Source organism: Campylobacter avium LMG 24591 (assembly GCF_002238335.1).
In the GTDB taxonomy this organism is placed as follows: Bacteria; Campylobacterota; Campylobacteria; order Campylobacterales; family Campylobacteraceae; genus Campylobacter_D; species Campylobacter_D avium.
The window spans coordinates 571389-628923 of record NZ_CP022347.1 but is presented as its reverse complement, the minus strand read 5'-3'; the positions used below and the strand labels follow the sequence as shown (position 1 = coordinate 628923).

Sequence of the window (57535 nt, the reverse complement as noted above, 5' to 3'; positions counted from 1 at the left end):
GATGGTCTTTTGTCTAAGTTTTGGAACAAAATAGTAAATCAATTTTAATTTTTCATAGGAGAGCTGATAATGAAGGAATTTGTTGTTGAAGAAGCACAACACGCAAGAGGAGCTAGGATAAAAATAATAGGCTGCGGCGGTGGCGGCGGAAATATGATTAATCATATGATGAAAACCGGGTTTGACAAATTAAATAAATTAGACTTAATAGCTGCAAATACCGACGGACAAGCTCTTGCAAAATCTTTAGCAAAGACTAAAATTCAACTTGGCGAAAAAACAACTAGAGGCCTTGGCGCTGGTGGTAACCCTGTAGTAGGTGCTGAGAGCGCTAGGGAAAATTATGAAGAATTAAAAGCTTGTTTAGACCAAAGCGATATAGTGTTTATAGCTTCTGGCTTTGGAGGAGGAACCGGAACCGGTGCTGCACCTATAGTAGCTCAAGCTGCAAAAGAAGTTGGTGCCTTAACTGTGTGTGTTATTACAATGCCTTTTAACTTTGAAGGCGCTAGAAAAAAGAAATTAGCAGAAGCTGGACTTGCAGAGCTTAAAAAAGAAAGTGATTCTATCTTAGTAGTTCAAAATGAAAAAGTAAAGAATTTGATAGACAAAACAGCTCCATCTAGCAAGGTTTATGAAATAGTTGATGATGTGCTAGCTAAGGCTGTTAAGGGTATGGTTTCTATACTTGTTGATAATTCAGAAAGAAACGTAGACTTTGCCGATATCAAAAATGCTATGGAGCACAGGGGCTTAGCCTTGATGGGTGTTGGATACGCTCAAGGGCCTAATGCGGCTGAGGAGGCCATGAATAGTGCTTTAGAATCTCCTTTACTAGACGGCTTTAATGTAAAGAAAGCAAAAGGAGTTATCATACACACAAGAAGACATGAGGATTTTCCTTTTATGGCATTGAATGAGGTTTTAGAAAAACTAACTGATATGCTAGAAGAAGATGTTATAGTCAAGCACGGAGACTTAAGTGATAATTCTATGTCTATCGATGAAATTGAAATTACAGTTGTGGCGACAGGTTTTGAGTATAGCAACGCAAATTCACAAAATCCAAAAAAAGATGAGCAAAATATCGCAGAAAATAAAAGAAATTTATATGTTCAAAGTCTTGGAAAAACAGGAACTTTCAATAGAGATGAGGTTTTAGAACATATAGAAAATGTGCCTTCGTGGTTAAGAAATCAAATGGATTGAGCTTTCAATCCATTCCTTAAATTCTCTAAAAATAAAATCAAGTATATTTTTATTATTTAAAAGTGGTTCCGCCGTCTACTATAAAGGTATGACCGGTAACCCAAGAAGCCTTATCAGAACACAAGAACAAACAAGCACCGGCAAGGTCTTGTGGTTGTCCCATCCTGTTTAATGGACTTAAATTTATAGTGGCTTGTTTTACTTCCTCATAGTTTGTAAAAGCTCTTAAAGCGTCGGTTTCTATAGGTCCTCCGCTTACTACATTTACCCTTATGTTTTTATCGCCAAGCTCTGTAGCAGCGTATCTAGCCATAGCTTCAACTGCAGCCTTTGCTGTGCCGTGTCCTGCGTAATTTTCTATATGAACTAAATTTCCGGTAGATGAGATAGAAATAATACTTCCGCCACCCACAGCTTCCATTCTTTTTGCAGCTTGTTGAGCACCTACTACGAAAGCATTAACTGTTGCTGTGAAGATATTGTTTATACCCCTTGGTTTTAGTTTCATAAATTTAGTGTAACCACCAACAACAGCACGACCGGAGATAATGGCATTTGATATGAAAAAGTCCACGCGGTCAAAGTCCTTATCTATCTCTTCAAAAAGCTCTTTGTAGCTTTCGGGCTCTAAGATATTGAAAGGATAAGCCCTTGCTTTTATCTTGTAGTTACTCTCTAAATCTTTTGTAATCTCCTTAGCGAGCTCTTCATTGGCATTATAAGTAAAGGCTATATTTACTCCAGCCTTAGCAAATTCATAGACTATAGCCTTACCAATACCCCTAGTTCCGCCACTTATTACCAGGGTTTTTCCTTTAAAAAAATCACTCATAATCAATCCTTAAAAAATGTTAATTATATCCAAAAATGACTTAAAATAAATAAAATAAATTTGGCAAATAAGCAAAATGATGCAAAAGCTCAACAAAACAAAGCACAAAAAGCCCTAAAGCCCAATTTATCGCTCTTCTTAATTCTTTATGTAAAAATTCAGGCCTCACCTCTATCCTATCCGGGCAGTAAAAATTAGAAAAATTTGGAAAAAATCTAGCTGTTTTTTCCAAAAATTCCAAGTAGGCTTGTCCAAATTTGGAGCTTAAAAACCTTTCTTCTTGTTTTATGGTGTAGTGATATATGATTAAGAAAAATAAGGCTCCAATTATAAGTAAAATGATTTGAGCCTTTATAGCTAAAAGTCCTAAAAAGGCTATGAAAGAAAAAAGATATAAGGGGTTTCTACAAATGCTATAAGCACCATAATCTATAAATTTGCTCCCATCAACACCTTCATTTTTCATACCACCTATAAAAATGGTGGCATAAATTCTGCCTATAATGCCAACAAAAACTAAAAATACGCCTACAATTCTTATGAAATTTGCCGTAAAATCATCATAAGGCGTGTAAGAAATTAAAACCCAAACTATAAAAACAAAGGTAAATATATACTGCCATATAAAACGGTTCATTCTAGTCCTTATTTTAAAACTTCATATTGTTTTAGCACATCTTCTAAGAGCTTCATAGTCTCTAAACTAGGTTCTATCAATGGAAGACGGTATTCTAAGTGCTTAATTATCCCGCTTAGATACATAGCGGCCTTGATTGGAATTGGGTTGCTCTCGCAAAACAAAGCTTTGTTTATATTGTAAAGCTTGTCATTTATAGCCTTTGCCTCTTTATATTTCTCATCTAAGGCTAGATGCGTTAGCTTTGAAATCATATCAGGAAGCAAATTTGAAGTAACCGAGATAACGCCCCTGCCGCCATTTGACAATATAGGATAATTAATAGCATCATCACCGCTTATAAGTATCATTTTAGGCTCATGAGCTAGTAAATCCACGCACTTATCTATGTTGCCGCTTGCTTCTTTAACTCCATATATATTTTCGCAGTCTCTAAACAGTCTTATTATCGTTTGAGTAGCTATATCACAAGCTGTGCGACCAGGGACATTGTATAAAAGCACAGGTATATCAACACTTTTTGCTATTTCTTTATAATGTCTATAAAGCCCTTCTTGCGTTGGTTTGTTGTAATAAGGGCTTACGCTTAAAATTCCATCCGCATTATTATCCTGGGCAAATTTGGCCAAGCCCACGGCCTCGTGAGTGGCGTTACTGCCAGCGCCTGCTAAAACCTTTGCCTTGGTTCCTTTGCAAGCTTCAACCGCTATTTGTATGCAAATTCTATGCTCCTCGTGAGTTAAGGTTGCACTCTCTCCGGTAGTTCCCACAGGAACAACAGCATCTATACCATACGAAATCTGCCTTTTTATAAGGGAGTAATAAGCCTCCTCATCTAGCTTGCCATTCTTAAATGGTGTAATCAGCGCCGTCATAGCACCGGTTATGATATTTGTATCCATGTTAAGCCTTTTTAAGTATTACTGTTGTTGAAAATTTTTCTTTAAAATACCTCTTTGCACAAGATGTTAAGTCTTTTAGCTCTAATTTTTTTATATTTTCTTCATAATTTAAAAGCGGCTTTAAATCTCCCTTTGCTATGTAATCTCCGTAGATGTTCGCCACAGAACTAGCGGTATTTAAAGAAAATACAAAATCCCTTCTTACTTGATTTTTAATTTTTAACAAATCCTCATCTTTAATCTTGCCTTTTTTAAGCTCAGATAAAATTTGCAAAAGCTCTTTTTCTACTTCTTGTGCTTTTATCTTAGGATTGCAAACGCAAATAATTATAAATAAATTCTCATCTATGCTTTCGTTGCAAAATGCGTAAAATTCATTAATCAAAGCCTTTTTATCTATGAGAATTTCTTGTAAAATACAACTTTTACCAGATGAAAGCAAATCGGCTAAGACATTTAAAGCCGCTATGTCTTTATGTTTAAAGGGCGGAATTTTATAAGCTAGTGCTAAAATTTCCGTATCACTTTCCTTTTTTAAGAGCACTCTTTTAGCGCCGTCTTGTTTTGGCTCTTTTTGATGTGGTTTTGGTATGGTTTTTGTATTTTTAATATGCTCAAAATGCTTCTTAGCCAAAGCAAAAACCTCATCACTATTAATATCGCCACTTACCATTAAAAAAGCATTTTTTGGCTGATAATATGTACTATGAAAGTCTTTTATGTCTTCAATTTTCCAATTTAATATATCATCCTTAAAGCCTATGGGAGTCCAGTGGTAAGGGTGATATAAAAAGGCATTGTTAAAAAGTCTAAAATAAAGATAACCAAGAGGATTATTATCAGTTCTCCAAAGTCTTTCTTCAAAAACAACCTTTCTTTCGGGTTGAAATTCCTCATCTTTTAAGTTTAAATTCTGCATAAGCTCAGCAAAAAGCCACAAAGCCTTGTCTAAATTTTGCTTAGAGCATTTTATATAGTAATGCGTGTAGTCAAAGCCTGTGCTAGCGTTATCAACGCCTCCAAAGCCCTTTACTATCTCGTCAAATTCTCCAGCCTTTAAATTTTTAGTGCTTTTGAAATTTAAGTGCTCAAGCATATGAGCTATGCCACTTTTTCCTAAAATTTCATTTCTTGAGCCAACCTTGTAAAAAATATCTACGCTAATTACACCGCTATTTTTATTCACATCAAAGGCATAAACTTCAAGTTTATTTTTCAAAACTTCCTTTTTGTAGGCTATCATTTTATGTTCGCTCCCACGGCTTCTTGGATATTTAAGAATTTATCCTTTTTTAAAAGCTCACATAAGCTTTTGTTGATATCTCTTATTAAAGATGGTCCCTTAAAGACTAAGGCTGTGTAAATTTGTACTAAAGACGCACCATTTTTAATCCTATCATAAGCTTCGTTTGCACTGTCAATACCGCCACTTGATATTAAGACCGTATCTTTAAAAAATTCCTTAGCCAAGGCCTTAAAAAATTTAGAGCTTTTTTCTTTTATAATCTGACCGCTTAAGCCTCCAAAGGTTCTGTTATTATCAAGCAAGGAATAATCTGTGCTCGTGTTTGCTATTATAAAACCGCTTACGCCGTCTTTTAAGCAGTCTTCGCATAAAGTTAAAGCCTCTTTTTGCTTTAAATCAGGCGCTATTTTTATAAAAATAGGCTTGGAGCTTAAATTTTTCGCCTCTTTTAACAAAGATGACAAAAAGTCTTTGTTTTGTAGGGTTCTTAAATTCTTGGTATTAGGAGAGGAAATGTTGATAGTGAAATAATCACAAAAATTATTAAAAGATGAAAGCAAGTTAAGATAATCTTGCAAGGCGTTTTCATTGCTAGTATCTTTATTTTTACCTATATTTGCACCAATAGGCAAAACAAAAGGGTAGCTTTTTTTTAGATTTTGTAAGACCTTAGCCTTGCCTTTATTATTAAAACCCATGGCATTTTGCAAGCTCTCCTCTTTTATAAGCCTAAAAAGCCTAGGTTTATCATTGCCTTTTTGTGCTAAAGGAGTAACAGTGCCAAATTCTAAAAAGCCAAAGCCAAGAGCACACAGACCCTTTAAAATATTTGCATTCTTATCAAAGCCACCCGCGATACCTACCGGATTTGCGAAAAATAAGCCTAAAAGCTCTTGTTTTAACATATCATCATCATAAACATATTTATTTGCCAAAAGATTAAGCAAGGCTGGATGTATAAACTCCAAACCCTTTAAAGAATACTCAGCCAAAGAGTGCGCAAGCTCTGGCTCAAGCTTAAAAAGTATAGGTTTTATCAAATCGTACATGTCTTTCCTTTGAGGAATTCTAGTTAAGAAAGCTTATTTTAACTTAAAAATCCATATTTTTATCTTTTGTTTTAAATTTTTGATAAAGCTCGCATCTTTGCATAAGCTCCTTATCTGTGCCAATGTCTAGAACCTGTCCTTCGTCTAAAACGACTATTTTATCTGCATTTTCTATAGTGCTTAAGCGGTGAGCTACAAGCAAGATCAAATGCTCTTTTTTAAGCTCTTCGATAGTCTTTGTTATGGCCTTTTCGCTTTCATTATCAAGCGCTGAGGTAGCCTCGTCAAATATAAGCAAATCAGGCTTTTTGTATAAGGCCCTTGCTATAGCTATTCTTTGTCTTTGCCCTCCGCTTAAATTTTTGCCGTGCTCTTTTATGATGCTGTAAATTCCGCCCATATTTTCTACAAAATCATAGGCGTTTGCCTCTTTTAAAGCTCTTATAACCTTGTCTTCGTCAAAGTCTTGCGAATAGGCTACATTATCAGCTATGCTTTCGTTGAAAAGGTAGATATTTTGGGTAACTAAGGCTATTTTCAGTCTTAGACTTGCTAGAGTGTAGGAATTTATGTCATCATCATTTAGCAAAATTTCGCCACTTTTTTTATCGTAAAAACGCATTAAAAGATTTATGATAGAGGATTTCCCGCCTCCACTAGCCCCTACTAAGGCTAAAATTTCTCCTTTTTTAAAGTCAAAATTTACACCATTTAAAACCGGCTTTTTTTCTACATACTCAAAATGCACATTTTTAAACCTTATCTCATCTATCTTTTCTAGTTTTTTTACACCATCTTTTATGCTAGGCTTTAAATCAAGTAGATAAAAGGTTCTTTCGCTAGCTGCTACTGCTACTTGAAGCTTTGCGTAGGCTGAGCTTATCTTTTTTACAGGAGTGTAAGCCATGAAAAGTGCTGTTAAAAAGCTAAAAAAGGAATTTATCTCTAGCTCTCCTCTTATAACCTCAGCGCCTCCTATCATGATAACAGCCGCTATGCCAACAGAACCAAAAATATCCATTATAGGACTTACAAGAGAATCTATCCTTGCATTTTTTATAGAAATTTTTGCTAATTCATTGTTTTGGATATTAAATTTATCAAGCTCTTTTTTTTGAGTATTATCTGCTTTTATAAGCTCTAAATTTGAAAAAATTTCACTTAGTCTTGACATCAAATCAGCACCTTTTTCCTGCGACCTTTTGCCGAGTTTTTTAAGCTTTCTTGCAAAAACTGTCAAAATTAAAAGCGAAAAAGGAATTACCACAAGAGCGAAAAAAGCAAGTTTTGGACTTTGATAAATCACCACCGATAAAAGCCCTATAACAGTTATAAGGTCTCTTAAAAATTCAGGGATTATGTTTGAAACTATGCTTTGTAAGGCTCCTATATCGCCTGTGCAGCGGCTCATAAGCTCTCCGCTTCTATACTTATGAAAGAAAGCCATGTCAAGCCTTAGTATGTTTTCAAGCACCTTAGCTCTTAGCTCTTTTAAGATATTTGCGCCTATGTATGAAATAAAATAACTTTGTGTATAAAGTCCTAAATTTTTTAAAAAATAAATAGCTATAACGCCTAAAGGCATTATGTAAAGCATGGTCTCATCTTTTTCTACGAAAATCTTTTTTAAGATGGGGTCTACCATATAAGCACTTCCGCTAGTTCCAGCAGCCGCTAAAAGCATGCCAAACATAGCTAGCACAAAATACCACGTGTATTTTTTATAAAAAGGCTTAAATCTTACAAGCACATCCTTTAAATTCATACTTTTTTGCTTACTCATCTATCTTTTCCCACATAACGCCGTTAGCGGTGTCCATTAAGGCTATATTTTGCTCTAAAAGCTTGAGTCTTATCTCGTCCGCTAGAGCATAATTTTTCTCCTCTTTTGCCTTAGCTCTTAATGAAATTTGCTCCTTAATGTAAGCTTTTTGCTCATCATCTAAGCCAAATTGAAAGTAAGAAAAAGGCTCTAAAAAACCAAAGCCAAAGATTAAAGCACTTTCCCTTAAGCTCTCTTTACAAAGCTCTTTAAATTCTTTATTTTTCGCCTCTTTATCAAGCCTTAAATTTGCCTCATTTATAAACTCATCCAGCAAGGATAGGGCTTTAGATATATTTAAATCATCACTTAAAGCGACTAAGATATCCTTTGCAAGCTTGGTTTTAAGCTCTTTTAAATCCTCTTGCAAGTCATTAAATTCAGCTAAATTTAGCCTTTTTTTAAGTCTATAAAATTTATCAAGCCTCTTTTTTGAAGCCTTTAAATCGCTAACACTGTAGTTAAAATGAGCCCTATAGTGCGAAGATAAAAGATAAAATCTCAAAGCCTCGGCAGGAACATCCTTTAAGCAGTCTTTCACGAAAAAGCTGTTATTTAGGCTTTTGCTCATTTTTTCTCCGTCTATATTTACAAAGCCATTATGAAACCAAATTTTAGCTAGGTTTTTATCTTTTAGACAGCGGCACTGTGCATTTTCATTTTCATGATGCGGAAATAACAAATCAATCCCGCCACAGTGTATATCAACACCATCTTTAAAAATGCTTTCTATCATAGCAACACATTCTGTGTGCCAGCCAGGCCTTCCCTTGCCAAAAGAAGCTTCATAAAATTCATCATCAAATTTCCACAAAACAAAATCGCTGTCATTTCTTTTAAGAGACTGTTTTTCCAGCCTACTTTGCGCCTCGCTTAAGTCTCTTTTTATGAGATGAAAATAAATATTTTCCTTACTAGTATCAAGATAAATTCCATCATCAAGCTTGTAAGTAAAAGATTTAGCACTAAGATTTTCTATAAAAGCAATCATTTCCTTTATATACTGCGTAGCCTTTGGTTTAAAGCTTGGTTCTAAAACATTTAAGGCTTTCATATCGTTTTCATAAGCGTTTATATAGTAAGTTGTAAGCTCTGTTAGGCTTAGTTTGCTATCTTGCATTTTTTGTAAAATTTTATCATCTATATCAGTATAATTTCTAGCAAATAAAACCTTAAAACCGCTATTTTTCAAAACCCTTACGAGCAAATCAACGCACAAAGCAGACCTTGCGTGCCCTAAATGTGCGTAATCATAAACAGTAGGCCCGCACAAGTAAATGCTAACTTCTTTTTTATCCAGCTCTATTTTATTCTTAGTAACACTGTCGCTTAATCTCAAAAATAATCCTTAATAAAAATAAAAGAAGAGATTAGAAAATTCACGAAAACATCTTTAATCTCTACCAAAAACACAGTAAAAATAACAAGAAAAATAATAGCTAAAAATACTTCCTTTAAGGAAAAAAGATTTATAAATTTTTTAAAGCCAAATTCTTTGATATTTGCTAAAAGCAAGTAAATCGCACTTATTGATGAGCTAAGTGCCACTGCTAAAACCTTAAATTCCTCATCTTTAATCAAAAACACACAAGCTATAGCAAAAACAGTGGCTATTAACAAAGACTTAAAGGCTATTATCGCGGCTATTTTTTGCTTAAATTTCGCATAAAGCCATAAAGAAAGGATTTTTTGCAAACCAAAAGGAAGCAAACCTAGCATATAAGCCATTAAAACATAGGCCGTAAGCTCGGTATCCTTGCTACTAAATTCACCCCTTTCAAACAAAAGCTGCGTGATTTCTTTTGCAAAAACTATGCCCACTATGCTTGATAAAAGCAAGATAATGCTTAGTGATGCAAGTGCTCTTCGCATAAACAATAAAGCCATATCCTCTTCGTCATTTTTCAAATGCTTTAAAATTTTTGGAAAAGAAACCTGAGTTAAAGCTATAGCAAAAAGTGCTAGGGGAAGCTGGAAAATTCTATTTGCGTAATAAAGATAAGATATAGAACCAGTAATTAAAAATGAAGCTATGGTAGTATCTATCAAAGAGCTTAGCTGCGTTGCTGATGAGCCTAAAATTCCTTGAAAGAAATTTGAGTAAAATCTTTTTAATTTCACCTTATAACGCTTAAATTTCACGCTTAAACACATGGCCTTTATAACTTTATTATTTTTTAAGGCTAGCAAATGCCATATAAGCTGGGCTAAGCCGCTTAAAACTATGGCGTAAGAAAAATAATAAAGGTTATTATAAGCGTCATTTTTCTCCACAAAAAAGGCGCACAAAACTATGCAAAGATTAAAAAAAGAGCTTGAAAAAGAACTCACAAAAAACTTATGTTCATAATTTAGCAAAGCACTTAGCAAGGTAACCAAAAAAATAAAAAACAAATACCAAAAATTTATGGCAACCAAAGGAGCGGCTATGGCTAAGGTCTGGGCATTAAAACCAAAGGCAAAAATCTTTGTAAAAAATTCAGCAAAAAAACTAACTAAAAGACAGAATAAAAAAACTATAACAGTAAAATGCAGTAAAACTGTTATCGTAAAAGCTCCCTTTTTTTTCGCAGCACTGAAATTTGGCAAAAAGCTTTGATTGAAAGCTCCTTCTGCAAAAATTCGTCTGAAAAAAGCTGGCATTTTAAGTGCCACAAAAAAGACATCACTATAAAGCCCTGCACCTAAAAATAAGGCTAAAATGACATCCCTTGCAAGTCCTAAAACGCGGGAAAATAAAATTCCTAAAGAATTTACTATGAAGTTTTTAAATATTATATTCTTTTTCATAATCTCCTCAAAAAAACTTTTTATTCTAACGAAAATTTGTTAAAATAGACAAACTTTTATGTAAGGGGGTAAAAATGCAAGACATCGTTGTTACTACAAACCCTTATGAAGAGCTTTTAAAATTCAGTGCTAACACAGGAAAAGAGCTTTCAAAGCTTGATTTTACAATACTTGGTTTTTCAACCACTTACACTTTAGAAGGCGAAAGCAAGCAAATAAGCGAAAAGGAATTAAGTATCTTTGATGATGATGAGCTATTTTTAAACGAAAAGTTAGAGCTTCATCAAAGCTATAAAATCAAAATCACCGAGCTAAACGAAGCCTCATCAAAACTTAGCTCAAGCATTTCATTGCAAACAAATAAAGACATAAGCAGCTTAATTCTTTGCCTAGACTTAAGCGAGCTAAACTTTAACACTTCTTTAGCCGTGGAAATTTTGCAAGATGTGTATAAAAAGATGATTAAAGAGGGCTTTTTTTTAAGCATTAGAATTTTTGATTTTAAAAACAAACTAATAAACATCTTGTCCAAATTTAAAGATAATAAATTAAAACAAAAAAAGGTAAAAATTCTCATAGCAAAGGGCGTGAAAACAGTTTCTGCTGAGCAAGAAAAGCTTATATTTGCCTATCAAGATAAGGCAAGAAAGGCACACGGAGTAAATAAAGTAAGCATAATAGGCATAAAAGAAGGAGAATTGGCCTTTAAGCACATAAAACCGGGCAAGTCAAGAAAGGGACGAAATTTAAAGCTTTCTTTTATAGAAGCTAGAGAGCCAAAGGAAAATAAAATAGACTTTTCTTGCTCCGAAAATTTCGAGTTAAAACAAAAAACTAATCCTTTAGAACAAAGTCAAATCGATGAATATATAGCCAAAAAAAGCGGTTTTATAAGCGAAACAGCTGGTAAATTTGATATAGAAACCGAGCTTAATTTATCATCAGTAAATTTTAAAGACACGGGCATAATTTACGCCGGGCTTGATACAGGAGTGAGTTTAAACATAAAAAACGCCTCGCAAATTGATGAAGCTGTTGGTTCTGGCGTTTATATAGAATGCGAAAATGTCCATATAACAGGCAATATAGCCGGCAACACAAACATAAAAGCAAAGAATTTAAAAATCTATGGGCAAACCCACAGCAAAAGTTCGATTGAGGCTGAAAATGCCTATATATCCCTGCACAAAGGACACTTGCAAAGCAATATAGCAGATATAGATGTTTTGGAAAATGCCTATGTAAAGGCCGACACGGCAAAGATTAAAAAAACCTTAGGTTCAACAGTAGAAGCTAACAAGGCCTTAATCATGTCCATATCAAGCAATAACAACATAATTTTTACGCAAACAGTTGTCATAGAGCGCTGCGAGGGAACAAATAACAAATTCTTAGTAAGCATACAGCAAAAAGATAAGGATTATGAAAAAAGATTGCTCGAAATCAAAACAAGGATAGAAAAGATACCAAACATAATTCATTCTTTACAAAGCGATATGAGTTCTAGCAAGATAGCTGTGGAAAAGATTATAAAACAAATTGATTATTTAAAATCTCAGGGACAAAAAATTCCTATGAATTTCTTGCAAATTGTTAGGGATTATCAAAGCTCAAGCAAGGAAGTTCAAGCCTTGGTAAAAGAAGAAGCTGACTTAAAACTAGAAGCAAAAGATATTATCGCGGAGCTTGCTAAGTTGCAAGAAAGTTTATTTGAAGCAAAGCTGATAAACAAAGATGGCAAATGGACTGACATGAATGAGATTAAATTTAAATTTATTTATCCAAACTCAACTATACTTTATTCTACGCGCGCTAATGACAATATCAAATTATTAATGCTTGAAAAAGACTTAGATGATAATGCAAAGCCAAAAATCGTGCATAAAAATGAATTTGATGAAAAGGATACTAAGTGGTAGTTGCTATAGAAGGTGTGATAAGCAAAAAAGAACCAACCTTTGTTGTTATAAAATGTACTAGTGGCGTATCTTACGGGGTTTTTGTATCTTTATTTTGCTCCTCATCGCTAAATCTTGGCTCAAAAACGGAGCTTTTAATCACACAAATCATAAAAGAGGATTCTAATAAATTTTTTGGCTTTTTGGATAAAAACGAACAAATAATGTTTGAATCCTTGCTTAAAGTAAATGGAGTTGGCACAAGCACCGCTATGGCCGTTTGCTCCACACTTACTGTAAATGATTTTTACAAGGCTTTAGGTTCAAACGATGAAAGCGTCCTTAAAAAAGTACCTGGAATTGGCGCTAAAAGTGCTAAACGCATAATTATCGAGCTTGGCGATAAGAAGCTAAATTTAGCACAGGGTGATGAGCTAAATTCTCAAGCCCTAGCCGCACTGCTATCTTTGGGCTTTAAGCAAGATAAAATCTTGCAAACACTTGCTACTTGTGAGTCAAAAGAGCTTAGCACTCTTATAAAAGAAGCTTTAAAAAAACTATCTTAAAGGAAAAAATATGAACTTTGGTCTTATTTTTGGTGGAAATTCTTACGAGCACGAGATAAGTATAGTTTCTGCCATAGTTTTAAAAAAGGTTTTTAGAGGAAAATTAAGCTTTGTTTTTTGTGATAAAGAGCGAAATTTTTATCTAATAAATCCAAACAAAATGAATGCAAAAACCTTTTCTTCAGGTGCTTACAAGGATGAAAAACAAGTTTTTTTAAAACAGGGCGGCTTCTATGAAAAAAGCTTATTAAAAGAAAAATTACTAGATGCAGATGTGTATATAAATTTAATACACGGCAAAGACGGAGAAGATGGAAAAATAGCTGCCTTAATGGAGTTTTTTAATATAAGATACATAGGTCCAAGACTTGAAGCTTCTGTGCTTTCTTATAATAAAGAGCTAACAAAGCTTTATGCTAAAAAAGTTGGAGTTAAAACCCTACCTTATACTATCTTAAAAAAAAGTGATAAGCAGTATAAAGAGCCAAAATATCCTTGTATCTTAAAGGCTTTAAGGCTAGGAAGTAGCATAGGTTTAGCAGTGGCTAAAAATAAAGAAGAATTTGAGTATGCTAAGGATTTAGCCTTTGAATTTGATGATGAAATTTTAATAGAAGATTTTATAGAAAATGTTAAAGAATACAACCTAGCAGGCTGTAAGATTAAAGATGAGATGATTTTTTCTATCATAGAAGAGCCTAAGAAAAATGAGCTTTTAGACTTTGAGCAAAAATATCTTTCTTTTAGCTCAAGCACAGAGGCTAAGGAGGCTGATTTAAAAGATGAGCTTAAAGAAAAATTAAAAGAAGCCTTTGTTAAAATTTATGATCCTTGCTTTAAGGGTGCTTTAATAAGATGTGATTTTTTCGTGCTAGATAATGAGGTGTATTTAAATGAGATAAATCCAAATCCAGGCTCTTTGGCTAATTATTTATTTAAAGATTTTTCTGTTATTTTACAAAGACTAGCAGAATGCGTAAAAAATGAAAAAAGTATAGAGATAGATTATACTTTTTTACACTCTATAAATGGACAAAAGGGAAAGCTTTAAGAAAGCTTTTAAAGAAAAAAAGAAGATGTTAGATATGTCTAAGGCTTAGACTTGATAAAAGAGAGGCAAATTTAACATCCTAAAATTTTAGTGATTTTTAGGATTTTAACCGTTCTTATCTTAAATTATTAAAAAAATATTTTATTAATAAAAAAATTGTTATAATGCTTCAAATTTTATAACAATAAACTTAAGAAATTTCCACATTTAAGGAGAAATACATTATGAAAACTTCAGTCAGCTCAAAGCTTACTCTATTTATTGCTTTATTATTTTTAATAATCTTAACAGCAATAACCTTAGTTATGTATCAAAACGCAAAAGCCACAGTTTATCAACACCTATCAGCGGTGCAAAATAAGACAGTTGAGGATGTATCTCGTGCTTATGATATTTATGCAGATGTTAAAAGAAATGCTATGAGAAAGGCTGCTGAGATTTTATCGCAAAATATAGACAGCTACAATGAAAAGGATTTAATCGAACTAGCCAAAATGCTCAAAGAAAGTGCTGGCTACTCGATAGCTTACATAGCACTTGAACATAATGGCAATAACTACTACTCAAATGGAAATATAAAGAAATAAGCAAGGCGGTTATGACACATTAAATAGACCTTGGTATAAAGCCGCTAAAGAAAAGGGGGAATTGGTAGTTTCTGAACCTTATTTATCAAATACATCAGGTAAATTCGAAATGACTTACTCGGCCCCTTTGATAAAAGATGGCAAATTTTATGGCGTTGTGGCAGGTGATTTTGATTTGACTGTATATTCTCACGGGGTTTTAAATTTTGGAAAATCAGCCTCGACAGATTCTTTTGTTGTGAATGTTAATGACGGCTCCATAATGTTTCATATGGATGAGAAAAAAATGCTTCAAAAAGATAAATTATCTCAAGCAATAGCTGAGGCCGTAAAAGTAGAACCTAGAATTTTAGACCCAGAACATACAGATTATATCTTTTATGAAGTAGATGATAATGGCATAGAACAAGCCATAATGTGTCACAATACCATAAATCCTTCATATAAAGCTTGTTCGGTAACTCAAGCTTCAGTGTATGAAAATGAGGTTAAAAAACAACTCGTATCATCAGCTATAGTTGGAATTGTATCTTTGCTTATATCACTTTTAATAGTAAGAATTATCATCGCAAGAAGCATAAGACCTTTGCAGGCTATCCAACAAGGCCTAAACAACTTCTTTGATTTCTTAAATCACAAAAAACAAACAATAACTCCTATACACATAAAAAGCAATGATGAATTTGGCCAAATAGCAAAGGCTATAAATTTAAACATTGAAAACACTAGATTAGGTTTAGAACAAGATAAACAAGCAGTATCTCAAAGTGTTAATACAGTTCATCTTGTAGAAAATGGTGATTTAACAGCAAGAATTAGTGCTAATCCTAAAAATCCTCAATTAATAGAACTAAAAAATGTTTTAAATAAAATGCTTGATGTCTTACAAGAAAAGATTGGTTCTAATATGAATGAGATTAGAAGAGTATTTGATAGTTATAAAGCACTTGATTTCACAACAGAAATAGCAAATGCTAAGGGTAATGTTGAAGTAACAGCAAATACCTTAGGTAAAGAAATAGTTAAGATGCTAAAACAATCAAATGACTTTGCAAATTCCTTAGTATCTGATAGCACAAAACTACAAGAAGCAGTGCAAGAACTACAAAACTCATCAAAGTCTCAAGCCTCATCTTTAGAAGAAAGTGCAGCAGCATTAGAAGAAATCACTTCAAGTATGCAAAATGTTTCATCCAAAACAACAGATGTTATAGCACAAAGTGAGGAAATAAAAAGCATAACAAATATCATAGGAGATATAGCAGAACAAATAAATCTACTAGCATTAAATGCTGCTATTGAAGCTGCTCGTGCAGGTGAACATGGACGAGGCTTTGCTGTTGTTGCTGATGAGGTAAGACAATTAGCTAGAAAAAACTCAAAAATCTTTAAGTGAGATAGAGGCTAATATAAATTTATTAGTTCAAAGTATAAATGATATGGCTGAAAGCATTAAAGAACAAACAACAGGCATAACTCAAATCAATGATGCTGTAGCACAGATAGAAAGTGTTACAAGAGATAATGTAAGAATAGCTAATAACTCAGCCTCAATATCAGATAGTGTTAGCTCTATAGCTAATGACATACTAGAGGATGCTAAGAGGAAGAAATTTTAATAAAGAAAGACTAAGCCCTAGTAGGGCTTTTTTTATATTTGGAAAAAGTTTAAAATCTAGCTTTATGCCAAGTTGCTAAGCATAAAGCACTCTTTTGAAATTTGTAGCTATCATATTTGCCCTTTGAAGTATAACAGCCTTCATTTCCTCGTTAAATATAGAATTTAAACTATCCTCAAAAAGCTTTAACCATATATCAAAAAATTCTTTAGGAAAAGGCTCTAAGTCCATGTGAGCTTTTAGAGGTTGGCCGTTATAATCACCTTGCCCTAAAAGCATGCCTTGCCAAAAATTTGAAATTTTTTCCTTGTGTTCTTTCCAAGCCTCATTGCTTGTGCCTATTTTAGCGTTAAAAATCTTGCCTAAATTCTCATCAATTCTTATTTTCTCATAAAAAATTTCCATGAGTTTATCTATGGCTTCCTTGTTTATAGTGTCGTATTTCATAGCTTGCCTTTCCTGTTTTAAGAAATTTTAACAGTTCTTTATAAATAAAATTTAATTCTTAAATTCTTTATCAATATTTATAAATATTTTATACCAAATTTAACACTAGCAATAATACACACATTCATATAATGCCTATAAAATAGTCATTTTCTAAAAATCAAAAAAAAAAAAAAACACAATTTTACTCATTTTTAAGCTGAATTTAAAACATGATTTTTAATAATTATGATAACAATTATATTAATTATTAAGGAGTGTAAATTTAATGAAAAAACTAAAAGGATTAAAATTATCCATTTGTGCCACAAGCTTGCTTTTTTGCAGCAATGCCTTGGCTGATGAGCTAACAGAAAGTCATGTTTTAGGCGAAACCGTCATTTCTGCCTCAGGTTATGAACAAGAGATAAAACAAGCTCCAGCTAGCATATCTATCATAACTTCGGATGAAATTATGAATAGACCTATAAGAGATTTAGGAGACATAGTCCAGGAAGTTCCGGGCGTTAGCACCTCCGTTTCAAAAACAGGTTCACAAGATATACAAATGCGTGGTCTAAGCTCTGCATACACTCTCATACTTGTGGATGGAAAAAGAGTAAATATGTCTAGAGGCTTTGATGGAAACGGTTTTGACGCAACATCTGGCTTTTTGCCTCCTGCTAGCATGATAGAAAGAGTAGAGGTCATTAGAGGCCCTGCGTCTTTGGTTTATGGAAGCTCTGCTATGGGCGGGGTTATAAACATCATCACCAAAAAACACGCAGATAAAGTCACAGGCAGCATAGGCATAGAAACAAGGTTGCAAGAAAGCTCTAATTGGGGAAATCACTATGGTTTAAATTTCAATGTCTTTGCCCCGCTTGATGAACAATTATCTATAAATTTTAGAGGTAAGTATATGTTTGGCGAGGCAAATGAGTTTTTACGCTCTGATTTTGGTGCAGCTCCCTCAGCTAATGGCAATCCTTACACAAGCCACAGCCCAACAGGCTTTAAAAACTCATCATTTGGTTATAGGTTAAATTACAAAGCAGATGATGCGAATAATTTTTATTTTGATGTGGATTATGCCTTTCAAAGATTTGGTTCTTTAAACACCTCAAGAAATTCTGTAACCTCGATAAGAGACCATCATAGATGGCAATTTGTCTTAAATCACGATGGAAATTATGATTTTGGTATTTTTAATAACTATTTTCAGTATTTTAACTCAAGCCGTGTGCCTCATGTAGATGTACCGGTTGGAGGTAATGCCGGTAAGCCTAGTAGAAAAGGGCTTGTGGAAAATCAATTCTTTGCTTATGGCACGAATTTTAAAACAAATTTTGATTTTGGTAATTCCTCATCGCTTATCTTAAATTTAGGGCCTTATTTTCAGTGGGAAAAGCTGATGAACAGAAACGCACCTCATCAAACTACAGGCATGTATCAAGCAGCTATCTTTGGTGAGGGTGAGTATTTTATAAATGAATACTTTTCAACAACCGCAGGCCTTAGAGTAAATCAGGTTCAAACTTACGGCACAAATTTTTCTCCAAGGCTTTATTTTAACATCTATCCTACCGAGTGGCTAACCTTTAAGCTAGGAGTTGCAAACGGCTTTCAAACTCCAAATTTAACATATAGGGTTGATAATGAAAGCATAACTACAGATGAAATGTCTTATGGAAATCCTGATTTAAAACCAGAGACAACTTGGAACTATGAAGTAAGCACCATAATAGACACGCAAGTGGCCAATATCTCCGTAACAGGCTTTTACACCTCTTTTAATGATGCTATAAAATCAACTTCTTATACCAATAGTGTGGATGTGCCAGGACACGGAATATGTAACAACGCCTCTTGTGTTACCTACTCAAATGTAGATTCTGCAAAGTCTGCTGGTGTGGAACTTGGCATAAAATCAAAGCCTTTATTCACAAGCTTCATACCAAGAGGCATATTTTTAGACATAAATTACGCCTTTACAGAAACAGAACAGCTTTCAGGTGCTAACAAAGGCAAGCCTTTAAACGACATACCAAGACACAATGCCTCAAGTAAAATTTCTTACAAGGGACAAAACTTTGATACTTATCTAAGATGGGTTGGCAAGATGAAAACCACAACAGCAAACACTCACAGGGCTTCTGCTGCAAATGAGGCATATTTTGAGGATACTCATGTGGTTGATTTGGGCGCTAATTATACCTTTTCTAACGGCATAACAGTAGGTGCCATGATAAACAATCTCTTCAACACAAATTTCACAAGATATGACTTAGTAGGAACCAGCCTTAATCAAGTCTATCAAAGAATTTTACCAAGCAGAAATTATTGGCTTACGATAAGAGCTGATTTTTAAAAGTAAAACTAACTCAATCTCCTTAAAAGCTAGGGTTTAAAACCCTAGCCTAATTTTTGCTTGGCTTGTTTTAATATTTCCTCATCATTTGCAAAGTCAAAAAACTTAAACTCATTTCCGTGTTGAAAAGATCCATCAAGCAAATCTCCGCTAAGGCGGTTTTTAAGGTCAAGCTCTGCTATCTTAAAGCCATCAAGAGTTTTTGAAAAATCAAGCAATCTTTGCGGAAGTTCTTTTAATTTCGTATAAAGATAACAATAAGACTTAAGCCCTACTCTACCGACCCTACCTCTTAGCTGATGAAGCGTAGCAAGGCCTAATCTTTCAGCACCAACTATAACTATAGTACTAAGCCTTGGCAAAGAAATTCCAACCTCTATCACCGTTGTAGCTAGTAAAATTTTGCCATTTTTTGCGAACTCTTCTAAAATTTCATCTTTTTCCTTATCTTTGCCATGCACTACAAAAACATCCTCATATCTAGAAAGCCAATAATTTTTAGCCTCATTTAAGGAAAGATAATTCAAAGCCTCACTTTTTTCCACCAAAGGATAAATTATAGCCACTTGCTTGCCCTCGCTAAGCTCTTTTTTTATCGCAGATTCAAGCTCTTTGAAATTCTCTTCTTTTAAGCATATGGTTTGAATGTCCTTTTTAAAAGGCATTTGCTTTATAAATGAAAATGAAATAAGCTCTGATTGTAGCATAGATAGGGTTCTTGGTATAGGCGTAGCTGAAAATTGCAAGAAATGCGGGCTTTGTCCCTCAGCTTTGGCCAAGTCATTTATCTTTTGTCTTTGCTTTGAGCCAAAGCGGTGTTGCTCATCTATCATCACAAGCACGGCATTATGTTTTTCAAGATGAATGAGTGCCTGAGTGCCTATCACTAAATTTGCCTTTTTAAGTCTTTCATCAAGGTTTTTTTCCTTTTTTCCGCCCTTTAAGAAAAGTATATCCATAAAGCTTGGTAGAAGCTGTTGTGCTTGCTCATACAACTGCTTAGCTAAGATAGTGGTTGGAGACATTAAAATAGCTTGTTTTGGATAGACCATTAAAGCTGCTGCTAAGATAACTAAGCTCTTGCCACAGCCAACATCACCCATTATAATGCGTCTTTTAGCCTCATTAGAGCTTAAATCCTTTTTGATGTCAGCTATGGCATTTTGCTGATCTAAAGTTGGCTTAAAGGGCAAATTTTCAAGCCACTTAGCTATGTCAAAAAGCTCTATTTCATAGCTTTTAAAAACTTGTTTTTTCTTTCTTAATCTTGATAAAAAATTCGCTATTTCTATAAATTTAAGCTCATTTTTAAACTGCTCTAAATTTTCTAAGATAAAAACCGAGTGTTCGTCGTATTTATGCAAATTTAGTATCAAATTTATATGTTTTTGCTCTAAAAAATCAAAGGCTTTTAAGCTATTTTCATTTATGTAGCTTTTTATTAAAGAAGCTATTTTTTCATCTTTTACGCCTTGAATTTGATATTTGGGGCAAAAGTAGTTTGTCTTTGAAAGAATTTTTGGGTTTTGAAAGCTGTATAATCCATTAAAAAGGCTTAATTTAGCGTAAAAATTATGCTTAGAATTTGGCTTTAAAAGTGCGTAGTGCCATTTGCTAGGATTAAAAAAAACAAAAGCAACATCAATCCCCCAAGCCTCACAGTATCCTACGCCGCTTAGCGTTCTTGAACTTTGGTTTGTTCGTATGGATTTTATGAGCACTTCTTGAGTGCAAAAATTCTCACTTGGCTTACTGCTAAGAGTGTAATTTTCAATCTTTTTAGGCAAAAAAAGAGCCAAATCTATGATATTTTTAAGCTTCAGCCTTGTTAAAAGCTCTAAGTCTTTTTTGTCAATTTGCATTCAAAACACTTGCAAAAACTACTTTACTTAACTTTTCTTGCTCTTTTAAAAAGGAATTTAAATCCTTTAAATTTGTTTTTTCTATGAGTTTTAATTCTTCTTTTAAATGGCCTATTTTAAGACCTTTGTAAAATTCGCTTAAGGCCACATCTAGCCTTTTTGCAAGACTTTCATAATGCAAGCAAGACGAGCCTAGCAAGAAATTCTTTGCCTGCGTAAGCTCATATTCGCTAATGCCATCTTTTATAAAAGTAGCTAAAATTTCTTTTATCAAATCCTTGGCCAAAGCGGCATTTTCATTTTTTGTTTGCAAATAACCAAAGACCCTTTTATAAGTTCTATGACAATCAAGCCTAGCATAAGCACTATAAGCAAGGCCTCTTTTTACGCGTACCTCTTCCATAATCCTAGAGCCAAAGCCACCTGCACCAAGCACAAACAAGGCTATCTTTGCAAGATGATAGCCTTTATCTGTAAAATCCAGCTCAAAAGGCGTGGCAAAGTAGATGTAGGCTTGCTTGCTTTGCTTTTTGCTTTCAAAAACATCCCTAGAATTTACAAAAGCAAAACTCTTTTCTTTTGTACTAGAAGCCGTGTTTAACTCATCTAAAACAACGCAAATGCTATCTTTGAACTGTTCTTTTTTTATATCGCCACCAAAGCTTAAAATCAAATTTTCTAAACACAAATTTTTTTTATGAAAATCTTTAAGCTCTTTTAAAGAAATCTTTTGAATGCTTAACTCATCGCCATCATTTGAGGATGAAAATTCATCGTAAGGATACACGGTTTTATCCAAAAGCCTTTTTGCCAGATAGTCATAGTCGCTATTTCTACTGCTTAACTCCCCAAGGGCTGTAAGTTTTAAAAGATTTAAAAGCTTTTCATCAAAGCGAGGTTTGTAAAGCAAATTTTTAAGAGCTTTTAAAGCAAAGTCCAAATTTTCTTTCAAGCAAGATATACTAAGCTCAAAACTTTCAAAATCAGAGCTTGCACTTAAATTTATCGCTCTAAGCTCAAGTTCTTTGAAAAAATTATCATCACAACCTTCATTTAAAAGCCTTGCAAACATCGAGGAAAGGCCTGCTACATCATCATAGGCACGACCGCTATTTTTAAAAAGTAATTTCACATAAACTATAGGTAAGCTCTTATCCTCCTCGTAAATCATAGGAAGCTTAAAGCCTTTGTATTTGATAAAATCAAGCATAAATAACCTTTTGAAATAAAAGGATTATAGCAAATTTTTTATGCTAAAATGCAAGCAAAAACGGGCTAAATTATGAACGAACAAGAAAAAAAACTTTTAATGCAAATAAATGAACTTAAAAAAGAGCTAAACGAAGCTAAATTTAGCTTGGATAAATCTGTAAATTTAAACTTTAAAAAAGACTTTGATGAGAGGGTAAAAGATTTGGCCTTAAAGCTAAAACCTTGGAGAAAGGGACCCTTTAGACTAAATGAACTTTTCATAGATAGCGAGTGGCAAAGCTTTATGAAATTTGAAATTTTAAAGCCCTTTATGAGTGAGATTGAAAATAAGATAGTAGCTGATGTGGGTTGTAATAATGGATATTATATGTTTAAGATGCTTGAATTTAAGCCTAAAAAACTCATAGGCTTTGATCCTAGTGTGAGATGTTTTTTACAATTTAGCCTTATAAATGCTCTAGCAAAAAAGGATATTAACTTTGAGCTTTTAGGAGTGCAGGATTTGCCTAGTTATGAGTTTAAATTTGATGTAATATTTTGTCTTGGAGTGCTTTATCACAGGCAAGATCCTATAAAAATGCTAAAGGAGCTAAAAGCTTCATTAAATAAAAATGGAGTGGTATTTTTAGATACTATGTATATAGAAGATGATAAAGAGGTCGCACTTGTGCCTAGATCTACTTACTCAAGGATTTCAAATATTTATTTTGTGCCCTCTATCCTAGCACTTAGAAACTGGTGTGAAAGGGCTGGATTTAAAAGCTTTGAAGTGCTACATAAAAACAAAACCACAAAAGAAGAGCAAAGAAAAACGCAGTGGATAGATGGCTTTTCGCTTGAGGATTTTTTGGATGAAAAGGATGAGAATTTAAGCTTTGAGGGCTATGACGCACCAAAAAGAGTATATGTTAAACTTAAAATTTAGGAAGATATGATGCTAATCTTTGGACACCACTTAATAAAAACTGAAAGTTTTGCCCTATTTACAGATAAGATACATAAAAATAAGATAAATTTCATAAAAACTTATGATGAAAGCTTAATAAAACTCTTGCAAAAAAGCGAGGAAAAATGGGCTATATGCGTAAGGCAAAAGGATGAGCTTTTTTTAGCAAATGCTTTGGGGGCTGATTTTATCCTACTTGATGATGAAAGTTTAGCTTCTTTTGCCTCAAAGGCGGCTGAGTTTTATTTATTTGATAGTAAAATTTTGCTTATATTAAATGAGCTTAAAGAGCTTGAAAAAGCCTTTGTTTTGGGTGTTGATGGGGTGATTTTAAAGGATTTTCTTGGCTAGTTTTTATAAAAACTGCACCCAGTGCAACTCAAAGATAAATAAAATAAATCTTGAAACTATATTTTTCGTGCATACAAGCTTTTTACAATGCAAAAACTGTGGCAAATCTTACAGGCTAAGAGATACTTTCATACATTATTTTAATTTTGATTTATTTTGGGGCTTAAGTTTAGCCCTTGTTTTGATGATATTATTGTTTAAAAACCTTAACTTTGTATATCAAATCTTGCTATCCTTGCTTTTGTTTTGTTTTATGAAATGCATTTTTGTGTATTTTAGCGACTTTGAGGAGCTTAAAGGCATAAGAGCTCCCATAAATTCCATAGCCGTGTTTTTCAGCTTTTGCTTTGTATCTTTTATCCTGTTTGTCTTTGCATACATAGCTTCAATGGTATTTTTCTAAGGCTTCATTTATACGCAAAAGCTCATTTTCGCTTAAAGATAAAAAAGAAATTGCACTTAATCTGCTTAAAATCAAGTCTTTTTCATCAACCTCGCTTGATTCTTTTCCCACATCAAGAGTGGTAAGGGCACTCTTTCCCACTAAAAGCCTTTTATCATCCTTTGTTCTTATGCCCCAAATGCTATGTAAGGCTACATTTTCACCCTTTAAAACACCAGCATAAAGCATTATATGCCCTCTTAGATAAAGCAAAGTGGTATAAGGCTTAGCGTATTTTTTTATAAAATCTTGCTTTTGTAAATTGCTTAACTTGCTTATATCAAATCTTTTTAAGGCAAGACTTTGTGCGTAAGAATTTCTAGGCAAATAAAAGCCAAAAGAAGCAAACAAATCCCTGATAAATAAAGAACAATCCCTTTCAAAATCATATCCGCCCCAGCCATAAGGTCTAGCAAAAAGCTCCTTTAACTGCATTTTTAAATTTTTATCGTTTAAAGAAAGAGGAAAAGCAGAAACCGCATAACTTGGAATTTTGTATTTTAAATCCCCAATTTTACCTATATAATGTCCATTTTCAAAGGCATAGTATGGATAAATCGCACCTACTCTTAGCTCGAAGGCAAAGTTATTATCCAAGGATAAAACCGGAAATCTCTCCTTTATAGGAGTAATAAAGTTTAACTTTTCATAAGTTTTTGCCCTTTGCTCTGTAAAAAGCTCTAAATTTCTAGCCTCCACAAAGCCAAAACCACTTTCAGCTAAGACAAAGGCAAATTCTTTATCCTTAGTAAAATGAGATATTAAAACAGGCGAACCTATGTTTAAAACAGAGTCTAAGGAATAATCAAAGGGCAAACCCTCGCCCTCTTTGAAAGGATTTAAAAGTATGGCTGTTTTGCTTGGTAGATTTTTTAAATTTGAAGTTTTTGTTATGATAGCCTTTTTCTTTAAGCTTAAAAAATCTTTTACATTTGCATTGTCTATAAGTTTTTTAAAATAAGACTTGCTTATTTCTTGTTTGTTAAAAAAATAATACTTCCTATCACTTAAGTAAAGGGCAAAGGACCAAAAAATATCCTTTTGCTTATAGCTTTTTTTGCTTAGCTTGCTATGCCAAGGAGTAAAAAACTTAGCCTTGTAAGAACTTGCACTTTGACTTATCTTTTCATCAAAAAAAACTAAGCTATTTATGTCTTGCTTGAATTTTAAATCAGCATATTTTGAGTTTAAATTCTCTACTTTAGATGAACAAGATATAAAAAATAAAGCAAATATAAAAACAAACACTCTCATCTTAAACCTTAAAAATGAATGTAAGTTTAGCAAAATTTTATGCTTAATGCTATAATTAAATCAAAGTATAAAGGATAAGTTTTGATTTTGGCTGCTAAAAAAATCAAAGAGCTATTAAAAACTAACAATGTCTTTTTAAGTGGGGGTGCTGGGGTTGGCAAATCCTACACTACAAAGCTTATAAAGGATGACTATATAAAAGAAGGCAAAATAGTTGTAAGTCTTGGCACAACCGCCATTTCAGCTATAAATATCAAAGGACAAACAGTGCACAGCTTCTTTGCCTTTGGGCTTTGCTCGAATTTAGAAGAATTGGGAATTTTTGATAAAAAGCAAAGAAAAAAGCTTAAAAAACTTGATAAAAAAATCAAAGAAATAGACCTGCTAATCATAGATGAAATTTCAATGCTAAGCTCAAATTTGCTTGAGATGATAAGGCTTAGGTTGCTTGAGTATAAGGGCAAGATTTTATTTGTGGGTGATTTTTTTCAGCTACCTCCTGTAGTGAAAAATGAGAATACAAAAAATATATTTATAGAGTCTCATTACGCCTTTTCTTCGCCTGCCTGGCAAAGTTTAAATTTAAAAAATGTGCTTTTAAGCGTTCCTAAAAGAACAAGTGATAAAAAATTTTACGAAAATCTATCAAAGCTAAGAAACACAAAGCTTGATGATGAAACCGCTGAGTATTTTTCTAATTTTTTGTTAAAAGATGTTAGTTTGGATGATTTGGACGATTTTAGCATACTTTGTGCGATAAATAAAAAGGCTGATTATATCAATGAAAGAAAATTAGCAATGATTGAAGGCGAATTTATAGAACTTGTTGCAAAAGAGGATATGAAAGACTTAAGCTATGAGCAGTATCAAAAATGGGTAAATACCCTAACCGTGCCTAAAAAACTAAAGATAAAAATCGGTGCTAAGATTATTTTTTGTACTAATAAATACGAAGATGGTGACACTTACTACAACGGCGAACAAGGAGTTATTTTAGATATTTTTGAAAAAAAGGGCGAAACCGTGCTTGAAATTCAAAAAACAAATTCTAAGATAATCCATCTAAAAGCCTTTACCTTTAACCTGCTTGATTTTACGCAAGAAGATGACACTGTTTTAGCCTCATTTACGCAGTTTCCCATAAAACCAGCCTATGCTATAACCATACACAAATCACAAGGCATGAGCATAGAAAAACTAGCCTGTGATATAGATGATATATTTGAAAAAGGGCAGCTTTATGTGGCTTTATCAAGAGCTACTAATCCACAAAATTTAATCTTGTTTTATTCAAAAGCTTATAATTTTAGAAAACATTTTGAAAGCGTTTTGAAATTTGATAAACTTGTTGTTGATTTTTATAAAAAAAATGAATTTATAATGCTAGAAGAAAATATCTAAGGAAAGTTGATGAGGATACTAATTTTTCTTTTTTTAAGCCTTTTTTTCATACAAGCTCAAAGCTTTAAAATAGAGGATTTAAGGACAGAGCTGTACTCAAAGGAAGGCAAAAATATACTTAAAAAGATAGAGCTAAGCTTAGAATTTGAGGGAGAAAACTTAGAGCAAAACAAGCTAAAAGACGCCACAAACACTGTAATTTCAAGCTTTTTTTATGAGGATATATTTACAGAGCTTGGAAAGCTAAGATTTAAACAAAGTCTAAGCAGATACATAAAACAAAAATACAAGATAGACATCAAAGAAGTATATATAATAAAACTAAAAGGGGTGCAAAAATTTGATATAGAAGAGCTTAAGAGCTTTTTAAAAGACTATGAATTTAAAGATGATAAAGACAAAAAAGAGGATAAAAAAAAGGATGATAATCTTAAAATAGATGAAAATTTAAGCATTCCAAAGATAGATGAGATAGAAGATGTGGGTAAAATTTTAGCTGATGAAAATGAGAATTTATCCGTAGATGAGATAGATCCTAGCATCTTAGAAATCCCAAGCTTACCTGAAAATATAGAGCTTCAGTTAAAAGATAAAAACCTAAGCTTAAAGGACTTAAATGCAAGCAGATAAGAAAAATGCCCACTCTCACGGGCACGACAGAGCTATGATAAACAGACTAAGTAAGAGCATAGGGCATTTAGAATCTATAAAAAGGATGATAGAAAATGGCAGGGATTGTAGTGAAGTGGTGGTGCAACTAGCCGCGGTAAGAGGAGAAATTTCAAGCACGGCTAAGGCTATATTAAAAGAGCATTTAAGCCACTGTATCTTACAAGCCTTAGAGGATAAAAATGAAAAAAAGATAGATGAATTTAAAAAGGCTATGGATGCTTTTTTAAAATATTAAAATTTTTTACTTAAGAAACTTGACAATAACTCACTAAAGTTATATAATATCATCACTATAAAACTTTAGGAGAATACTATGGCAAATATACAAGATTACCTAACCACTTCTATGCTAGAAGCTTTGGAAAGTGCGGCTTCTTTAGCTATACATTCAAAAAATAATGAAATATCTTCTTTACACATATTATGGGCTTTAAGCCTTGATAGCACGAGCTTATTAAATCAAGTTTTAAATAAAAAAAATATCTCAAAAGATGCCCTAGAGCTAGAAATAAAAAGCAAAATTTCAAATCTTGCCACAAGCTCAAATGTAAGCAAGGATAATATTAGAATTTCAAATGAGCTTTTAAAGGATTTAGAAAATGCTAGGGCTTTGATGAGTGCAAACGCAGATTCTTATCTATCAGTTGATACCTTTTTAATATCTCAACTTCAAAACAACAAAGAGTATAAAGAGCTTTTAAGCAAATTTATAGACTTAATGGACTTTAAAAAAGAGCTTGAAAACATAAGAGCTGGTAAAAAAATAGATAGCAAAAGTGCCGATGAAAGCTTTGATGCCTTGAATAAATTTGGAGTTGATTTAACACAAAAAGCTAGGGAAAATAAACTAGAACCCATCATAGGCAGAGAAGAAGAAATTCAAAGGCTTATGCAAATTTTGATAAGAAAAACAAAGAATAATCCTATACTTTTAGGAGAGCCAGGAGTTGGAAAAACAGCTATCGTTGAAGCCCTAGCACAAAGGATAGTAAAAAAAGATGTGCCAAAATCCTTGCAAAATAAAAAAATAATAGCCCTTGATATGAGTGCCTTAATAGCCGGTGCAAAGTATAGGGGCGAATTTGAGGATAGATTAAAAGCTGTGGTAAATGAGGCTATACAAAGTGAAAATGTAGTGCTTTTCATAGATGAAATTCACACCATAGTTGGAGCTGGAGCCAGCGAGGGCTCAATGGATGCTGCAAATATCTTAAAACCAGCTCTTGCAAGAGGAGAGCTTCACACCGTAGGAGCTACAACGCTTAAAGAATACAGAAAATATTTTGAAAAAGATGCAGCTTTACAAAGAAGATTTCAGCCTATAACTGTTGCTGAGCCAAATGTAAATGAGGCCTTAGCTATGCTAAGAGGCATAAAAGAAAAGCTTGAAATTCATCACAATGTAAGCATTACAGATAGTGCCCTAGTCGCAGCTGCAAAGCTTTCAAAAAGGTATATAAGTGATAGATTTTTACCTGATAAGGCCATTGATTTAATAGATGAGGCAGCAGCTGAGCTTAAAATGCAAATAGAAAGTGAGCCAAGCTCTTTAAGAAAGGCAAGAAAAGAGATAGAGACCTTAGAGGTTGAAAATGAAGCCTTGAAAATGGAAGATAAGGAAAAAAATGAAAAAAGATTAAATGAAATTGCTAAAGAACTTAGCGATTTAAAGGAAAAACAAGTAAATTTAAATGCTAAATTTGAAAGCGAAAAGGCTGTATTTAATGAGATAAATTCAAAGAAAAAAGATATAGATAGCCTTAAAAATGAGGCAAATTTAGCAAAAAGCAAGGGCGAGTTTCAAAAGGTTGCTGAGATAGAATACGGACAAATTCCAAGCATAGAAAAAGAGCTAAAAAGCCTAGAGGATAAGTGGCAAAAAATGAGTGAGGAAGGAGTTTTGCTTAAAAATCAAGTGGATGAGGATTTAGTAGCCTCCATACTTAGCAAATGGACAGGAATTTCAGTGCAAAAAATGCTAACTTCAGAAAAGCAAAAATTCCTAGAAGTTGAAAAACATCTAAAAGAAAGCGTAGTGGGTCAAGAAAAGGCTATATCAGCACTTGCAAGGGCTATTAAAAGAAACAAGGCTGGATTAAATGATGAGAAAAAACCTATAGGCAGCTTTTTATTCTTAGGACCTACCGGGGTTGGAAAAACGCAGTCTGCTAAGGCTTTAGCTAAGTTTTTATTTGATGATGAAAAGGCTTTGATAAGATTTGATATGAGTGAATTTATGGAAAAGCATAGCGTATCAAGGCTTTTAGGAGCACCTCCGGGCTATGTAGGACACGAAGAAGGCGGCGAACTTACAGAAGCAGTTAGAAGAAAGCCTTATTCAGTGCTTTTGTTTGATGAGGTGGAAAAAGCTCACAAAGATGTTTTTAATGTGCTTTTAGGAATTTTAGATGATGGCAGGGCAACTGATAGCAAGGGGGTTACGGTTGATTTTAAAAACACTATCATCATCCTAACCTCAAACATAGCCTCAAATGCCATTATGAACCTAAAGGGTAAAGAACAAGAAGAAGCCATAAAAAACGAGCTTAAAAACTTTTTTAAGCCGGAGTTTTTAAACCGCTTAGATGATATTATTACCTTTAATCCTTTGGGCAAGGATGAGGCTTATGAGATAGTTAAGCTTTTATTTAAAGACTTGCAAAAATCGCTTGAAAACAAGGGTATAAAAGCTGAGCTTAGCGAGGATGCTGCGCTTTTAATAGCAAATGAGGGCTTTGATGTGGATTTTGGTGCTAGACCTTTAAAAAGAGCCATTTATGATATGATAGAGGATAAGCTTAGCGATATGATCTTAGCTGATGAGCTAAAACTAGACGATGAGATAGTAATAGACGCTAAGGATAAGGAAATCATCATCAAAAAGAAAAATTAAAACTAAATTTATCGTATTTACCTTACATTTGCAAGAAAAGGCTTAAATTTAAAGAAATTTTAACACGAAAGGTAGATACGATGAAAAAATCAATACTCATAGTTGGCGGAAGCATATCAGGTCTTAGTGCTGCACTTTTTTTTGGCTCTGCTAAAAATAAAGATCTTGACTTTGACATAACTATAGTTGATGATAATAAAGCTGATATAAGTGCTGTTGCAGTTTATAATGTGCCTTTATTTCCAAAAGCCATACAAGGAAAAGAAATTTTAGAAAAAACAAGAGAGCAAATCGCTGAATTTTTAACAGTAAATTATGTAGATGATACTGTGCTTGAGATAAGCGGAGAAAAAGGAGCTTTCATAAGCAAGACAAAGGATAAGGAATTTAAATCAGATTACATAATACTAGCAACCGGTGCTTCAAGATTTGATATAAAAGGGCTTGGCGACATAGTAACAGACCATAAGCTTATGAATAAGCCAAATAAAATTTGCCTAAAGCACAGCGGCAGACAAATGGTAAAAGATGGAATTTATGTAGCTGGACTTGCTTCTGGAGTAACTACTATGATAGCTTGTGCTATGGGAAGTGGCGTTGAAGCAGCTTGTGCCATACTTAGCGATATAAACGGTGCTGTAAGCATAGTTCACGACACTCCTACTTCAAGGTAAGTTAATGCAAGTTATGTACCCTTACTTTTTAACGCTTCATCTGCTTTGTGCCATAGTATTTATAGGCTTTGTATTTACTGATGTCTTTTTGCTTTCTGTGCTTAAAAGATCCTTAGGAGAAAAGGCAGATGAACTTTTTGCTCCTATGATGAAAAGAGCTATTAAGATAGTGCCTCTATGCCTTTTACTTTTGGTTTTAAGCGGGGGAGCTATGATGAGTACTTATTTAAATTCAGAGCTTGGCTTTTTTAACACACCTTTACAAAAGCTTTTGATGATAAAGATACTTTTAGCTCTACTTATAGTCTTTTTAGTTCTAAATGCTCTTGTGTTTAGGCTCATACTAAAAAGAGAAAATCCTATAAGAATAACTCATCATATAATCTTATTTTTAAGCCTTTTAATAGTCATCCTAGCAAAGATGGCCTTTTTTGTATAAATTCTAGCCTTTTTGGCTAGGGTTTAATTAATTAAAAGTCCTTGTTTGGATACAAAAAGGCCTTTTTATTTACGAAAACTTCCTCATTTACGCCTGAAATGGGCTTTAAAAGAACTGATATATTTACTATGATGATATTGTCTTTGCTTAAATTTGCGTCTTGATTTGTGTATGTAAATTTATTATTTTTGCACTCTCTTAAGGGGTAAAAATACTGAAGCAAAATAACATCATCCTTGCCTGGATAATTAAGCTCTACCATATCAAGACATTCTAAATTCATTCTCTTAGCCTCGTATAAAAAATACTTAGCAAGCTCTACGCTGTCTTTGGCTAAGTACTGTGCTTGTATGTATAAAAAGGTGTTTTTAAGGTATTTTGGCAAGTAGCTTGACTTGTCTATATTAAAAACAACAACAAAGCTTACAAAGATAAGTAAAATCAAACTAAGTAGCAAGATATACGCTCTACGCACTTAAACTCCACTTACTAATACAAAAATCCTTAGCACAAATTTTAAGCTCATACATAGCATTTTCTTTTCTTAGCTCAAAGCTTTCGACCTCATCAAGCAAGATAGAGCTAAAAAGCTTATTATCAGCTTCATACTCATAGATAAGCTCTTTGCCACTAAGTCTAAAAGTAAGCTTTGCATCAAGCAAGACATAAAAGCCCTCAAAGCTATCTTTTAAAAATAAAATCCGCTCTTTATCTAAAATTTTAGCCTCGTACAAGCTCTTATCTTTAAGAGAGTAAAAAAGCAAATTATCTTTTTTAAAATTATGCAAGGTTTGTTGATTAAGAAGCACCGAAGGATTGCTATTTTTATCAAGCAACAAGCTTTTAGGAGAATAAAAACTTAAATTTGCATCCTGCAAAAGCAAGCCAGAGTAGCCTATAAAAAACTGTGAATTTCTTTGCAACAAAACATTATCAAAATCCCTCTTTAAGCATGAAAAACCAGAATTTGACAAGGAAAGCTCTATGCAGTCTTGCAAAATTTTATCTATAAACAAAAGGGCTAAATTTGCATTCACTTGCTTGTGCGTTAAAATTTTATGTTTAGAATAAAAATCACTAATACTCATAAGAGGCTTTGAAAACAAAATAAGCAAAAGCGAAAATAAAGCCAAGCTTAAAATGGCCTCCAACAAGCTAAAAGCTTTTTTCATCTTTAAATTCTTGTTTATAATCATCGGCAAAGGCTTTTAAGCTCTTTAAGATAAAATGCTCGCTTTTTACGCTACTTTCCTTAAGATGTAAGTCGTGCAAGGTTTTGTCATTTAGTATTATATTGACACTGTGGGTGTAATTTTGCTTTAAAAGTTCTTTTTCTAGATTAAAAAGCTCTTGATTTAAGGACACAATGGAAGTATTTTTAGCAAAAACCAAGTAAGAATTATAGAGGAATAAAAACAAGATAGATAAGATAAGTATGCTAAAAAGCGTTTCTAAAAGGGAAAACGCTCTCATTTTCCCAAAGACGCAGCAAAAGCCTTAAAAAACGCAGCCCTTACGCCCTCTTCCTCCAAAGCCTTAACGCCTTTTATGGTAACTCCAGCAGGTGAGCAAATTTGCTCTTTTATCAAGGCTGGATGTTCATTGCTTAAGAGATTATGATAGCCTTTAAAAAGAGATTTAACCAGGTCGTAACTAAGTTTATTTGTAAGACCCTCGCACAAAGCAGCATTTGCCATACTTTCAGCTATTATTGACAAAAAGGCCGGTGCACAACCGCTAATCACCATCGCAGCGTCAAACAGCTCTTCTTTTTCAAGCTCAAAAGCATCGCCAAAACTTTGTATAAGCTCTAAAATTTCATCCTTATAAAGCTCATTTTGTCTTATAAATGTGGTTGTTGAAGCTTTGTATTTAGCGGCTATATTTGGCATAATTCTTACTATATTATCAGCGTTTAAAACACTAAGTTCATCTAAGCTTATACCGGCTAAAACTGAAATCACAATCCTAGCCCTAGCTTGTAAGCTATCTTTCATAAGCTTTAAAACATAAGGCTTGAAAGCTAAAATCACAGTCTTGCCACTCATATCAAACTCATCATAAAACATGGTCTTGATATTATTTTGCTTGAAAAAAGAAAGATTACTAGTGTTTCTTGCGACTACATAAAGTTCATAATCATCTTTAAGTGCTAAAGCTAAAGCCTTAGCCATAGCACCGTTTCCTAAGATGTAAATTTCACTTTTGTTCTTTGCTCTCATCTTTGTCTTTTTTCATATAATTTGAAATTTTTTCAGCCTGAAAATAATCTGGGTAAGAATTAGGGTCCAATATGATTTGAACCATAGAATTTGTATCCCAATTTACTAAAACAGGAGCTAAGAAATTTAGCCTTGAGTCGTTGATATCTTGCTCGTGCAAAGCAACTATAATAAAGGCTTGTCTTTTTGAGTCTTTATTTAAGTTAAGCAGCTCTTGATAATAAAGAGGTATGTCAAAATCATAACCCGGCCTAATCAACTGAGAATCGATTAGTATAAAGGTAAATTCATTACCATCTAAGCTTTGAACCTTTGAAAATATATCATCGATGTTAGAAAACTCAACAGTTTTCGTATCTTCAAATCCCAAAATCGGACACTTTACATTCAACTTCATCTTTACCTTCCTTCTATTGTGATAATAAATTCTAACATAAAATAAGCAAAAAAAGTGCCAAAGTATATTTTTTCTAAATATAAATTTAATATTTACTTTTTAAGTATAAAGGCAAAGGCCACTGTAAAAAGACTTAAGAAAAACATTATGATTATGTTTTTTTCGTAATTTGCTATGAAACCCATATTTAAAACGCTGAGCATAAAAGCACCAACCCCGCTATAAGTGCAAACAACGCTTAAAAAGCCACTATCTACAGCCTTTCTACAAGGGCAGTGCTTATAAAGTTTTTTAAATCTCACACTCTTGCCCTGCTCTGCATCTTTGTGTTTTTTTACAAAATTTAAGCCAAGGATTGAAACTAAACAAAGAAAAAGCAAAAAATAATTTATAAAAACATAAAAACTATCAAGCATTAAAACTCCTTAAAAAATACCTAATTGTTTGCTTTTCATCAGCTAAAGTGCTTTCGTGTCCGTGTCCCGGCAAAAGCTTAAAATCCCTATCATAACTTAAAATGCGTTCTAAGCTATCTTTCATATTCTCTTGATTAGAAAAAGGAAAATCATACCTTCCTATACTTCCTCTAAATAAAAAATCCCCGCTAAATACCAAATTTTCACCGACAAGCTCTATCATGCAGCAACCAGGCGTGTGCCCGGGAAAGAATAAAAAGCGAAAGCCTACGCCATCTATGTAAATTTCATTTTCATCTTTTACTAAAAAATCAGCCTCGCTGTGTTTATGCCCGGTGTTAAACGGGTCTTTTAACATAAAAGCATCTTTTTCGTGTATGTAAATTGGCACGCTAAATTGCTCTTTAACCAAAGCATTATCCCAAACATGGTCAAAATGCCCGTGAGTGTTTAAAATCGCCCTTAAATTTTTACACTCGCTTTTTACAAAGTCAAGGGCTTTTTCTCCGGGGTCTATAACGAAATCTTTATCATCTATGCTTAAAATGTAGCAGTTTGTTTCATAAGCCCCGCAAGCTTTTCTTTTTATATCCATCCGTTTATCCTTAAATAATACAATACTTCAAAGAATAATTATATCAAAGCTTAAAAAATGAGAGATTATAAAAAAATAGAATTATTTTTGTGCGATTTTATAAAAAATGAGTGCGAAAAAGCAGGTGCAAAAGGCGTAGTTTTAGGAATTAGCGGAGGGATAGATTCAGCTCTTGTGGCTGTGCTAGCAAAAAAAGCACTAAATGATAATGTCTTTGCGCTTTTAATGCCAACAAATTCATCTAATCAAACAAATTTAGAGGACGCACTTAAGCTCTGCAAGGACTTAAATATACAGTATGAGATACTTAACATCAGCAAAAGCTTAGATGAGCTTTACTTGCTTTCTAAAAATTTAGACAAAATAAGAAAAGGCAATCTAGCCGCTAGGCTTAGGATGGCCTTGCTTTATGATTATTCTGCCTTAAAATCATATCTTGTGATTGGCACTAGCAACAAAAGCGAACTAAAACTTGGTTATGGCACTATATACGGGGATTTAGCGCATGCTTTTAATCCTATCGGGGATTTATACAAGAGTGAAATTTTTGACTTTGCTGCTTACTTAAATTTACCAGCTTCCTTTATAGAAAAAGAACCGAGTGCGGATTTATATGAAAATCAAAGCGATGAAAAGGAATTTGGCTTTTCATATAAAGAAATAGACAAGCTTTTAATGGCTATGGAGCGAGGGGATGAACTTGCTGAATTTAGCGAGGATTTAAAAGAAATGGTGCAAACAAGAATGTCCAAAAATGCCTTTAAGCAAAGATTACCAAAGATAGCAAAATTAGATGAATTCTAAATTTACTTGGCTTGATTCTTATTTTTACAATCCAAATTTAATACAAAAATGCTTAGCCTTTTTGCTTTTACCGCTTAGTGCCTTGTATCTTGTTTTAGCTATTTTAAACTCCAAATTTAGAAAAAAACAAGATTTTAAAATACCTATGATAAGCGTTGGAAATTTAACCGTTGGCGGTTCTGGAAAAACTCCCATGTGTAAAGCCATAGCCAAATTTTTAAAAAAAGAGTGCTTAAAGCAAGAAATTTACATAGTTTTAAGAGGATATAAAAGGCAAAGTAAGGGTTTAAAAGTAGTTAAATTTAAGGATGAAATTTTATGCTCTGTAAATGAAAGCGGAGATGAGGCTATGGAATACGCTTACTGCGAGGATATAAGCTGTGTTATAGTAAGCGAAAATAGAAGCAAAGGCATTTTAGAAGCAAAAAAACTCGGTGCACAGGTGATTTTACTAGATGATGCTTTTTCTAAATTTCATATCAAAAAATTTGATATTTTGCTTGAAAATACCATTCGTCCTTATTTTAACTTCACATTGCCAAGCGGGGCGTATAGACTGCCTTTGCGTTACAAGAAAAAAGCTGATTTTGTGGCACTTGAGGAGGAGGATTTTTTAAGATATTCTATGTGCAAGGAAAATATGAAAGCCATTTTAGTAACAGCTATCGCAAAGCCATTTAGGCTTTATGAGCATTTTATAAAGGCCAGGGCTTGTTATTTTTTTAAAGACCATTATAAATTTAAAAAAGAGGAGTTGCAAAACTTGCTTAAAAAGCATAATTGCGATACACTTATGCTTACTTTTAAGGACTTTGTAAAGGTGAAAGATATGGGCTTTAAAACTCAGATTATAGAACTTAACATCGAACTTAAAGATAAGCTAAAAAACGCTATAAAAAAATACATAAAGGACAGTGATGAAGCTTGTAAGAACTAGAGATGTGAACTATGAGGTGGATTTTAAAGAAGCGGTGCTAAACCCTAGCACACAAGATTCTTCCTTGTACGCACCAAAAAGCTTGCCAAAATTTAATGGATATGAGTTTAAAAACCTAAGTTACAAGGACTTTGCGTTAAAGCTTATACAAAGTTTTGATTTCAAGCTTGATGAGCTGTTTATAAAGGCCTTAAATGCCTATGATAGCTTTGATGATAAGAACTGTCCTATAAATATTTTTAAGGTTAGTGATAAACTCTACATAAACGAACTTTATCACGGGCCTACAAGAGCCTTTAAAGATATGGCACTTCAGCCATTTGGCGTTCTTTTAAGCGCTTTGGCCGAAAAAGAAAAATTCCTAATCTTATGCGCAACAAGCGGAGATACAGGACCTGCAACGCTAAAAGCCTTTGAAAATAAAGAAAATATCAAGGTAGCTTGCATTTACCCTCACTTAGGCACAAGCGAAATTCAAGCCATGCAAATGAATAGCTTAAAGGCCAAGAACCTAAAAACTTTCCCGATAGAAGGTAATTTCGACATAGCGCAAAGCATACTAAAAAATTTATTAAACGATGAGGAATTTAAAAAAGATATCGCAAAGCAAGGCTTTAAGCTAACAGTTGCAAATTCCGTAAATTTTGCCAGAATTTTATTTCAAATCATCTATCACTACTATGTTTGCCTAAGCTTTGATAAAGAGATTGATATTATAGTTCCTAGTGGAAATTTTGGCAATGCTTTGGGTGCGTATTATGCGAAAAAAATGGGTGCTAGGATAGGTAAAATCAAGATTGCAGCAAATTCAAACAATATCTTGAGCGAATTTTTCAACACAGGAGAATATGACTTAAGAAACAAAAAGCTAGTTAAAACAATATCGCCGGCCATGGACATTCTCATATCATCGAATATAGAAAGATTAATATTTCATCTTTTTGGAGATAAAAGGTGCAAGGAATTATTTACTTCCTTAAAAGAAAATAACTTTTTCAAACTAAACAAAGATGAGTTAGAGCTCTTACAAGAGGACTTTGAGGCTAATTTTTGCACTGATTTAGAATGCAAAGCCTACATAAAAGACTTTGCGAAAACTTGCATAATAGACCCTCACACCGCAACCTGCCTTAAACTAGTGGATAACAATAAAACGCAAATAATTAGCTCCACTGCAGAGTGGACTAAATTCGCACCAAGCATGTATGAAGCTTTGTTTGATAAGGAAGTTATAGATGAGCAAGACGCACTTATAGACATAGCACAGTATTATGAGATAGGCATAAAAAGGGAAATTTTAGACCTTTTTAATGAAAAGCAAAAAGAGCTTAAAATTTATCAAAAAGACGCTGTGAAAAACGCCATTTTGGAGTTTGTATTATGATAATCATACCCGCAAGATTAAAATCAAGCCGTTTTGAAAAGAAAATTTTATGCAAGATAAATTCTTTGCCAATGTTTGTATTGACAGCAAAAAATATGCAAGAAGTGGATGAAGTATGCGTAGCGGTGGATGATGAGGAGGTTTTGCAAATAGCCTTAAAACACAACATAAAAGCCGTTCTTACATCAAAAGAACACGAAAGCGGGACAGATAGGATAAATGAGGCTTGCAAGATATTAAATTTAAACGATGATGAGATAATTATCAATGTCCAAGCAGATGAGCCCTTTATAGAAAAAGAAAATATAAAAAAATTCAAAGAATTTGCAAAAACTTGCCTACACAAAGACGCTTTTATGGCGTCTTGCTACAAAAAAGCAAATTCAAAAGACTGCGATGATAGTAATTTAGTAAAGGTGGTGCTCGATAAAAACTCCTTTGCCTTGTATTTTTCAAGGTCTAAAATACCATTTGAAAGAGATGAATACAAAGAAAGCTTTAAGGCTCATTTGGGTATTTATGCCTACACGGTTAAGGCTTTGAAAGAATTTTGTAAATTCAAGGCTTCAAATTTAGAAAGTGCCGAAAAACTAGAACAATTACGTGCATTAGAAAATTCAAAAAAGATAAAAATGCTTGAAATTCAAACTAAGAGCATAGGTATAGACAGCAAGCAAGACTATGAAAAGGCTATGAAGCTGTTTAATTTTAAGCCTTAATTTGCTATAATCTAGGAATGAAATTGAGAATTTTACTTTTAATATTTTGCTTATCATCCATGCTTTTTGCGGCGCCTGAAGTTACGGTGCCTACTGTTAATCTAAGCCTTAGCGCTCCTGAGAGCCCACAGCAGCTAGTAACCGTGCTCAATGTGATGATAGTATTAACCATACTTGCTTTAGCGCCTAGCATAGTGTTTGTAGCAACATCTTTTCTAAGGCTTTTAGTGGTATTTTCCTTTCTAAGACAAGCACTTGGAACAACCACCATGCCGCCAAACACTATCTTGGTGACCTTTGCACTGATACTTACCTTTTTCATTATGGAGCCTACGGCAACCAAGGCTTATAATGAGGGGATTAAGCCGTATTTAGCGGAGCAAATAGGATACGAAGAGGCCTTTAACAGAGCCTCGCGTCCATTTAAAGACTTTATGCTTAAAAACACAAGGGAAAAGGATTTGGCACTTTTTTACCGCATAAGAGATTTGCCAAACCCTAAAACAGTGGAGGAAGTTCCACTTACCATCATAGTTCCAGCCTTTATAATCTCTGAGCTAAAAACTGCTTTTGAGATAGGATTTTTGATATATCTGCCGTTTTTGGTTATAGATATGGTGATTTCTTCGGTGCTTATGTCTATGGGTATGATGATGTTGCCACCGGTTATGATATCAATGCCGTTTAAACTATTAATCTTTGTTTTAGTGGATGGTTGGAATTTACTAGTGCATAAACTTGTGGAGAGTTACCTACTCTAGCAAATTTAGAGCAGGTAAAAATCCTTAAAAAGAATTTGAAGAAACTACTTTTTTTCTATCTACGATGTAAGGTATCAAGGCTACATGTCTTGCTCTTTTTATAGCAACCTCAACCATTTCTTGATACTTTTTGCTTGTGCCTGTTAAGCGACGAGGCATTATCTTAAATCTTTCAGAAAGTGCGTGCTTAAGCATAGCTGTATCTTTATAGTCTATGAATTCAACCTTAGCTTCACTGTATTTGCAATATCTTCTTGAATATTTCTTTTTTTCAGCCATATTTTTTCCTTTTTAAAATGGTAATTCGTTTTTGTCATCAGCGTCAAATTCACTGATGTCTATTTCTTTTATCTTTTCTTCTTGATAACTGTTATTTTGATACGGTCTAGCATTGTCTGCGTATGTATTTTGTTGGTATGGATTTGAGCTTTGTAAAGATTTTTGGTTTGAATTCAATGTAGAACCCAACATCTCCATACTTTCAACGGCTACGCTGTGCTTTGAGCGAGGCTGTCCATTTTGGTCATTCCATTGCTCAAATCTCAAACGACCCTCTACTAGAATTTTAGAACCCTTTGATAGGTATTGATTTGCTATCTCAGCAGTTCTGCCAAAAAAACTTATATCTATGAAACAAGTTTCCTCTCTTTTTTCCCCGCTAGAACCAGAAAATCTCCTGGTTACAGCTATAGCACAAGAGCCGATGGCAGCTCCTGAGGGTGCGTAACGCATCTCTATATCTCTAGTTAAATTTCCTACCAAAATAACCTTGTTAAACATAAATTAAGCCTTTTACTCGATGTTAGGCGAAGCTTTTATCTCTTTCTTAGACTGCTTAATGCCTTGACTTAACTTTTCCCAAGCTACTATTTCTTTTTTATTTTCATACTTAACAATCAAGAATCTTATAATATCTTCATTTATCCTAAGAATTCTCTCAAGTTCAGCAATCAAGCTAGGCTCAGCTTGAAAATAAATAACAAAATAAGTGCCTCTTTCGTATTTTTTAATAGCATAAGCTAGCTTTCTAGTTCCCATAGGAACAACGGTAGCAATGCTAGCACCATTTTTAGTAAGAACTTCTTTTACGAAATTCAACCTAGCCTCAACCTCCTCTTCAGTAAGAGTAGGCTTGAGTATAAACAAAACCTCATAATGTCTCATACATTCTCCTTGTGGATATTAAGCCCATAAATTATGAGCAAGGAAAGGCAAATTGTATCTAATTTTCTTTAAATTAAGCTTTCAATATACGCGAAAGGTCTAAAAACATAGAGATTAGAAATTCTTTCTTGCTTAGCTTGGAATTTGTTTTTAGCTCGTACTCGCTATTTAAAAGTAAGAAAAAAATGCTTTTGTACTGCTTTAAACTTATGGCAAAAGCTTGATTTTGAAGCTTAGAAGCAACAGTACTTGGAGGCAAATACCCCAGCAAGTCCTTTAAATCAACCTTGCCATTTATCTTAGCATATAAAACTATCTTAAAAAGTCTGTAAAAATTTGCACTCAAAGACGAAAGCAAGGATATTTCATTGAAATTTTCTAAAATTTTATCCAAATCATTTCTAATATCCTCAGCCTTTAAAATTTTATCAAAAAAACTATCAAAGCCAAGTACGGCTAAGCTAAAACAGTATTGTTTGATACTTTCTTCATTTATGCTTAAGCCTTTAAATTTATTGAGCTCACTAGCACAAAGATACAAATTTTCATCGAAGTTTTCATAAAGCAAATATAAGGCATTTTGGGTAGCTTTGATATTTAATTCATTAGCCTTAAGGCTTAAAAGCTCGACCCCCTCTTTTGCGTTAGCTGCTTTGAAAAATCTAGCAAAATTATTTTCAAAAACCGTCTCAAGCTCGCTTTGCTTAGAAGATTCATCATAAAATTCTAAAAGAAAAAATTTGTCCTTATCTTGCTTACATAAGGATATGAATTTTTCAAGCTCTTTTTTTGGAATTTTTTTATTTACCTTGAGTTCAAGTAGCTTTTTCTCGCTAAATAAGGAGCTATGGTCTAAGTAATTCACAGCCTTTTGGAAGTTATACTCATCAAAATATAAAACTAATTTTTCCTCAGCATTAAATTTTCTTTTTATAAAATCTGCAAAAAGTTCTATTTGAAAATTACAAATCCCATAAAGAGCAAAAAAATTTGGAAAATACGAAGTGCTTAAAAGCCTTTGCAAGTCCTTTCTATACATTTTCAACCTCTAATCTTTTTACAAATTTAACAAAAATTTTAGCATAAATTATATCCACATCAACTATTTGAACAAGGATTTTCTCAAACAAAGCTAGCTTATTTTCTCTAAGATAAAGATTAGCCCCTTTAAGCTCATCATCTAGCTTTGCTACACAGATATTAGATACTTCGCTTACCACAGCCCTAACTTCTTTGCCGATATTTTTCTTAGCCCATCTAGCAAATTTTCTATCCATAAAATCAAGCGCGACTTTATCAGCTTCTCTTTCTAAAATGCTTAAATTCTCGCAGGTACTTTTTATATCTAACAATAAATAAGAAAAAAGCTTTTCATCATTTTTTAATTTCGCCTTTAAAAGCCTATGAAGCAATAAATCAGAATACCTCCTTATAGGGCTTGTAAAATGCGTATATTTCTCAAAGCCAAGCCCAAAATGCCCCTCATTTTCGCTCGCATAAACAGCCTTTTTTTGCGCCTTTATTATCAGTTTATCGACCTCATCTCTTAAATTTAACTCAGCAGCCAAACTTTGCACATCTTTTATATACTCTCTTAAATTTGTCTTTACTTTCACATCTATGCCTATGCTAATTAGCTGAAGTGCTAGCTTTTTCATCTTAGCAACATCCATAGCACCGTGATTTCTAAAAACACCTACATTGATGAGCTTTGCGGCTGCTTTATTTGCAAAAAGCATACAGTCTTCCACCAAATTATGCGAAGCAGTATCACTTTCATAACGAGTTGAGATTATATTATGCTTCTCATCAAGCCCTAATCTTAGCTCCTTTGTTCTAAATTCAAAAGCATTTAAAAGTCTTTGTTTTCTAGTAATTTTAGTAAGCTCATAAAGTTCATAAAGCCAATTGCAAGCATTTAAATCGCCGCCTTGTTCTAAAAAAACATCGAGCTCGTCATAATTAAACCTTCTTTTAGAATTTATAACAGCCTCAAAAAGTTCCTCATTTAAAACGGTGAAATTTTCATCAAAACTTATCTTAAAAACAAAGGCTAGTCTATCCTCATTTGGCTTTAAAGAGCAGATATTTTCGCTTAAAACTCGAGGCAGCATTGGAACTGCTTTATGCGGAAAATATATGGAAAATCCTCTGTGCAAAGCCTCTTTATCAAGTGCACTGTAGGCATAAACATACTCGCTTACATCAGCAATTGCTACAAATAACTCTCTTTTCTTGGCATCATAAAATATCGCATCGTCAAAATCCTTAGCATCTATTGGGTCTATTGTGCAAAAGTTAAGATTTCTTAAGTCTTTTCTATTTTCATACATGGATATATCTACAAAATCACCATTTGCCTTGGCTTCACTTAGGCATTGCTCTGAAAATTCATCGTTTTTATCAAACAGTGCTAAAGAAATTTTCTCATCTATCATCTCATCGTCTATATGGCCTACAACTTCTATTATTTCGTTATTCTCATTTTCAGCCCTTAGCACAGTGCCAAGCGGCAGGGCTTTTAAAGACTTCGCGCTAGCTTTTACAGGCACGGTTAAGCCTGTTTTTAAATTTATTGCTAAAACATTTTTACCAAAGGCTTTGGTTATGAGCAAAGATGTTTTAGAAGCTCTTTTAAGAACCAATAAAACCTTAGCGCAGGCTCTTTTTTTCCTTGATTTTATAATCTTACAAACTACGAAATCCCCATAGTTTGCCCCGTTTAAGTCCTTATTTTCTATCAAAAAATCAACTTTATGCTTCTCGTCAAAACTTTGTAAAAAGCCCACACCCTTGCTTGAAATGTCCATTTTTCCAAAGACAAAGCCGTTGTTTAGGTATAATTTATTTTTGTAAAGTTTTACTACTGATAAATTTAAAAGCTCCCTGCTAAGTGCCTTGAAATTTGGCTTGATTTTATCGCAAGATAGACCGTAATTTAAAGAAGTTAAAAATTCTTTCACTTTTTTCCTTTAAGCTTAAAAATTATAACCAAAAAACTTTGCTATAATTAGAATTTAGTCTAAAGAAAGTTAAATTTGATTATGAAAAAATTTTTACTCATTGTTTTATCTCTTGCACTTTTAATGCTACTTTTTGGCTTGATTTTTCTAAGGCAAGAAAATGAAGTAGTCGATACAAAAGCCCTAGAAATAAACAAAAGCACAGCAAATATCAAAAGCGAGGTAAATACCACTAAGCTAAAAAAAGGCTTATTTGCCGACTACGATGATAGCGTGGAAGATACGCATTTGCAAGATGATTTTTTTGTAAAAGAGCAAGAAAAGGTAAAAGAAGCTTTAAAAGAGGAGAAAAAGCAAAGCATACTAGAGCCTAAAATACAAGATGTAAATTTAAGCAGCAAAGCAAAGGATACAAATTTAAGTGATGATATAAAAGATATAAATTTAAGTGATAGAAATTTAAGCTCTGAAAAAAACACCACAAGTATTGAATTTAACTCAAGTGTAATTTTTAATAAAAATAAAAAAAGCACATATTTTAAAGCGGATAAACAAGCAAGATTAGCCATAATAATAGACGATATGTCATCAAAAGAACAGGTAAAAGCCCTTAAAAATACGGGCTTAAAGCTAAATCCTTCATTTTTTCCAAGAGATAAAAATCACCCAAACACACATATTTACGCCAAAGAATTTGACTTTTTTATGGTGCATTTGCCCTTGGCTGCCTTAAATTTCAAAAACGAGGAAATTCAAACCCTAAAACCCCATCAAAGCCAAGAACAAATTAGTGCAAAAATACAAAGTATAAAAAATGATTTTAAAGACTTGAAATTTATAAACAACCACACGGGAAGTTTATTTACAAGCGATGCAAACGCTATGAGAAAGCTATTTTTAGCCTTAGATAATTTTGATTTAATCTTTGTTGATTCTTTAACTACAAATTCAAGCAAGGTTAGGACCGTGGCAAGGGATTTTAATCAAACTTATATAAAAAGAGATATATTTTTAGACAATTACGATGATATTAACTACATAAAAAAACAGATAAAAAAAGCTGTGAATTTAGCCAAGAAAAACGGCTTTGCCATAGCCATTGCACACCCAAAGAAAAACACCTTTAAAGCCTTAATGCAAAGCAAAGATGTATTAAATGAGGTAAAACTAGTGTATTTAAGTGAAATTTATGGAACTTACTAATTTACCAAAAGAATTGCTAAGTCTTAAAAAGCCCGTTAAAAAGCTGTATTTTAAGGGAAATTTAGAGCTTTTGCAAAAAAGAAAGGTTGCAATTATTGGCTCAAGAAAGGCTAGCATTTATACTAAAAACTGCGTGAAAGAGCTGGCGTCTTTGCTGAGAAATGTCGGCGTGGCTGTTGTTAGCGGCGGGGCATTAGGAGTTGATATCAACGCACACATAGGCTCTATGCCAAGCACCATAGCTGTCTTTGCAAACGGCTTAAATAGTATCTATCCAAAAAGCAATGAAAAAATAATAAAAAACATATACGAAAACGCCCTTGCACTAAGCGAAAATGAGCCTGATTACATAGCTAAAAATTATGATTTTTTGCTAAGAAACCGCATTATCATAGCACTTAGCGAAGCTGTTGTTATAGCTGAGGCTGATTTACAAAGCGGTTCTATGCAAAGTGCTAGACTGTGCGAACAAATGCAAAAAAAGCTTTTTGTTTTGCCTCAAAGAGCCTTTGAAAGCAAGGGAACAAATTTATTACTAGCTAGCAATAAAGCAAGCTTGATAAATGATTTTCACGCCTTTGCCTCATCCTTTGGCAATCTTGATGAAAAAGAGGATGATGAGTTTATAAAATTTTGCAAGCAAGAAAGCTCGGTTGAAAAAATTTTAAAAAAATTTGGTGATTTGCTTTATGAATACGAACTAAATGGCAAGATAGAAATTTACGGAACCTCTGTTAAGGTGCTTGTATGAATGCTTTGGCCTTGGATGTTGGATTAAAAAGGATAGGCGTAGCACTTTGCATAAACAAAACAGTCGCCATGCCACTTGATGCGGTATTTAGAAAAAATAGAAACTCTGCTGCACAAGATATAAAACAGCTCATCAAAGATTACAACATCTCTTTTTTGCTCGTTGGAATTCCAAAAGGCTTTTCAAGCGAACAAGAAATGAGCCTTAGAATAAAGCATTTTGTGTCTTTGCTTGACTTCGATAAAGAAGTTAAATTTGTAGATGAGAGTTTTTCTAGCAAAAACGCTGCTAGTTTAAGGTCTAAAGCTTCCAAAAAAAAGGATGGCAAGAGTGATTCTTTGGCCGCTTATTTGCTTTTAAAGGATTATTTTGCTTTATGATATAAGTAAAATCAAAGAATTTTATACAGATGGTGAGTTGAAGGAGCTTGAAAAAAGCTTTTGCGATACGAATTCAGCCTGTATATTTTTAAACAAGATTAAATGCGAGGCAAAAGAACTTGAACAAAGCTTGCAAAAAGAGGAAATTATTTTCACAAGAATAGATGATTTTACTTATAAAATACAGGATAAACACAAAGCTAGTCAAAGTGAGGCTTTTTCTAAGGGGCTTTTTTACATACAAAATTATAGCTCTTATCTGTGCGCTAAAAACTTAGATGTAAGCAAAGATGATATAGTCTTAGATATGTGTGCTGCACCGGGTGGCAAGAGTATAAATTTAGCAAATTTTATGCAAAATCAAGGTGATTTGCGTTGTGTCGAGCTAAATAAAAACCGCTTTTTTAAGCTAAAGACAAATTTGCAAAAATACGGTGTTAAAAACGCTAAATTATTTTGCAAAAATGCCCTTAATATAGGAAAATTATGCCCTTTAAGCTTTGATAAAATTTTACTTGACGCACCTTGCTCTGCATTTTCAAAGCTTGGTTTTAAATTTCAAAGAACAAATAATGAAATAAAAAGCCTAGCAAAACTACAAAAAAAGCTTTTAAATTCTGCCATAAATGCCCTTAAAATAGGCGGAATTTTAGTATATAGCACTTGCACGGTAACTAGAGAAGAAAACGAAGAAGTGATTTTAAACGCCTTGAACTCTAAATTTAAATTAGAACTTTTAGAACTTAACACAAATCCTTTAAAAAGCGCTAAAAACCCTCACATAAAAAATACCGCAAGAATAATAGCAAATGAATTTTCGCAAAGCTTTTTTATGTGTAAAATTATGAAGTTGGCTTGAAAAATTAAATTTATATTTAAATATTATTTAATAAATATTTAATAATATTTTTATTCTTTTTTATCTATAATCCTTGCTTAATTTTTTTTATAAAGAAAGGTTGAGTCTATGGATTTTCTTACAAATCTTAGTGAAGGTTGGCAGTTTGGCATACAACTTGCCGTTGTGCTTATCTGTCTGTTTTATGGTGCTAGAAAGGGTGGTATAGCTCTTGGGCTTTTAGGTGGTATAGGACTTATCATACTTACCTTTGGTTTTGCGGTAGCTCCGGGAAAGCCAAGTATTGATGTTATGCTTACCATACTTGCTGTTGTTGTTGCCTCTGCTACCTTGCAAGCTAGCGGCGGACTTGATGTGATGTTACAAATCGCTGAATTTATTCTAAGGAAAAATCCAAAATTCCTAACTATCCTAGCTCCTTTTGTAACCTGCACACTTACCATACTTTGTGGCACGGGACATGTTGTTTATACCATGATGCCTATTATTTATGATATAGCTATTAAAAACGGAATTCGTCCTGAACGTCCTATGGCTGCTTCATCTGTGGCTTCTCAAATGGGTATTATAGCCTCGCCTGTTTCAGTGGCTGTGGTGTCTTTAACTGCTTATCTTTTAAATGCAGCTCATCCTTTGGCTGGTTTTGATGGTTATATAGACTTGCTAAAAATTACCATTCCTAGCACTTTAATCGGTGTTTTATGCGTAGGAATTTATTCTTGGTTTAGAGGCAAAGACCTTGATAAGGATGAGGAATTCCAAGAAAGGATAAAAGATCCTGAGTTTAAAAAATATGTCTATGGAGATAACAAAACGCTTCTAGGCGTTAGACTTCCTAATAAAGACTGGCTTGCTATGTTTATCTTTTTAGGTGCTATTGCTGTGGTTGCCTTGCTTGGAGCCTTTGAAAGTCTAAGACCTCATTTTAATGGCAAGCCTATGGGAATGGTAGCTGTTATACAAATTTTTATGCTTTTAGCTGGTTCTTTACTCTTAATCTTTACAAATGTAGATGCAAGTAAGATTGGCAAAAATGAAATTTTCCGCTCCGGTATGATAGCACTTGTTGCGGTGTTTGGAATTTCTTGGATGGCTGATACTATGTTTGAGGTGCATACTCCTATGATGAAAGCAGCTCTTGGAGGAGTGGTGCAAGAACATCCTTGGACCTATGCTGTAATGCTACTTTTAATCTCAAAATTTGTTAATTCTCAAGCAGCAGCCATAGCGGCTTTCGTGCCTTTGGCTTTAGGCATTGGGGTTGAGCCGGGCATTATAGTAGCCTTTGCAGCGGCTTGCTATGGATACTACATACTTCCTACTTATCCAAGCGATCTAGCTACTATACAATTTGACCGCTCAGGAACTACACATATAGGAAAATTTGTTATAAATCACAGCTTTATTTTACCAGGACTAATAGGAGTATTTAGCTCTTGCGTTGCTGGTTATCTTTTAGCCTTAGTGGCTGGCTATATTTAAAATTTGGTGGGTAATTCCACCAAATTTATTTTCTTGTAAGTATAAAATGCTACAATCAAGCCCATGAGTTTTAAAAATTTACACTATAATCACTACATTTTAGCTTCTCAAGCACTTTATTAAAGTCCCTACCCTTTTATAAATTTTTTTCTTATCTGTTGCTTTTTAAAGCCTTTTTTAAAAATTTTGAGGTAAAAAAATGTCTGATATTTTTGTAAATTCTTCTATGTTTAAACTTTTTTATAAATTTTGTGTGCCTAATGTAATTTCAGCTGCCTTTCTTTGCTCATATTATGTGATAGATGGGATTTTTGTAGGGCTTTACTTAGGAAGCGATGCCTTAGCTGCTATGGGGCTTGTTATGCCTTTTATAATGATGTGCTTTGCCTTAGCTGATATGATAGCTATAGGCTCTAGTGTGCAAATTTCCATACATCTTGGACAGGATAAAAGGCAAAGAGCAAAGATGATATTTTCTGCTTCTATTTTGCTTATCTTTCTTTTAGCTTGTAGCTTGGCTGTGCTTGCTTACCTAAGTTATGATTTCTTGCTGTCCTTGCTAAATATAAGTGCTAAGATAAAAGCCTTAGCTAAAGAATATGTCTTTGTCTTTATCTGCTTTGCACCCCTTATAATGCTTTCCTTTGCTATGGATAATTACTTAAGAATTTGTGCAAAAACCTTTTATAGTATGTGCGTAAATATAGCAATAACCATAATAAATATAAGCCTTGTTTATATCTTTATAGCACATTTAAAGCTAGGACTTTTAGGAGCTGCCTTAGCTACTTGCATAGGCTATAGTATAGGCACCTTGCTTTGCTTTTTGCCCTTTATCTTTTGCAAACTTAGCTTAAATTTTAGCTCCTTATATATGAATTTTAGGCTTTTTAGAAATATAATTTATAATGGCAGCAGCGAGTTTTTTAATACCATAAGCTTTGCACTTTTTGTTAGCTTTGCAAATGCTGTGCTTTTAGAGCTTGGCGGAGTAAATGCGGTGGCGGTTTTTTCTATCATACTTTATATAGACGCCTTTATCTCAGTGCTTATAATAGCCTTAGGCGATTCTATGCAAGCAGCCTTTAGCTACAACTTCGGTGCTAGAAACTTAAGCAGGATAAAAAAGATTTTAAATCTTTTATTTAGCTCATCTTTTATAGTGTCCTTTTCCTCCTTTTTAGGAATTTACTTTTTTCATCAACACATACTAGCACTTTTTATAAATAAAAATGAAGCAGAAGTTTTTACCCTTGCAAACGAAGCCTTGCTTAGCTTTGCTTTCATATACATCTTTCTTTGGTTTAATATAAGCACTTCATCTTTCTTAACAGCCCTAAACAAACCCGGACACTCCTTGCTTATAGCACTTAGTAGAAATTGCTTTTTGCCCATCTTAGGACTTTATACCCTGCCATTATTTTTAGGACTTGATGGGGTTTTTGCTTCTTTATTTATCTCAAATGTGCTAACATTCTTTTTGTCGATTTTTTTCATTAAAAAGACATTTAAAAATACATTTTAGAAAGGTTTTGTATGAGAACGCTAATTTTCTTGCTATTTTTGCTATCCTTCGCAAAGGCTGATATGTGTTATGATGAAAATATGAAAATATTTTTAAAAACCATGAAGTCTCAAAATTTACCGCTTCAAATTGACAATGTAACATACCTTACCGATGTAGAGTGCAAAAACAACACGATAATTTATCATTATCAGCTTGATTTTAACCGCATTGACAAAAGAATTACTGCAAATGAACAAATGAAAGATTTAATGAAAAAAGGCGTTAGGGCTAACAACAAAAACATATATTGTAATTCAAATTTAATCGCTTGGCACAGAGAAAACAACATAGCAATGCAGTGGATTTATATGCTTGATAATAAAGAATTTATGAGTGTAAAAATGACTACGAAAGACTGCGAGGGACAAAGCAGCGAGTCTAATTTTTATCAAAGAAAATGATGTTTAGCTAAATTTAAGCAAGCTTAGATAAATCTATCACAAGCTTCTAAGCTTATTTATTTCATCTCTTAAGGCAGCAGCCTTTTCAAATTCAAGGAGTTTCGCAGCCTCAAGCATTTGTTTTCTTAGCTCTTTTACTAGCTTTGCCCTTTCACTTGCTGGCATTTTTTCTAGTTTTTTGCTCTTTCTATAAATTTCAGCGTCATTTACCTCATTTTTAAGGCTATCTTCGAGATTTCTTTTAACAGATTTTGGAGTGATATTATGCTTTTTATTATAAGCCATTTGAAGCTCTCTTCTTTTATTAGTTATATCCATAGCTTCTTTCATAGACTTTGTTATTTTATTTGCAAAAAGCAAAACCTTGCCATTTACATTTCTAGCAGCCCTACCCATAGTTTGTATAAGACTTGTGGTGCTTCTTAAAAAGCCCTCTTTATCAGCGTCCATTATGGCTATTAAAGAAACTTCTGGCAAATCAAGCCCTTCTCTTAGCAAATTTATGCCTATTAACATATCAAAAGCACCTGTTCTAAGCCCCCTAATAAGCTCGTTTCTTTCTACAGCGTCAATGTCTGAGTGCATATACTTTACCCTTATGCCCATTTCTATGTAGTATTTGCTAAGTTCCTCAGCCATTTTTTTAGTAAGCACTGTTACTAAAACTCTTTCGTTTCTAGCTATAACCTTTTTCGCCTCATCAAATAAAACCTCAACTTGATTATCAAGTTTTTTAAGCTCTATAAGAGGGTCAAGAAGTCCCGTTGGACGCATAATTTGCTCAAATACATTTTCTTTGCTAAGCTCAAGTTCCAAAGCTGCTGGAGTGGCGGAGACGAATAGAAATTGACAATTTTTATTTATAAACTCATCAAACATCAAAGGGCGGTTATCAAGAGCACTAGGCAAGCGAAAACCATAATCAACCAAAGTTTGCTTTCTACTTCTATCCCCAGCAAACATTCCACGAAACTGGGGTAATGAAACATGGCTTTCATCAACTATAACAAGAAAGTTCCTATCATTTATAGCAAAATAATCAAACATCGTATAAGGAGTTTGCCCCTCTTTTAAGCCCGTTAAATGCCTTGCGTAGTTTTCTATACCTTTACACATACCCGTGCTTTCAAGCATTTCTATATCAAATTCAACCCTTTGCTTTAGCCTTTGATACTCCACAAGTTTATTTTCATTTTCAAAATAAGCTAGTCTAGCAGCTAGTTCCTCTTTTATGTCCTTAATAGCCTGTTTAAGCCTTGTTTCTCCCACGCTAAACTGGCTTGTTGGATAAAGAATAAATCTTTTTAAATCCTTTATCTTTTTATTTTCAAAAATATTGTAATGATACATCTTTTCAAGCTCATCGCCAAAAAACTCAAGCCTTATCACCTCATCTTCATAATAAGCTGGAAAAATATCAACTATATCTCCACTCACCCTAAAATCAGCCCTATCAAAATAAGCATCATTTCTTTTATAACCCATATCCACAAGTTTTTTTAAAAGCTCTTTTTGTGAAATTTGCATACCAAGCTCAAAGATTAAAACCATACCAACATACTCATTTGGATTTCCTAAGCCATAATTTGCAGACACGGAGGCTATGCAAACAACATTATCATAGCTTAACAAAGAAGCCGTTGCACTTAGTCTAAGCCTTTCTAAGTCCTCATTTACGGAGCTATCCTTTTCTATAAAAACATCTGTTCTTGGTATATAAGCTTCTGGCTGATAATAATCATAATATGAGATAAAATACTCCACATAATCACTTGGAAAAAAGCCCTTAAATTCACTATAAAGCTGGGCACAAAGGCTTTTGTTATGAGACATTACTAGAGTTGGCATAGCTAAGCTTTGTATAACATTTGCCATAGTAAAGGTTTTTCCACTTCCTGTTACTCCTAAGAGGGTTTGGTATTTATTACCCTCTTTTATACTTTTTACTATCTTATCTATGGCATTTTGCTGGTCAAAACTAGGAGAAAACTCACTTTTTAAACTAAACATAAATCCTCTTTAAAAAATCATGATATTAGCTTAAAATACATAAACCTGCCTTTAAAATCCTAAAGAACTTAAAAAATTTTATATCTAAATTCAAGGCAAGATTGCAAAAATTAAAATATATTTTGAAATTACCCTAATTTTTTAAGTTTTATTTTGATATAATCTTGGCTAAATTTTTTGTAAATAAGGGTCGGTTTTCTATGGATGATAAGATTATAAACACTTTAACAGACAAGGTAAATGAACTTTTAGAAAGATATAACGAGCTTTGCGAGGCAAATGAGAATTTAAGAAATGAATTAGTAAGCGTTAAGGCACAAAACGAGGCTAAGAGCAATGAAATTTTACGCTTGGAAGAAGAGCTTAAGAGCAAAAATTTAGTAAGCGAAGATATAACCAAGAAGATAGAGGCTGTGCTTGGCAAGTGATGGACTTAAACAAGTAATTATAAATGTCTCAGCAAAAGACTTCATCGTAAAGTGTGGCGGGGACTTCGCTAAGTATCTAGAAACTGATATTGACCTTATCTCAAACGGAACCAAAAAGATAGAGTTAAAGCAGTTTGTGGATTCTTTTGTCAAAAAAAGCTATGAAAATTACATACTTCAAAAAGAAATCAAAAAGCTTGTAAAAACACTAAACGAAGAGCTACCCAACAAACAGCTGTAAATGAAATTTCAAAAGGCTTTTTCACTTTTAGAGCTCATATTTGTAATGCTTATCATCGCTCTTTTGGCCAGCATTGCACTTCCTTACTTTTCAAATAGCAAAAGCGAAGCCATGCTGTTCAGGCTAAAGGCCGATTTAGCAAGCATTCAAAGTGCTTTAGCCTACGCGCAAAATGAAAGAATTTTAAAAAATATCCAGCAAAACCCGGCCGTGCTTGATGAAGCCTTGATAAATACCGAAAAACAAAGCCTATTTTACTGCTCAAACGACGAGATAAAAGCTTGCACAGGCACTTCTTGCTGCTCATTTTCCTTGCTTACAAGCCCCATTTACTCAAACAAAAAGGGCTGGATGAAAATAGCTCATAACAAATACAGATTTTTCCTAAGCCCAAAAAGATACCTAGACTTTGAATACGACCCGAAAGAATACAGCTTTAAGTGCACAAGCTCTCTTTGCAAGGATTTGCTGTGAGATACTACGAAGTGGCCATTAAAGGCATGTTTGTCGATACTCTCACCTACGAAAGCGTTTATGAGTGCGAGAGCTTGGACGAGGTTTTAGTAGATATAAAAAACAAAAAAGATGTAAAAGCTGTTGTGCTTAAAGAGTGCGAAAAGCCAAAGTTCAAGACAAAAAGCATAAAGTCAAAAACAGGGCTAAAGCTTTCTTTAACGCAGTTTGAGCTGGCTAAATTTATAAGCTTTTACTACAGCACAAAGCTTTCTTTTGCCATGATGAATTTTGAGTGCCTAAAGCCTTATAAGTGCGAAAAATTAGAAATCAAAAAAGAACCCCAGCTAAGCGAAGCACAAAAAAAGGCACTTGAGTTTTTAGAAAAAGAAAACTCAAGCTTGCTTTTTGCAGACACAGGAAGCGGAAAAACCGAAATTTACATAGCTCTAGCCAAAAAATACATACAAGAAGGCAAGCAAGTGCTCATTTTAATGCCTGAAATCGCCCTAACCCCGCAAATGCAAAAAAGATTAACGCTGTATTTTGAGGATAAGTTCTTTATATGGCACTCAAAAATTAGCAAGAAAAAAAAGGAAGAGAATTTAAAAAGACTTCAAAACGGCGAAATTTTGCTCGTAGCCGGAGCAAGGTCAGCCCTTTTCCTACCCTTTGTAAATTTAGCTCTCATCGTAGTAGATGAGGAACACGACAACTCATACAAGGCTAGCAACAATCCTAAATTCAACGCAAGAGATTTAGCACTATTTTTAGGACAAAAGCTAGATATAAAAGTTGTCTTAGGCTCGGCAACTCCAAGCGTGACTAGCTATTACAAGCAAAAAAGCTTTAGGCTTAAGGGCACATTTTTCAAAAGCTCTAAAGAAATAATTTATGATGATAACACCCTAAGCCTTTCAAGCACTGTTTTAAGGGAGCTTAGAACCAGCCTTAGAAGCAACAAACAAGCCATAATCTTTCTGCCCAACCGTGCAAATTTCAGGCAAATTTTTTGCCCTAGCTGTGCAAACACCATAAAATGCCCATTTTGCAGTATAGCCCTTTCCTTGCATAAGGATAAAAATGCCCTAAAATGCCACTACTGCGGCTTTGCAAAAGAGATAGACAAAAGCTGCCCAACCTGTAATAACCCTCTTTTGCAAGCACAAAAAATCGGCACGGCCGAGCTTTGCGACATGCTAGAAAAGGAGCTAAAGGATTTTAAGGCCGTAATTGCTAAATTTGATAGCGATGAGATAAGCTCTTTTACAAAGCTAAATAAAATTTTAAAGGATTTTAACGACAAAAAAATCGACATTTTGGTGGGCACCTCAATGCTTGCTAAGGGGCATGATTATCACAGCGTTGATTTAAGCGTGATTTTGGGGCTTGATGAGTATTTATTTAGGCCAAATTACAAGGCCCTAGAAGAAAGCCTATCCCTTGCTATGCAAGTAGCTGGTAGGGCTGGTAGGGCTGGGGAAGCTAGAGTTTTACTACAAAGTAAAAATCAAGATTTTTTTCAAAAATACATGAGTGATTATGATTTATTCTTAAAAGATGAGCTAGAACACAGGAAAAAACTCTACCCACCCTTTGTGAGATTATCAAGAATTCTTATAGAGCACAAGGACGAGGAAAGGGCGAAAAATTTATGTTTTAGCTTGGCTTCGCAGTTTTTAAAGCTAAAAAGTTTAGAAGTTGTTGGGTACGGTGCTTGTGCTATATCTTTGATGAATGCTAAATTTAGATTTTATATCTTGCTTCGTTCACGCTCTTATGAAGTTTTGATAAAGGCCGCAAATTTCGCTACGCAGTATGAAAATGTAAGCTCTGATATAGACCCTATAGACTTTTCATAAATTTAGCCTAGCTTTAACTAGGCTAAAAATTTTCTTTATAAAAAATTGCAATATCAAGTTTTATTGCCAAAATAAACTTAAAATAAAAACCCTGAGTTTTAACTTAGAATTTCAAAGAATTCTAAGTTTGTAAATTCAAAGCCCTTAAAACTAAAGTAGAAGTATTAAAACTCCCACCTAATCCCAACTTGTCCACTTATAAAAGAATCAGCATTATCATATACTCTTTTTGATATAAGACTTTTAGCAGCTAAGGACAAGTTTAAGGCTAAACCATCATTATTAAGGTCTATTTTTCCTCCTGCTAGTATTTGAGCATAGGTTCTATTCTTAGTAACTTCTTTAGTATCTATAGTAATGACATTATTAGACCCAGCTAAAACTACATTATAAAAAGAAGCATCATTACTTGCAAAATGTTCTATCTTAGGTCCTATGAAAAAGAAAGTTTCTCCGTAAAAATGTTTGTGTGTCTTATTTGGGAGTGTTTTTGTAATTTAGCTAAAAATGCTTACAGATGGGCGATAGAAAGCACAAAGTAAGAGACTTTTTAGGATTTTTTAGGGAACTTAGAGGGGGTAAAAGACCCAAGCACCCTAAATTTATCCTATTAAACAATGTGTCTTTTTTCTTGTCAAATACCGCTACAAACTTACTTCAAAGTGTTTTGTGTCTCAGCTATTTTTAAGGGTAAGCCTTGCGAATGCTAGCCTTATTTTGCTCTTAAAAGCTTTTAAAGCTCTTAGAAGTCAAAGAACAAGCCTAAGCATAAAGCTTACACAAAGACCTTGCAAGGCTTAAGCTTGATTTTAAGCTCACAAGCCAGCTTATGAGGCACCCCGTAAAAAAACAAAACCTATGGGATTAGAGCTAGCCCTTTAAAAGTTAAATTTAAGCTTTCATGAGGGGCATTTGGTGGCTAGCTTGAGTTTAGCCTTTGTAAGTTCTTTTTAGCACAAAGCAAAAGAGCAGTCTAAATTTAAGCACAGCCTAAGTCAGCAAAGGCTTTTAAACGCCTTGGCAAGCCTTTTATGAGGGCGATATTTTGAACTTAAGGATAGACAATGAAAAAATCTATAATTTTAGTAAGCGGTACAAACAGCTTAAATTTTTATCTTGAGGACGAGGAATTTCAGTTTGAAATATCTTTTAATTGCATTTATCTTTTTTTTAAAACTAGACATTTTACTATAGATAAAACTCTTTGCGTTCTAACTTTGAGCGAAGGAGAGAAAAAGCTTATAAATGATTACTACGAAGATAATGGCTTAGATGATAATGTCGACCTTGAGAGTATTTTAAAATTAGACTTTTTCAAACATCTTAAGGTAAATCTTTTAACTAATCTATCCACCTTGCTCCATAAGGCGCTCTATGCTAATCAATCCACCATCTATATAGATACTCTTTTTAATGAAGTGCTAGAAGAGTTTGAAAGAGATTTAAAAAATGAATTCAAGGTGCATTTTTAAGGAGGATACATGCAAACAACACAAATAAGTTCGGTAAATACCTTTTTAAGAAATCAAAAAATTTACCTAGACATAAGAAGCGAGGGAAAAAGACTAAGACTAGCTACAGGGCTTAAAAACTCAGCCCTAGCCTTGAAATTTGTAAGGGCAAATTATGAGCTTTTTTTAAGTAATAAGGCTAAGGCACAGGCTAAGTATTACGAGTTAGAGGATAAAAAGACTATGAAGCTTTTAAAAAAGGATGAGCCAAAAAGCCTAAATGATGAGCTTTTTATAAGGCTTACAAATGAGGTCAAAAACGCCTTACATTTAAAGCAAAGCAGCAAAAAGAGCTTTACATGTCTTTTTAAAAGCATAGAAGGCTTTTTTCTAAGTAAAAATTTAAAGCTAAAAGGCTTTAAAAAAGAGCATATAAACGCTTTTTATGGGTATTTTAAAGCAAAAAATAACTCAAATAAACACATAAAGATGAAATTTATCTTTTTATCAAGGCTTTTAAGCTTAGCACTTGAACAAGGTTTTATAAGTGAAAATGTCCTTGCTAAAATCCCTAAGCTAAAGGCTGATGAAAGCGATTTGCAAAAGACTTTTAAAGAGCTTTTAAGCTATGAGGATGTGCAAATTTTACTTAAAAAAGCACAGGGCGAGTTAAAAAATTATCTTTTCATAGCCCTTTTTACAGGTGCTAGAACGGGCGAAATTTTAGCCTTGCAAAAAAAGGATATCGACTTTGTAAATAAAAGCATAAGCATAACCAAGACAAAGCACGAGGATGGCCGCCTTGACACTCCAAAGACTAAAAGCTCGTATAGGAAAATTGATTTATTGCCTGTGCTTGAAAATAAGCTTTTAAGACTATGTGAGAGGTTAAAAGATGAGGACTTTTTAATAAAAGAAAATGTTTATAAGCTAA

The 57535-nt window shown here is 33.6% G+C and carries 60 protein-coding genes and 2 pseudogenes (2 of these 62 only partly in view); 37 read left to right on the top strand and 25 right to left on the bottom strand.

Annotation, left to right across the window (positions count from 1 at the left end):
- Positions 1-48, top strand: the 3' portion of a protein-coding gene (gene ftsA, locus CAV_RS03270; protein ID WP_390088574.1) for a cell division protein FtsA. 1341 nt of this gene lie to the left of the window's left edge; 48 of the gene's 1389 nt are visible here — the last part of the coding sequence; its start codon lies off the left edge, out of view; the stop codon is at positions 46-48.
- A gap of 21 nt (positions 49-69) precedes the next feature.
- Entirely contained in the window at positions 70-1209 is a 1140-nt protein-coding gene (gene ftsZ / locus CAV_RS03265) for a cell division protein FtsZ (RefSeq protein WP_094325083.1), read from the top strand.
- A 52-nt stretch (positions 1210-1261) separates the two neighbouring features.
- On the opposite strand, the gene CAV_RS03260 is transcribed toward ftsZ, so the two are convergent.
- Genes CAV_RS03260 through murJ form a run of 8 tightly spaced genes read right to left on the bottom strand, consistent with a single transcriptional unit; the run spans position 1262 to position 10487 of the window.
- Positions 1262-2041 carry an enoyl-ACP reductase gene (locus tag CAV_RS03260; protein WP_094325082.1) on the bottom strand — a complete coding sequence of 260 codons (780 nt, stop codon included), beginning with the start codon at positions 2039-2041 and terminating at the stop codon, positions 1262-1264.
- Between the two features lie 40 nt (positions 2042-2081).
- The gene (locus CAV_RS03255) at positions 2082-2678 is read right to left on the bottom strand and encodes a methyltransferase family protein (RefSeq protein WP_094325081.1); all 597 of its coding nucleotides are present in this window, start codon (positions 2676-2678) and stop codon (positions 2082-2084) included.
- Between the two features lie 8 nt (positions 2679-2686).
- Entirely contained in the window at positions 2687-3580 is an 894-nt protein-coding gene (gene dapA, locus CAV_RS03250) for a 4-hydroxy-tetrahydrodipicolinate synthase (RefSeq protein WP_094325080.1), read from the bottom strand.
- 1 nt (position 3581) lies between these two features.
- Positions 3582-4823 (bottom strand): M16 family metallopeptidase, encoded by a 1242-nt coding sequence (locus tag CAV_RS03245; protein ID WP_094325079.1) that lies wholly within the window; start codon positions 4821-4823, stop codon positions 3582-3584.
- Positions 4820-5875, bottom strand: coding sequence for a quinone-dependent dihydroorotate dehydrogenase (locus CAV_RS03240; RefSeq protein WP_094325078.1), 1056 nt, complete (start codon positions 5873-5875; stop codon positions 4820-4822). Before CAV_RS03240 ends, CAV_RS03245 begins: the two co-directional genes overlap by 4 nt.
- A gap of 43 nt (positions 5876-5918) precedes the next feature.
- Positions 5919-7658 (bottom strand): ABC transporter ATP-binding protein, encoded by a 1740-nt coding sequence (locus tag CAV_RS03235; protein WP_245807430.1) that lies wholly within the window; start codon positions 7656-7658, stop codon positions 5919-5921.
- Positions 7651-9036 carry a cysteine--tRNA ligase gene (gene cysS, locus CAV_RS03230; RefSeq protein ID WP_094325077.1) on the bottom strand — a complete coding sequence of 462 codons (1386 nt, stop codon included), beginning with the start codon at positions 9034-9036 and terminating at the stop codon, positions 7651-7653. Before cysS ends, CAV_RS03235 begins: the two co-directional genes overlap by 8 nt.
- Positions 9033-10487, bottom strand: coding sequence for a murein biosynthesis integral membrane protein MurJ (gene murJ, locus CAV_RS03225; protein WP_094325076.1), 1455 nt, complete (start codon positions 10485-10487; stop codon positions 9033-9035). The genes cysS and murJ overlap by 4 nt, the downstream gene beginning before the upstream one ends.
- 74 nt (positions 10488-10561) lie before the next feature.
- Between murJ and CAV_RS03220 the strand changes: the two genes are divergently transcribed.
- From CAV_RS03220 to CAV_RS09310, 7 genes and pseudogenes are all read left to right on the top strand, one after another.
- Entirely contained in the window at positions 10562-12406 is a 1845-nt protein-coding gene (locus CAV_RS03220) for a flagellar assembly protein A (protein WP_094325075.1), read from the top strand.
- Positions 12400-12951, top strand: a complete 552-nt coding sequence (gene ruvA / locus CAV_RS03215; protein ID WP_094325074.1) for a Holliday junction branch migration protein RuvA — start codon at positions 12400-12402, stop codon at positions 12949-12951. The genes CAV_RS03220 and ruvA overlap by 7 nt, the downstream gene beginning before the upstream one ends.
- A gap of 10 nt (positions 12952-12961) precedes the next feature.
- Entirely contained in the window at positions 12962-14002 is a 1041-nt protein-coding gene (locus CAV_RS03210; protein WP_094325073.1) for a D-alanine--D-alanine ligase, read from the top strand.
- Positions 14003-14226: 224 nt separating this feature from the next.
- Positions 14227-14589 carry a hypothetical protein gene (locus tag CAV_RS09255; RefSeq protein WP_094752811.1) on the top strand — a complete coding sequence of 121 codons (363 nt, stop codon included), beginning with the start codon at positions 14227-14229 and terminating at the stop codon, positions 14587-14589.
- A 61-nt stretch (positions 14590-14650) separates the two neighbouring features.
- Positions 14651-14710, top strand: a pseudogene (locus tag CAV_RS09315) (hypothetical protein); the annotation flags it as partial.
- A pseudogene (locus tag CAV_RS09250) lies at positions 14699-15996 on the top strand (methyl-accepting chemotaxis protein); the annotation flags it as partial. The pseudogenes CAV_RS09315 and CAV_RS09250, both read left to right, overlap by 12 nt.
- Positions 15997-16028: 32 nt before the next feature.
- Positions 16029-16208 (top strand): hypothetical protein, encoded by a 180-nt coding sequence (locus tag CAV_RS09310; protein ID WP_425426158.1) that lies wholly within the window; start codon positions 16029-16031, stop codon positions 16206-16208.
- 75 nt (positions 16209-16283) lie between these two features.
- Here CAV_RS09310 and CAV_RS03195 read toward each other — a convergent pair whose 3' ends face one another.
- Positions 16284-16655: a group III truncated hemoglobin gene (locus tag CAV_RS03195; RefSeq protein ID WP_094325071.1), complete on the bottom strand. Its 372-nt coding sequence runs from the start codon at positions 16653-16655 to the stop codon at positions 16284-16286.
- Between the two features lie 268 nt (positions 16656-16923).
- Between CAV_RS03195 and CAV_RS03190 the strand changes: the two genes are divergently transcribed.
- Positions 16924-19005: a TonB-dependent receptor domain-containing protein gene (locus CAV_RS03190; protein WP_094325070.1), complete on the top strand. Its 2082-nt coding sequence runs from the start codon at positions 16924-16926 to the stop codon at positions 19003-19005.
- 44 nt (positions 19006-19049) lie between these two features.
- Here the strand turns inward: CAV_RS03190 and recG are convergent, their stop codons facing one another.
- Together recG and CAV_RS03180 are read right to left on the bottom strand one after the other, a co-directional pair.
- Positions 19050-20867 carry an ATP-dependent DNA helicase RecG gene (recG, locus tag CAV_RS03185; protein WP_094325069.1) on the bottom strand — a complete coding sequence of 606 codons (1818 nt, stop codon included), beginning with the start codon at positions 20865-20867 and terminating at the stop codon, positions 19050-19052.
- Entirely contained in the window at positions 20857-22077 is a 1221-nt protein-coding gene (locus CAV_RS03180; protein ID WP_094325068.1) for a M16 family metallopeptidase, read from the bottom strand. The genes recG and CAV_RS03180 overlap by 11 nt, the downstream gene beginning before the upstream one ends.
- Positions 22078-22149: 72 nt before the next feature.
- Between CAV_RS03180 and cmoB the strand changes: the two genes are divergently transcribed.
- Genes cmoB through CAV_RS03165 form a run of 3 tightly spaced genes read left to right on the top strand, consistent with a single transcriptional unit; the run spans position 22150 to position 23779 of the window.
- A complete protein-coding gene (cmoB, locus tag CAV_RS03175; RefSeq protein WP_094325067.1) occupies positions 22150-23004 on the top strand; it encodes a tRNA 5-methoxyuridine(34)/uridine 5-oxyacetic acid(34) synthase CmoB in 855 nt (284 codons plus the stop codon).
- Positions 23005-23013: 9 nt separating this feature from the next.
- Positions 23014-23376 (top strand): hypothetical protein, encoded by a 363-nt coding sequence (locus CAV_RS03170; protein ID WP_094325066.1) that lies wholly within the window; start codon positions 23014-23016, stop codon positions 23374-23376.
- Positions 23369-23779: a hypothetical protein gene (locus CAV_RS03165; protein ID WP_094325065.1), complete on the top strand. Its 411-nt coding sequence runs from the start codon at positions 23369-23371 to the stop codon at positions 23777-23779. Before CAV_RS03170 ends, CAV_RS03165 begins: the two co-directional genes overlap by 8 nt.
- On the opposite strand, the gene CAV_RS03160 is transcribed toward CAV_RS03165, so the two are convergent.
- Entirely contained in the window at positions 23762-25072 is a 1311-nt protein-coding gene (locus tag CAV_RS03160) for an SH3 domain-containing C40 family peptidase (RefSeq protein ID WP_094325064.1), read from the bottom strand. The genes CAV_RS03165 and CAV_RS03160 overlap by 18 nt on opposite strands.
- A gap of 87 nt (positions 25073-25159) precedes the next feature.
- On the opposite strand from CAV_RS03160, the gene CAV_RS03155 reads away from it, so the two are divergent.
- From CAV_RS03155 to CAV_RS03130, 6 genes are all read left to right on the top strand, one after another.
- Positions 25160-26473: an ATP-dependent DNA helicase gene (locus CAV_RS03155; RefSeq protein WP_094325534.1), complete on the top strand. Its 1314-nt coding sequence runs from the start codon at positions 25160-25162 to the stop codon at positions 26471-26473.
- A gap of 9 nt (positions 26474-26482) precedes the next feature.
- Positions 26483-27103 carry a hypothetical protein gene (locus tag CAV_RS03150; RefSeq protein WP_094325063.1) on the top strand — a complete coding sequence of 207 codons (621 nt, stop codon included), beginning with the start codon at positions 26483-26485 and terminating at the stop codon, positions 27101-27103.
- Positions 27090-27380 carry a metal-sensing transcriptional repressor gene (locus CAV_RS03145; protein ID WP_094325062.1) on the top strand — a complete coding sequence of 97 codons (291 nt, stop codon included), beginning with the start codon at positions 27090-27092 and terminating at the stop codon, positions 27378-27380. Before CAV_RS03150 ends, CAV_RS03145 begins: the two co-directional genes overlap by 14 nt.
- A 78-nt stretch (positions 27381-27458) precedes the next feature.
- Positions 27459-30038 (top strand): ATP-dependent Clp protease ATP-binding subunit, encoded by a 2580-nt coding sequence (locus CAV_RS03140; protein ID WP_094325061.1) that lies wholly within the window; start codon positions 27459-27461, stop codon positions 30036-30038.
- Between the two features lie 80 nt (positions 30039-30118).
- The gene (locus CAV_RS03135) at positions 30119-30712 is read left to right on the top strand and encodes an FAD-dependent oxidoreductase (protein ID WP_094325060.1); all 594 of its coding nucleotides are present in this window, start codon (positions 30119-30121) and stop codon (positions 30710-30712) included.
- A 4-nt stretch (positions 30713-30716) separates the two neighbouring features.
- Positions 30717-31151, top strand: a complete 435-nt coding sequence (locus CAV_RS03130; RefSeq protein WP_094325059.1) for a copper resistance protein CopD — start codon at positions 30717-30719, stop codon at positions 31149-31151.
- A gap of 31 nt (positions 31152-31182) precedes the next feature.
- On the opposite strand, the gene CAV_RS03125 is transcribed toward CAV_RS03130, so the two are convergent.
- The 7 genes from CAV_RS03125 to CAV_RS03095 form a co-directional block, all read right to left on the bottom strand.
- On the bottom strand, positions 31183-31626 hold the full coding sequence (locus tag CAV_RS03125) for a hypothetical protein (protein ID WP_094325058.1): 444 nt from the start codon (positions 31624-31626) through the stop codon (positions 31183-31185).
- Positions 31619-32323 carry a hypothetical protein gene (locus tag CAV_RS03120; RefSeq protein WP_148131216.1) on the bottom strand — a complete coding sequence of 235 codons (705 nt, stop codon included), beginning with the start codon at positions 32321-32323 and terminating at the stop codon, positions 31619-31621. Before CAV_RS03120 ends, CAV_RS03125 begins: the two co-directional genes overlap by 8 nt.
- Positions 32307-32624, bottom strand: coding sequence for a hypothetical protein (locus tag CAV_RS03115; RefSeq protein WP_094325056.1), 318 nt, complete (start codon positions 32622-32624; stop codon positions 32307-32309). The genes CAV_RS03120 and CAV_RS03115 overlap by 17 nt, the downstream gene beginning before the upstream one ends.
- Entirely contained in the window at positions 32621-33373 is a 753-nt protein-coding gene (locus CAV_RS03110; protein WP_094325055.1) for a pyrroline-5-carboxylate reductase, read from the bottom strand. The genes CAV_RS03115 and CAV_RS03110 overlap by 4 nt, the downstream gene beginning before the upstream one ends.
- Positions 33351-33770: a flagellar assembly protein FliW gene (gene fliW, locus CAV_RS03105; RefSeq protein WP_094325054.1), complete on the bottom strand. Its 420-nt coding sequence runs from the start codon at positions 33768-33770 to the stop codon at positions 33351-33353. The genes CAV_RS03110 and fliW overlap by 23 nt, the downstream gene beginning before the upstream one ends.
- A 92-nt stretch (positions 33771-33862) precedes the next feature.
- Positions 33863-34186, bottom strand: coding sequence for a hypothetical protein (locus CAV_RS03100; protein WP_094325053.1), 324 nt, complete (start codon positions 34184-34186; stop codon positions 33863-33865).
- A complete protein-coding gene (locus CAV_RS03095) occupies positions 34179-34781 on the bottom strand; it encodes an MBL fold metallo-hydrolase (protein ID WP_094325052.1) in 603 nt (200 codons plus the stop codon). Before CAV_RS03095 ends, CAV_RS03100 begins: the two co-directional genes overlap by 8 nt.
- Positions 34782-34838: 57 nt before the next feature.
- On the opposite strand from CAV_RS03095, the gene CAV_RS03090 reads away from it, so the two are divergent.
- From CAV_RS03090 to fliP, 5 genes are read left to right on the top strand one after another with little or no spacing between them, the layout of a single operon-like run.
- Positions 34839-35585: an NAD+ synthase gene (locus CAV_RS03090; RefSeq protein ID WP_094325051.1), complete on the top strand. Its 747-nt coding sequence runs from the start codon at positions 34839-34841 to the stop codon at positions 35583-35585.
- Positions 35575-36522, top strand: coding sequence for a tetraacyldisaccharide 4'-kinase (locus CAV_RS03085; RefSeq protein WP_094325050.1), 948 nt, complete (start codon positions 35575-35577; stop codon positions 36520-36522). The genes CAV_RS03090 and CAV_RS03085 overlap by 11 nt, the downstream gene beginning before the upstream one ends.
- Positions 36503-37906 (top strand): threonine synthase, encoded by a 1404-nt coding sequence (thrC, locus tag CAV_RS03080; RefSeq protein WP_094325049.1) that lies wholly within the window; start codon positions 36503-36505, stop codon positions 37904-37906. The genes CAV_RS03085 and thrC overlap by 20 nt, the downstream gene beginning before the upstream one ends.
- Positions 37903-38625, top strand: a complete 723-nt coding sequence (gene kdsB / locus CAV_RS03075) for a 3-deoxy-manno-octulosonate cytidylyltransferase (protein ID WP_094325048.1) — start codon at positions 37903-37905, stop codon at positions 38623-38625. Before thrC ends, kdsB begins: the two co-directional genes overlap by 4 nt.
- A gap of 17 nt (positions 38626-38642) precedes the next feature.
- The gene (gene fliP, locus CAV_RS03070; protein ID WP_390088550.1) at positions 38643-39386 is read left to right on the top strand and encodes a flagellar type III secretion system pore protein FliP; all 744 of its coding nucleotides are present in this window, start codon (positions 38643-38645) and stop codon (positions 39384-39386) included.
- A gap of 24 nt (positions 39387-39410) precedes the next feature.
- Here the strand turns inward: fliP and rpsR are convergent, their stop codons facing one another.
- From rpsR to CAV_RS03045, 5 genes are all read right to left on the bottom strand, one after another.
- The gene (gene rpsR, locus CAV_RS03065) at positions 39411-39665 is read right to left on the bottom strand and encodes a 30S ribosomal protein S18 (RefSeq protein WP_094325046.1); all 255 of its coding nucleotides are present in this window, start codon (positions 39663-39665) and stop codon (positions 39411-39413) included.
- A gap of 12 nt (positions 39666-39677) precedes the next feature.
- Positions 39678-40166 carry a single-stranded DNA-binding protein gene (locus CAV_RS03060; protein ID WP_094325045.1) on the bottom strand — a complete coding sequence of 163 codons (489 nt, stop codon included), beginning with the start codon at positions 40164-40166 and terminating at the stop codon, positions 39678-39680.
- Between the two features lie 12 nt (positions 40167-40178).
- On the bottom strand, positions 40179-40550 hold the full coding sequence (gene rpsF / locus CAV_RS03055; RefSeq protein WP_094325044.1) for a 30S ribosomal protein S6: 372 nt from the start codon (positions 40548-40550) through the stop codon (positions 40179-40181).
- Positions 40551-40623: 73 nt separating this feature from the next.
- Entirely contained in the window at positions 40624-41589 is a 966-nt protein-coding gene (locus tag CAV_RS03050) for a DNA polymerase III subunit delta (RefSeq protein WP_094325043.1), read from the bottom strand.
- Positions 41582-43513, bottom strand: a complete 1932-nt coding sequence (locus tag CAV_RS03045; RefSeq protein ID WP_094325042.1) for an RNB domain-containing ribonuclease — start codon at positions 43511-43513, stop codon at positions 41582-41584. The genes CAV_RS03050 and CAV_RS03045 overlap by 8 nt, the downstream gene beginning before the upstream one ends.
- 81 nt (positions 43514-43594) lie before the next feature.
- Here CAV_RS03045 and CAV_RS03040 point away from each other — a divergent pair, with 81 nt between their 5' ends.
- The 7 genes from CAV_RS03040 (at position 43595) to CAV_RS03010 (ending at position 50156) form a co-directional block, all read left to right on the top strand.
- The gene (locus CAV_RS03040; RefSeq protein ID WP_245807429.1) at positions 43595-44716 is read left to right on the top strand and encodes a divergent polysaccharide deacetylase family protein; all 1122 of its coding nucleotides are present in this window, start codon (positions 43595-43597) and stop codon (positions 44714-44716) included.
- Entirely contained in the window at positions 44703-45467 is a 765-nt protein-coding gene (locus tag CAV_RS03035) for a DNA-processing protein DprA (protein WP_094325041.1), read from the top strand. The genes CAV_RS03040 and CAV_RS03035 overlap by 14 nt, the downstream gene beginning before the upstream one ends.
- Positions 45464-45847, top strand: a complete 384-nt coding sequence (gene ruvX, locus CAV_RS03030) for a Holliday junction resolvase RuvX (RefSeq protein ID WP_094325040.1) — start codon at positions 45464-45466, stop codon at positions 45845-45847. Before CAV_RS03035 ends, ruvX begins: the two co-directional genes overlap by 4 nt.
- On the top strand, positions 45837-46706 hold the full coding sequence (locus tag CAV_RS03025) for an RsmB/NOP family class I SAM-dependent RNA methyltransferase (protein WP_245807428.1): 870 nt from the start codon (positions 45837-45839) through the stop codon (positions 46704-46706). The genes ruvX and CAV_RS03025 overlap by 11 nt, the downstream gene beginning before the upstream one ends.
- 108 nt (positions 46707-46814) lie before the next feature.
- Positions 46815-48188 carry an anaerobic C4-dicarboxylate transporter gene (locus CAV_RS03020; protein ID WP_094325039.1) on the top strand — a complete coding sequence of 458 codons (1374 nt, stop codon included), beginning with the start codon at positions 46815-46817 and terminating at the stop codon, positions 48186-48188.
- Between the two features lie 199 nt (positions 48189-48387).
- Positions 48388-49713 (top strand): MATE family efflux transporter, encoded by a 1326-nt coding sequence (locus CAV_RS03015; RefSeq protein ID WP_094752810.1) that lies wholly within the window; start codon positions 48388-48390, stop codon positions 49711-49713.
- A gap of 11 nt (positions 49714-49724) precedes the next feature.
- A complete protein-coding gene (locus tag CAV_RS03010) occupies positions 49725-50156 on the top strand; it encodes a hypothetical protein (RefSeq protein ID WP_094325037.1) in 432 nt (143 codons plus the stop codon).
- 36 nt (positions 50157-50192) lie between these two features.
- Here the strand turns inward: CAV_RS03010 and uvrB are convergent, their stop codons facing one another.
- On the bottom strand, positions 50193-52166 hold the full coding sequence (uvrB, locus tag CAV_RS03005; RefSeq protein WP_094325036.1) for an excinuclease ABC subunit UvrB: 1974 nt from the start codon (positions 52164-52166) through the stop codon (positions 50193-50195).
- 200 nt (positions 52167-52366) lie between these two features.
- Here uvrB and CAV_RS03000 point away from each other — a divergent pair, with 200 nt between their 5' ends.
- The 6 genes from CAV_RS03000 to CAV_RS02975 all read left to right on the top strand — a co-directional run.
- Positions 52367-52594, top strand: a complete 228-nt coding sequence (locus CAV_RS03000; protein ID WP_094325035.1) for a hypothetical protein — start codon at positions 52367-52369, stop codon at positions 52592-52594.
- Complete coding sequence (locus tag CAV_RS02995; RefSeq protein ID WP_094325034.1) at positions 52584-52835, top strand: hypothetical protein; 252 nt, start codon at positions 52584-52586, stop codon at positions 52833-52835. The genes CAV_RS03000 and CAV_RS02995 overlap by 11 nt, the downstream gene beginning before the upstream one ends.
- The gene (locus CAV_RS02990; RefSeq protein ID WP_094325033.1) at positions 52836-53309 is read left to right on the top strand and encodes a pilus assembly FimT family protein; all 474 of its coding nucleotides are present in this window, start codon (positions 52836-52838) and stop codon (positions 53307-53309) included.
- On the top strand, positions 53306-55150 hold the full coding sequence (locus tag CAV_RS02985) for a primosomal protein N' (protein ID WP_245807427.1): 1845 nt from the start codon (positions 53306-53308) through the stop codon (positions 55148-55150). The genes CAV_RS02990 and CAV_RS02985 overlap by 4 nt, the downstream gene beginning before the upstream one ends.
- Positions 55151-56214: 1064 nt before the next feature.
- Positions 56215-56622, top strand: a complete 408-nt coding sequence (locus CAV_RS02980; RefSeq protein WP_094325031.1) for a hypothetical protein — start codon at positions 56215-56217, stop codon at positions 56620-56622.
- A 9-nt stretch (positions 56623-56631) separates the two neighbouring features.
- A protein-coding gene (locus tag CAV_RS02975) for a site-specific integrase (protein WP_094325030.1) crosses the window boundary here: on the top strand, positions 56632-57535 show its 5' portion. 236 nt of this gene lie beyond the right edge of the window; only the first 904 of its 1140 coding nucleotides appear in the window; it begins with the start codon at positions 56632-56634; its stop codon lies beyond the right edge, outside the window.

Excerpts from the sequence above, each read along its gene's own strand:
- thrC (WP_094325049.1), top strand. The coding sequence starts at position 36,503 with ATGAAGCTTGTAAGAACTAGAGATGTGAACTATGAGGTGGATTTTAAA.
- CAV_RS03090 (WP_094325051.1), top strand. The coding sequence starts at position 34,839 with ATGAGAGATTATAAAAAAATAGAATTATTTTTGTGCGATTTTATAAAA.
- CAV_RS03085 (WP_094325050.1), top strand. The coding sequence starts at position 35,575 with ATGAATTCTAAATTTACTTGGCTTGATTCTTATTTTTACAATCCAAAT.
- CAV_RS03145 (WP_094325062.1), top strand. The coding sequence starts at position 27,090 with ATGCAAGCAGATAAGAAAAATGCCCACTCTCACGGGCACGACAGAGCT.
- murJ (WP_094325076.1), bottom strand. The coding sequence starts at position 10,487 with ATGAAAAAGAATATAATATTTAAAAACTTCATAGTAAATTCTTTAGGA.
- CAV_RS03010 (WP_094325037.1), top strand. The coding sequence starts at position 49,725 with ATGAGAACGCTAATTTTCTTGCTATTTTTGCTATCCTTCGCAAAGGCT.
- CAV_RS03040 (WP_245807429.1), top strand. The coding sequence starts at position 43,595 with ATGAAAAAATTTTTACTCATTGTTTTATCTCTTGCACTTTTAATGCTA.
- CAV_RS03260 (WP_094325082.1), bottom strand. The coding sequence starts at position 2,041 with ATGAGTGATTTTTTTAAAGGAAAAACCCTGGTAATAAGTGGCGGAACT.
- CAV_RS03120 (WP_148131216.1), bottom strand. The coding sequence starts at position 32,323 with ATGAAAAAAGCTTTTAGCTTGTTGGAGGCCATTTTAAGCTTGGCTTTA.
- fliW (WP_094325054.1), bottom strand. The coding sequence starts at position 33,770 with ATGAAGTTGAATGTAAAGTGTCCGATTTTGGGATTTGAAGATACGAAA.
- CAV_RS03255 (WP_094325081.1), bottom strand. The coding sequence starts at position 2,678 with ATGAACCGTTTTATATGGCAGTATATATTTACCTTTGTTTTTATAGTT.
- CAV_RS03110 (WP_094325055.1), bottom strand. The coding sequence starts at position 33,373 with ATGAGAGCAAAGAACAAAAGTGAAATTTACATCTTAGGAAACGGTGCT.
- CAV_RS02990 (WP_094325033.1), top strand. The coding sequence starts at position 52,836 with ATGAAATTTCAAAAGGCTTTTTCACTTTTAGAGCTCATATTTGTAATG.
- CAV_RS03015 (WP_094752810.1), top strand. The coding sequence starts at position 48,388 with ATGTCTGATATTTTTGTAAATTCTTCTATGTTTAAACTTTTTTATAAA.
- CAV_RS03195 (WP_094325071.1), bottom strand. The coding sequence starts at position 16,655 with ATGAAATACGACACTATAAACAAGGAAGCCATAGATAAACTCATGGAA.
- dapA (WP_094325080.1), bottom strand. The coding sequence starts at position 3,580 with ATGGATACAAATATCATAACCGGTGCTATGACGGCGCTGATTACACCA.
- CAV_RS03020 (WP_094325039.1), top strand. The coding sequence starts at position 46,815 with ATGGATTTTCTTACAAATCTTAGTGAAGGTTGGCAGTTTGGCATACAA.
- CAV_RS03180 (WP_094325068.1), bottom strand. The coding sequence starts at position 22,077 with ATGCTTGATTTTATCAAATACAAAGGCTTTAAGCTTCCTATGATTTAC.
- CAV_RS03100 (WP_094325053.1), bottom strand. The coding sequence starts at position 34,186 with ATGCTTGATAGTTTTTATGTTTTTATAAATTATTTTTTGCTTTTTCTT.
- CAV_RS03050 (WP_094325043.1), bottom strand. The coding sequence starts at position 41,589 with ATGTATAGAAAGGACTTGCAAAGGCTTTTAAGCACTTCGTATTTTCCA.
- CAV_RS03035 (WP_094325041.1), top strand. The coding sequence starts at position 44,703 with ATGGAACTTACTAATTTACCAAAAGAATTGCTAAGTCTTAAAAAGCCC.
- fliP (WP_390088550.1), top strand. The coding sequence starts at position 38,643 with ATGAAATTGAGAATTTTACTTTTAATATTTTGCTTATCATCCATGCTT.
- cmoB (WP_094325067.1), top strand. The coding sequence starts at position 22,150 with ATGAACGAACAAGAAAAAAAACTTTTAATGCAAATAAATGAACTTAAA.
- CAV_RS02980 (WP_094325031.1), top strand. The coding sequence starts at position 56,215 with ATGAAAAAATCTATAATTTTAGTAAGCGGTACAAACAGCTTAAATTTT.
- CAV_RS03135 (WP_094325060.1), top strand. The coding sequence starts at position 30,119 with ATGAAAAAATCAATACTCATAGTTGGCGGAAGCATATCAGGTCTTAGT.
- ftsZ (WP_094325083.1), top strand. The coding sequence starts at position 70 with ATGAAGGAATTTGTTGTTGAAGAAGCACAACACGCAAGAGGAGCTAGG.
- CAV_RS03235 (WP_245807430.1), bottom strand. The coding sequence starts at position 7,658 with ATGAGTAAGCAAAAAAGTATGAATTTAAAGGATGTGCTTGTAAGATTT.
- CAV_RS03150 (WP_094325063.1), top strand. The coding sequence starts at position 26,483 with ATGAGGATACTAATTTTTCTTTTTTTAAGCCTTTTTTTCATACAAGCT.
- CAV_RS03140 (WP_094325061.1), top strand. The coding sequence starts at position 27,459 with ATGGCAAATATACAAGATTACCTAACCACTTCTATGCTAGAAGCTTTG.
- CAV_RS03210 (WP_094325073.1), top strand. The coding sequence starts at position 12,962 with ATGAACTTTGGTCTTATTTTTGGTGGAAATTCTTACGAGCACGAGATA.
- CAV_RS03000 (WP_094325035.1), top strand. The coding sequence starts at position 52,367 with ATGGATGATAAGATTATAAACACTTTAACAGACAAGGTAAATGAACTT.
- CAV_RS03130 (WP_094325059.1), top strand. The coding sequence starts at position 30,717 with ATGCAAGTTATGTACCCTTACTTTTTAACGCTTCATCTGCTTTGTGCC.
- CAV_RS03170 (WP_094325066.1), top strand. The coding sequence starts at position 23,014 with ATGCTAATCTTTGGACACCACTTAATAAAAACTGAAAGTTTTGCCCTA.
- rpsF (WP_094325044.1), bottom strand. The coding sequence starts at position 40,550 with ATGAGACATTATGAGGTTTTGTTTATACTCAAGCCTACTCTTACTGAA.
- CAV_RS09310 (WP_425426158.1), top strand. The coding sequence starts at position 16,029 with ATGGCTGAAAGCATTAAAGAACAAACAACAGGCATAACTCAAATCAAT.
- recG (WP_094325069.1), bottom strand. The coding sequence starts at position 20,867 with ATGCAAATTGACAAAAAAGACTTAGAGCTTTTAACAAGGCTGAAGCTT.
- CAV_RS03095 (WP_094325052.1), bottom strand. The coding sequence starts at position 34,781 with ATGGATATAAAAAGAAAAGCTTGCGGGGCTTATGAAACAAACTGCTAC.
- CAV_RS03245 (WP_094325079.1), bottom strand. The coding sequence starts at position 4,823 with ATGATAGCCTACAAAAAGGAAGTTTTGAAAAATAAACTTGAAGTTTAT.
- CAV_RS03160 (WP_094325064.1), bottom strand. The coding sequence starts at position 25,072 with ATGAGAGTGTTTGTTTTTATATTTGCTTTATTTTTTATATCTTGTTCA.
- CAV_RS03220 (WP_094325075.1), top strand. The coding sequence starts at position 10,562 with ATGCAAGACATCGTTGTTACTACAAACCCTTATGAAGAGCTTTTAAAA.
- CAV_RS03115 (WP_094325056.1), bottom strand. The coding sequence starts at position 32,624 with ATGAGAGCGTTTTCCCTTTTAGAAACGCTTTTTAGCATACTTATCTTA.
- CAV_RS09255 (WP_094752811.1), top strand. The coding sequence starts at position 14,227 with ATGAAAACTTCAGTCAGCTCAAAGCTTACTCTATTTATTGCTTTATTA.
- CAV_RS03190 (WP_094325070.1), top strand. The coding sequence starts at position 16,924 with ATGAAAAAACTAAAAGGATTAAAATTATCCATTTGTGCCACAAGCTTG.
- CAV_RS03060 (WP_094325045.1), bottom strand. The coding sequence starts at position 40,166 with ATGTTTAACAAGGTTATTTTGGTAGGAAATTTAACTAGAGATATAGAG.
- uvrB (WP_094325036.1), bottom strand. The coding sequence starts at position 52,166 with ATGTTTAGTTTAAAAAGTGAGTTTTCTCCTAGTTTTGACCAGCAAAAT.
- rpsR (WP_094325046.1), bottom strand. The coding sequence starts at position 39,665 with ATGGCTGAAAAAAAGAAATATTCAAGAAGATATTGCAAATACAGTGAA.
- kdsB (WP_094325048.1), top strand. The coding sequence starts at position 37,903 with ATGATAATCATACCCGCAAGATTAAAATCAAGCCGTTTTGAAAAGAAA.
- ruvX (WP_094325040.1), top strand. The coding sequence starts at position 45,464 with ATGAATGCTTTGGCCTTGGATGTTGGATTAAAAAGGATAGGCGTAGCA.
- CAV_RS03240 (WP_094325078.1), bottom strand. The coding sequence starts at position 5,875 with ATGTACGATTTGATAAAACCTATACTTTTTAAGCTTGAGCCAGAGCTT.